This window comes from Bifidobacterium biavatii DSM 23969 (assembly GCF_000741165.1).
GTDB classification, from domain to species: domain Bacteria; phylum Actinomycetota; class Actinomycetes; order Actinomycetales; family Bifidobacteriaceae; genus Bifidobacterium; species Bifidobacterium biavatii.
Window position 1 is genome coordinate 1 of sequence record NZ_JGYN01000004.1, and the last position, 57,671, is coordinate 57,671.

Consider the following 57,671-nt stretch of genomic DNA (forward strand, 5'->3'; position numbering starts at 1 on the left):
GGCGACGGGGAGCGGGAGCGACGGGCTGGGACTGAGCGGGCTGGGCCGGCTGAGCGGCGGCGGAATCCGCCGAACGGGACGACGAATCGGGTACAACGTTATCTGCGGCTCCGGCGTCACCGAAGCCCTCATGGTTCACACTGGGCACAATGCTCCTAACGACGCGCTGCAATCACGTCGTCTATGTCAAAGCCCCATGCGGCTGTCACACCACGCTCTCACCGTGGCCGCGCATCGATTGCGCCCGCATAAAGCAACGGTCAAAAAGTCCTTGCTGCGACGGCGGACACCGGCCACGCGGAATTCACACGCGAGGGGATCGACGCCATCGGTTGCTGCGGCGGCTTGCAGCACCGCCACTCTCAAGTATGACACAAGAATTGACAATCGGTGAACAACGACGGAATCGCGACGTCTACCGAAGCCACGTCTCCAGAATGTCGGCAAGCAGGGCGAGTTCGGACTCGGGAAGCTGCTCGTCGTGCTTGTGGGCGAGCAACGGGCTGCCGGCGCCAAGGTTCACGGCCGGAATGCCGAGGATCGCGAACCGCGCCACGTCGGTCCATCCGAGCTTGGCGAGCGGGTCACGGCCCGTGCGCTCCTTGACGAGGCGGGACAGCGAGACGGCCAGCGGCGAATCCATGCCCGGGCGGGCGCTCGGCGATTCGTCCTTCATCTCGATGCCGAAACCCTCGAACATGCCGCCCGTGGCGACGTGCTCGCCGTTGCCGAGCTCCGCGCCGCAGTCCGCGCCCATCATGAGCGCCTTGGCCTCGGCGATCGTCTTGTCGGGCGCGAACCGGTAGTTGACGTGCACGCGGCATTCGTCGGGGATCACGTTCGTGCCCTTGCCGCCGGAAATCAGCGTCGCATTCACGCCCTCGCGGTAGACGAGGCCGTCCACCGACACGTCGGCAGGCTCGTACGCGGCCAGGCGGTTCAGGATCTCGGCGGCCTTGTGGATCGCGTTGTCGCCCATCCACGCGCGCGCCGAATGCGCGGCCACGCCGTGCGTGACCACGTCGAAGCGCATCGTGCCGTTGCACCCGCCCTCGATGCCGCAGTCGGTCGGCTCGCCGATGATCGCGAAGTCGCCGGTGATCCAGTCGGGATGGCTTTCGACCACCTTGCGCAGGCCGTTCTTCTCGGCGGCGACCTCCTCGTGGTCGTAGAACACGTAGGTCAGGTCGTACTTCGGATCGATGCCGCCGGTCGTACGGTCATCACCACCGCCGTTAAGCGCAGCGGCCAGGTATAGCATCACCGCGTCGGACGCCTTCATGTCGGTCGCGCCGCGGCCCCACAGCACGCGTTCGCCCGGGTGGGAGGCGGCCACGTCCTCGCGGATCAGCGGATCGCCGGGCTCGAGCCAGCGCGGAGGGAAGTTGTCAATCACCGGCACCGTGTCGATATGGCCGGCCAGGATCACGCGCTGTGGCTTGCCGAAATCCGTGCTCGCCACCACCGTGTCGCCGTGGCGGCGCACGGTCAGGTGCGATTGTCTGCGCAGAAACTTCTCCACCTCGTCCGCAAGCGGCGTTTCATCGTCGCTTACCGAATATGCTCCCATGATCTGTTCGAGCAGGGCCGCAAGCGCCTGTTCGCGCGTCGCTCCTGCGGGAAAACCAAGTTCGGTCGCCGTCTGCTGTGCCAGTTCGTTCGTCATGCGCCTCATCGTAGCGGGTTCCGCCCTTCCATTCCCCGCCCGTCCCAAGTTCCGGGTGCCGCGGCATGAAACAAGCGACACCGCTCCTGATCTTTCTCCTTTCTCAAAATCCAGCGGTGAATTGCGTTCCGTGACAAAGGCTTTTTGCAAACCGAGAGGTGTTCTCGTCCCGCAAGACCGTCAACCGGCACCGGATCCGTGAAACTCCCGGAGGAATTCAGGGGCATACCGCGCCCGGCCGCCGCTCAATTTTGAAGAAGGCCTCGGCGGATGCCAAAAATCACCGCTCAATGTGCAGAAAACCTCACCGAGCCGTCTCGGTCACCCGTAATGCGACCTGCGATAAGACCCCGCCACACAATTAGACGGCGTGTGGCAGTATGGGATAGGTTTCAGATTCGCGGGGCCCGCGCAAACGCAACGCCCGCGGAACATGCGGTGTTTTTCGGCCGAAGGCAGCGGAAAAGAGGGATTATGACGGGTTTGTTGAGTGCAATGGAAGGCTTCTGCGTCATCGGCATCGTAATTTTTGCGGGATACATAGCCGCGCGCATGCAGATCGGCGGCTCGAGCGCGCAGATGGTGCTCAACAGGTTCAGCTTCTTCGTGTCGAGTCCGTGCCTCATGTTCGCGATCATGGCGAAGGAGCCGATCTTCGATATCTTCCATTCGTCGATCGTCGTGGCGTTCTTCTCTGCGATGCTGGTGGGCGTGGTCTTCCTGATCCTCAACCGCATGTTCTTCCACATGAGCGCGCCGGACGCGATCATCGGCTCGCTCAACTCGCTGTATCTGAATTCGAACAACATCGGCCTGCCGATCGCCACGTACATTCTCGGCAACGGCGCGCTCGTCGCGCCGATTCTGGTCATGCAGCAGGCGCTGTTCACGCCGATCGGCCTGACCGCGCTCGACGTGACCACCAAGGGCAAGGTGTCGGCCAAGGCGATTCTCAAGCAACCCCTGCATCAGCCGCTGCTTATCGGCTCGCTGCTGGGCATTCTGCTGTCGGCCGTCAACGCGAAGACCGGCTGGTTCATTCCGAACTTCCTGTACGACCCGATCAACATGATCGGCGAGTCCGCGGTGCCGATGATCCTGATGGCGTTCGGCATGTCGTTGCACGGCACGAAGCCGCTGCAGCAGAAAGGCGACATTCCAGCGATCTTCACGGTGGCCGTGCTCAAGAACATTGTCATGCCGATCATCGCGTTCCTGCTCGCGTACTTTGTGATGGGCTTCCGCGGCAGCGTGCTGTACGCGTGCGTGGTGCTCGCCGCGCTGCCGACCGGCCAGAACGTGTACAACTATGCGGCGCGCTACAACGTGGGCCTCACGTTCGCGCGCGACGGCATTTTGATCTCGACGCTCACCAGCCCGGTGTTCATCGCGATCATCGCCGCATTGCTGAGCTAGCGAAATCGCGATGAACCGTCGCAGCACAGCCGCTCCCCTCGCCTACGGACAGTCTGGACTGTCCGCTTAACGGCTCGGCATCGCGATCATCGCGGCGTTGCTGAGCTGAGCGGGTCGAGCGCCCGCAGGTCGCTGACGACCGGGCATCCCACGGCCGTCGGATCCAGAGGGACCCGCGCGCAGGCGTTGACGCCGATGACGCGCACGCCTGCGGCCCGCGCGGAGGCGATGCCGGAGGCGGAGTCCTCGAAGGCGAGGCACTCCCCCGGCGATAGGGCGTCTGGTAGCCGGTAGCCCGACTGTATTTCGGCTGACGTACGCTGACGCTGACCGGCCTGCTGCTGATTGCCCGCCTGCCGGCCCAGCCATTCGCCGGCCACCCGCACGCCCGCCGCGTATGGCGCAGGATCCGGCTTGTGCGCAAGCGCGTCATCACCGCTCACTATGCCGACAAACGTCCCGACGGGCGCAGCCACCACTACCCGTTCGGCCAGCGAGCGCGGAGAACCGGTGACCAGTACCGAGGGAATCCCTTCACGAACCAAAGCCGTCATGAGATCCCACGCGCCCGGCGTCCACGGCACCGAATCCGGGAAAAGGTCGTACTGTCGAGTCACATCCGCGATCAGCGAGTCGATAATGCGATCGTCCGTCTCGTTCACCCCGGCCTCGCGCAGCACGCGCGCACATACGGGCAACGGGGCCGCGGTGAGACGACGTGACAATCCGTCGCTCCACGTGACCCCGTGCCGCTCGGCGCAGCGGCGTTCCGCGGCGACCCACATCGGATCGGAATCGACCAGCGTGCCGTCCAGATCCCACAGCACCGCCCGCATCGCCACGCTCACGCCTTGCGGAACGCCACTTCGTACACGGGCTTCACGGCCACGGACTCCAGCGAGGCGATCTGCTCGTCGGCGTGCTCCATGCGCGCGGCCATCGGCGAGTCGACGTTCACGTTCACGCCCTTCTTGAGCGGCGTGATCACAAACACGAGTCGGTTGCCGGCGGCGCGCACCCGGGCGGCGTTCTCCTTCATGCCGATGTCCCACACGTCGCCGTTGCAGAAGTTGTCGCTCAGAAGCTCCGCGTTCGCGAACATCCAGCCGATGTCGCCCATGTAGCGCACCTGCAGCAGCACGTCCTTGACGTGGTCGCCGTCCATGAAGTCGTCGGGCAGGGTGATGGCGTACCGCTTGTCGCTGAGCTGTTCGACCTTCGGTTCGACGTGCGTCGGCTGCAGCGAGACGGTGAGCGAGCCGAGCGGCGATTCCCCGTCCATGACGTCCGTTTCACCGTTGCCGGCGGCGAGATAGCCGGCCGGGTAAGTTTCGACGCGCACGTCGCCGTCGGTCGTTTCGACGCGGATTTCGTCGCCGTCGCGGTAGGCCGCGCCCGGCGCGAACACGAGCGCCTCGCCGTCGATCACGGTCAGCCTGTCGGCCTTGGCGCGGCTGAGCACGACCACGTCGACCGACGCGGCGCCCGCCGTATCGCCGCCGCGCACGGTGAACTTCTGGAAGTCGGCCTCGCCGTCCACGTCGATCACGGTGCCGTCGGCGAAACGCATCCACGCACGGCCCATGCCGTCGGGGCGCAGGAACACGAACGTGCGTCGTGCGGCGCCCGGCAGCGTGACCACGGTGACGGGCTGCACGGTCGCAGCAACGAGCGTCACGCCGTCGAGGTCCATGTTGAACGGCAGCACGCAGTTCTCCTCCGGCGCGAGTCCGATGCCGTCGAACGTCACGTGGCTGCCGTCGGCGAGCGCGATCTCGATCGTCTCTCCGTGCTTGGCGACCATCTCGTCGTGGTCCTGGAAGTTGTTGACGAACACGAATCCGGAGCGTCCGTCGGTGCGCACGCAGTAGCGCAGGCGCTCGCGGTTGGTCGGTTCGATGCCGGCCTGGTCGGCGGGTACGACGACGTCCATCGGCACGAAGCGTTCGGCGAACGTGGAGCCGAAGTAGTGCAGGGTCTTCATGCGGCCGTACGATTCGCGCACCTGCCCGTATTCGCCGAGTCCGGACTGGTAGTCGTAGGATTTCTTCGGCACCTGGCCTTCGTTGAGGTAGACGCCGTGGCCGGTCGGGTTGGTGCCGCCGTGGTACATGTAGTAGCCGAGGAAGTTGCAGCCGGATGCCATTTTGATGTTGGTCATCGCGTCGACGGATTTCATTGGCAGCACGAAGCGGTAGTTGTACGAGTTGGTCATGCCGCCGCCCATTTCGCAGCACGCGTACGGCTTGTCCTCGGGCTGGTAGCTCGGGTCGAATTCGTCGCCGCGCGGGCAGCTGTTGGAGTGGAAGTCGCGGTACAGGTACTCGTCGGTGACGGGATGGTCGCCGCCGTGCGCGTAGAACAGCCATGGACGGTACGCGTAGCCGCCCCACAGCGGCAGCACGTCGTCGGGCACGGGCGCGCCGCCCCAGCCGGTGGCCGTGTAGAACGGCACGTCGATGCCGACTTCGTGCGCGATGCCGCGCAGCGCCTCAAGATAGGCGATGCCGTCGGAGCCGCCGGGCACCCATTCGTCGGAGATGCCGGTGGTCATTTCCCACGGAGCGGACGAGTGCATGTACTCGTTGTCGAGCTGCGCGCCGATGATCGGGCCGCCCTGGTCGAACAGCAGGCCGTCGACCTGCTCGTGGATCTTCGTGTACAGTTCGCGCACTTCTGCGAGCCAGCCGGCGTCGAGCGAGCGGGCCTCGTAGTCCTTGCCGTACACCCAGTCGGGCACGCCGCCGTTGCGCACTTCGCCGTGGTCGAACGGGCCCATGCGCAGGATCATGTACATGCCGTGCTTGGCGCACAGTTCGGTGAACTTACGCAGGTTCTTCGAGCCGGTGAAGTCCCACTGGCCTTCGATTTCCTCGTGGTGGTTCCAGAACACGTAGTTGGCGATCACGTTGACGCCGCCGGCCGCGCATTTGGCGAGTTCGTCGTCCCAGCGGGACTCGTCCATGCGGGAGAAGTGGAATTCGCCGCTGACGCCGAAGAACGGCTTGCCGTCGAGCGTCATGTAGTAGTTGGTGAAGTCGATTTCGTGGCCGTCGGGGCTGGTGTTGCGCGTGCGGTCGACGATGTCGAATGGTCGGATCGGTCGCTTGACGAAGTTGGTCAGATCGACGACGTGGTTCATGATGTTGCCTCGCTTGGTTGCGTGTGTTGGTTGGTTGCGTGTGTTGGTTGACGATTGCTTGATGATCGGCCGCGTTGATGGCCGCCTTGATGGCCGCGGCAGTGTTCGGCCGCGCGACGCGTTGTGCGCGCACGCGCGGCCGGTTTGCGTATGACGCTGGAATGGCGGGAATGCCGCGGCTTACTTGGTGTACTTGTCGTACCACTTCTGCCACAGGGTGACGTTGTCGTCCATGCCGAGCTGCTTGAGCTTGGCGACAAAGTCGCTGAACTCGCCGTCCACACCGCCGGAGACGATCCAGCGGGAGATCACCGGCATCGCGTAGTCGAACATCTGCGTGTCGTTGTTGGAGATGGTCGTCGAGTCGGTTTCGTCGGGGCGCACGTAGTCGGGCAGCACGTCCTTGGTCAGGTCGAAGTGCTTGTACTGTTCGGCGTACACGTCGTCGGCCTTGCGGAACGATTCGAGGAAGTTCACGTTGTCGACGGTGATGCCGTCGGGCACCCAGCCGGCCGCGCTTTCGCCGCCGAGCGACGGGCTCTTGCCGTCATCGTTCCACGAGTCGTAGTAGGCGTCGGTGAGCTTGTACTTGGTGTCGGATTCCTTGGTCATGTATTCGGGCACCGCGCCGTAGATCTGCTCGAGCGTGGTTTCCGGGTCGTACAGCGCGTTGACGATCTTGAGGATCGCCTCCATGTTGGGCGCGTCCTTCTTCACGGCCACGCGGTTGTTGGCGAACATGGTGGTTTCCACCGAGCCGTCCCATGTCACCTCGTCGGCCGACATGCCGGGGCCTGCCGGGGCGGGCATGGCCACGTACTGGTCGCCCAGATCGCCGAAGTCGGTGGCCGCGTAGGCGAACGCGACGCCGACCTGCGCGGTTTTGCCGTCGGACTTGAGTTCGGCGGTGTACTTTTCGGATGCCTTGGTGATCGCGTCGGATGGGATGAGTCCCTTGCTCATGAGTTCGTGCAGGTACTTGACGACCTGCTTGAATTCGTCGATGGCCATGAAGTTGCCGACCTTACCGTCCTTGACGTAGATGCCCTGCTGCGAGGCGCCCGAGTTGAAGTGGGTGACGATGCCCAGCGAGTTGAGGAACAGGAACGGGTTGTACCAGCTCGGTCCGAAGCCGGACGCGTCGAATTTGACGATGTTCATCGGGATTTCGTCGGCTTTGCCGTTGCCGTTCGGATCCTGCGTCTTGAACGCCTCGAGCACCTTCTCGAGCTCGTCCCACGTCTTGGGGATTTGCAGGCCGAGCTTGTCGAGCCAGGTCTTGTTGATGAGCATGTGCTGGCCGGAACCGTAGTACTGTTCGCCGCGGTCGGAGGGCAGCACGTACACCTTGCCTTCGGGGTTGGCGACGAGCTTCTTGGCGTTCGGCTTGGTTTCGAGGAATTCCTTGACGTTGGGCATCTGGTCGAGATGCTGGGTCAGTTCCTCGAACTGGGGCATCTGGTCGGCGTCGGACGGGTCGAACGCGGCGATGGAGATGTCCGGCACGGAGCCGGAGGCGAGCATCGGGTTCTTCTGCTGCGTCCACGCGGTGCCGCCGACCTGCGACCATTTGATCGTGCAGTCGCATGCCGCGGTGAGCTTCTTGGTCCATGCCAGATCCTTGAGGGACCGGACTTCGGAGCGGGTGACGACCATGACCTCGACGAGCGGCTTGCCGTTCTTGTCGGTGGCGCCGGCCTGGGTCGTGCCGCCGCATCCGGCGAGCACGGTTGCCAACGCGGCGCTTGCGGCCATTCCCGTTATGATTTTCCTGCTGTTCATTCTTTTGCTCCTTCGCAAGGGGTCCGCACGTCTTCGATGCGGTTTGTGGTGTTCCTCTTGGTTTTTACTATACCGTCGAACCGCGTTGCCTTCGCTCGAGAAATTGCCAGTAGATATCAAAATGTTGCTTGCGTATGACCGTTGGCCTACCGGCGTTTGCCGCATGCACATCGCCACATACGCGTTGGCGCGCAGACGATCGTCCATCGTCTGCGCGCCAACGTCGACTACGCCTTATGCCTATGTCACCGGTCAGCCGTTGTACCGGTACGCGTCGAACGCCGGCAGCGCGCGTCCGTCGAAGTCGAACAGCGCGGTGTTGTCGACCACGTTGCCGCCGGGCATGTCGTCGCTTTCGCGGTACGACCAGTGCACGTTGCCGTTCGCGTAGATCATCACCGGATCCCAATACAGGTCGCCGATCGCCATGCCATCGGGCACGCCGCGCAGCTCGTTAAACAGGTCGATCAGGAAGTCGCGCTGCAGTTCGGGCGAGCTGGTTTCCGGCCCGCCGTACGGGCCGTTGTTGGTGAGCTGTCCGGGGTATCCGGCGCCGTTGTTGCCGGTCCAGTTGAAGCCGGTTTCCATGATCATGATCGGCTTGCCGAACTCATGCGTCACCTTGGTGGCGAACTGCGCGAACTGTTTGGCTGATTTTTGCGTCCAGAACGGGTAAAACGACGAGCCGATCACGTCGTAGTCGACGCCGTGGTCGCGGGCCGCGCCGAAGTATTCCATGTAGCGTCGCGTGTTGCCTCCGTCGTCGACGTGGATGATGATTTTCGCGTCCGGGCACAGTTCGCGCACGGCGCGCGCGCCGGCGTTGTAGAAGCGCGCGAGTGCGTCCCAATGGTCGAGCGAACCGTATGGCAGCAGCATGCCGGAACGCGTTTCGTTGCCGATCGACACGAATTCGGGCGTGGTGCCCTGCGCGTTGAGCCGGTCGAGCGTGTCGGCGGTGTATTCGTAGACGAGCCGTTCAAGCATGTCCACGGCCGCGTCGTCGCCGAGTCCTTCGATCTTGCGCTGCCAGGCGTGCGGCACCATTTGTATGCCGGGGTTGGTCCACGTGTCGCTGTAGTGGAACGACCATTGGATCGCCATGCCGGCGGCTTTGGTGCGCCGCGCGAGTTTGAGCCCGTCGGCGACTTCGTGGTAGCCGCCGGGAATGTACCAGCCGTCGCCGCCGTGGCCTTTGCCGGTTTCGTTGAAGACGCGGATGCGCACGATGTTCCAGCCGTTGGCGCCGGCGAACGCGATCGGGTCGACTGGCTCGCCGTGTTCGTCGCGGAATACGCCACCCTGGTCGATGACGTACGGCACTTCGGTGATGTCGCCGCCGATGTACAGCCGGTACGGCTCGCCGTCCTGCCGCACGTCGCGTTCCAGCCGCCAGTCGTCGAATTCGCAGACTACGTCGGAGCCGGTCCCGCCTTCCGCATGCACGCCGACGGTCAGACTGCCGCCGGAGACGACGATGCCGCGCACAGTGACGCGCTTCCATTTGTCCTTGTCCTGCGGCCGGAACGCGTTGCGCGGCACGGCGGCGCGGCGCACGTCGTCCCGAGCCAGACCGGTCGCATGCGAATCACCGGTCCCGTCCGGCTCGCCCGGTTCGGACCCGGCATACACGTAGCACTGCCGCCATCCGCCCGGATTGCGCGTCATCACGGTCAGCGTGTAATAGCCGTCTTCCAGCCCGTCGATACGAGCGCGCTGATCCTGCATGTCTCCCCCGCGTACCGTGACCGGCTGCCAGATCGGCATGCCGGACCTTCCGCTTGCACCGACCGAGCCGGAAGCGCCCGCTTCGCCGCCGTCTCCCGCCGCGTCGAGATCGCCGGTGCGTTCGATCGCGACGTCGTCGATGTAGCCGACGAAATCCGGCGACGCGATCGGTTCGACGTAGATGCGCACGTCGAGTTCGCCGTCCGCTTCGACGCGCACGCCTTCGAGCCTGATTTCGTCCCATGTCTTCTCGCCGTCGATCTGCACGGCTCCGGCGCTGGCGATCGGCACGGCGTCGCCGTTGGCTTCGAAGCGGCTGTCCTTGAGCGGGCCGTTGGCCCACACCATCAGGCTCAGGTCGTAGATGCCGGGTTTGGCGTGCACGTCCTGTGACAGCAGCGTGTCACTGTTCTCGCGGTTGATGAGCAGCGAACGTTTGCCGGAGTAGACGGTTCCCGGCTCGCTCGACGCGTGGATCGCGCGTGTCGTCGTCCATCCTTGGACCACGCCGTTCGAGTCTGCGGTTTCAAATCCTGCGTTGTCAATGGTAACGGTCATCGTTGCCTTCCGTTTCTGTTGGTTGTTCATCGTTGTCATCATTGATTGACTGTTCGCGCGCGGTCCGGGCTGGGTTTTGCAGTCGGCCGCGCAATCGCGCGTCCTGCAGTCAACAGTATAGTGATCTACCGGTGTATCACACAAGGGTTGAGTCGTCGCGGCAACGCTCCGCGGCATCGAACCGAGTACGTCCGCGCAACGCGACAAGGGCCGGCGACATCCGTCCACCGGACGGACATCACCGGCCCAGCCGCAACCCGGTCACATCATCGACCCGACCTTGTCGTCGCCGCACCGGCTATCGTCACAGCACGTGGCGGTTGGCCAGCTCGTCGGCGAACAGGTTCGCCTGAATGTGGCTCGGATCGAGCGCCAGCGCGTCGTTCAGGAACTTCGCCGCGGCGTCGTGCTCGCCCATGCCGATGTTGGCCAGGGCCATCAGGTAGAGGCAGTGGATGCGGTTCATCTTCGTGTAGTCGTTCTCGAAGATCAGGAAGTCGGGCAGCGAGACGGCGAAGTAGTCGATCTTGACCTGGTCGTCGAGGTGCTGCTCGCCGTAGTCGAGCAGGCGGTAGAAGCGCGCGTTGGCCTGTCCGGTTTCGCCGAGGGCCGCGTGGGCGAGTCCCTGGAAGAGGATCATTTCGGCGGGCTGGTCGTTGTAGTACATCGCGCCCTTCACCTCGTCGGGGCCGATGGTGGCCTTGCGGAATTCGGCCCGCGCCTCGTCCTCGTGGCCGAGCTCGCGCTCGACCAGGCCGAGGTAGCAGTGCAGGTCGTTGTCCTTCTGGCCTTCGAGCTTGCCTTCGCCAAGGTTCTCCGGATAGCGCAGCGCCTTGGTGAGCAGCTCCTTGGCGCGAGTCCAGTCGTCGGCCGCCATGGCGTCCTTGGCGAGCAGGGTGAGCGCGATGCGGTACTGAGCGGTGATCTTACCTTCGCCGCCCTCCCACGGGTGGAAGCGGCGCTGACCCATGAGCTCGTACGCCTTCGCATAGTTGCCGGTCAGGTTGAGCACAGTCAGGTACTCGATGTACAGGTCGTCGCGTTCGACCACCACGTCGAGGTGCTTCTCGAACTCGGCGAGACGCTGCTCGTACGTCCAGCCGATCTTGCGGTGCAGCTGGTCGGTTTCGAGGAACACGCGCGCGTCCGACTCGTCAAGACGGTATGCCTCTTCAATCTCGCGCTGGGCCGCAGCCGCGTCGCCGCGCTTGTTGTAGTAGGCAAGCGCGAGGTTGCGGTGCACGGTCGGGAAGCCCGGGTCAAGGTCGCGGCTGGACTCCCACAGTGCGATCGCACGGTCGGCGAGCGTCTTGTCGTAGAACAGGCAGCCGAGATAGTACGGGGCCTTCGCGCCGTTCACCGTCTTGATGGCGAGCTCCAGCGGCGCGATGTCCTCGAGCTTGTTCGGGAAGCAGTAGTCGCTCGGCGCGGCTTCGGCGGCCTCGAACGCGGCGCGAGACTCGGCGTCGCGGCCGAGCTGCGCGAGATAGTAGCCTTCGTAGTACTTGACCATCGGCTTCGTCTGGTCGGCTTCGGCGAGCAGCGCGAGCGCCTCGTCGTACGCGCCGAACAGCGCGTAATCGCGGGCAGCCTGCAGGTAGTTCTCGTGGAAGCCGCGCATGAGTCCAGCCAATTCGGACGGATCTGCGCCGGCGATCACACGCTCGTTGCCGGAGACGAAGTCGAATTCGTCGATCTTGAGGTTCTCGGCGAGCGCCGCGGCGGCATCGTCCGCGCGTCCCAGCTTGCGCAGCACGTAGGCGCGCAGTCCGCGGGCCTTGATGTTCATCGTGTTGCGGGTCAGCGCGTTGTCCACGTACTCGAGCGCGTCGGTCCAGTCGCCGCGGCGAGCGGCGATGGCGGCCATGTAGAAGAACGCGCGTTCCTTCTGCGCGTCGTCCCACGTGGCCTTGAAGAACGCGTCGAACGCCTTGTCGTATTCGCCCTGGTAGAACAGGTCGAGACCGAGGTTGTAGTGCGGCTCGGAATCGTACGGCTGCGTGTTGTGCTTGGTGAGGCGCTTGATCGCGTTGCGGAAGTACTGTTCGGCGTCCTTGAACGCGCCGCGGCGCAGCAGCAGTCGGCCGTACGCGTTGTTGATGCGCGCGTCGAGCGGGTCGCGCTTGAGGCCCTCAAGATAGTACGGGTCGGGCATGTAGGTGGCGTGACGGTACTGTTCGAGGTGCGTGCCAGCAAGGAACAGTTCCTCGTTGGTGGCGATCTTAGCCGGTTCGTCGGCGGCCTTGGCCGGCTCGGGCAGCTTGTCGATCTTCTTCGGCTGCGGCGTGTAGTCGATGAGGACCGTGCCGTCGGCGGAGGCGACGGTGGCGGTGATGTCGGTCGGCTTGGCGTCGCCGGTGTTGAATTCGGCGCGCACGATGTCGTTCGGGCTGATCGTGCCGGTGTACTGGTACAGCGTCGCACCGGTGCGGTTGTCGGTGACGGTGACGGTCGCCTGCTCGTACACGCTCGTCGCGTACACGGTGACGCGGCCCTGACCCGCGACGAGTCCCTGCGCCTCGATGCCTTCGGTTTCGCCGGCCGCGCCGAACGTGTCCTGCGGGCCGATTTCGAGGTTCACGGCCGCGTTGATGGACGCGTTCTTGACCTGGCCCACGCCCTTGTACGGCATGAAGTACTGGGTGAACGTCTTGCCCTCGTACGGCTTGAGCCACGTGAAGTCGGGCTGGTTGTCGGTGAACACGCCGGTCATGAGCTCAACGTACGGGCCGTTCGCGTCCGTCAGGTTGCGGTCCCACGCGCGGCCGAAGTCGCCGTTGCCCCACGTCCACTGCTTCTTGCCCGGGGAGACGTGGTGGTCGGCCACGTGCAGGATGCCCGCGCCGACGCCGAAGTCGTAGCCGCCGACGAAGTTGTAGTCGGAGTGCGCGGCCATGTAGCTGGTCGGGACCGGCACGTTCTTGTAGCGGCCGATGTCGACGCCCTCGGAGTAGTCGTGCTTGTAGTAGGTGCCGGTGGCGATCGGGTAGCGCGAAACGTCGCGCTTGCCGTGATCCATGACGGCGGTCACGTCCGGCGGCATCACGGTCTTGGTATGCTCGTTGACCGGCACGGCCGGGTTGGCCCACCACAGGAAGGTCTGCGGCAGCGCGGTGCCGTTGTACAGCTGCGCGGTGATCTCGATGTACGCCTTGCCCGGGTGCAGCGCGATCTTGGTGACGACCTGCGTGCCGTACATCTGGTCGGTGTCGTGGCACAGCACCGCCTTGCCGCCGTCGGGCAGGTCCTCGACCTTGTAGTCGACCGGCAGGTAGGTGGTCGGGCGATGGTGCTGCGGCCAGTTGAATTCGATGCCGCCGGAGATCCACGGGCCGGTGAGTCCCACGAGCGCCGGCTTGATGACGTCGTTGCGGTAGACGAAGTCGTAGTTGTTGGTCTTGTCCTTGGCGTACTGGATGCGGCCTCCGAGTTCGGGCAGGACGGTCACTTCGAGGTACTCGTTTTCGATGATGACGGCCTTGTAGGCCTTGTCGCGCTTCTCGTCGCTGATGGTCTCGATGACCGGGTACGGGTAGACGCGGCCCGAGCTGCCCTGATAGACGCGCTTTTCGATGAATTCGGGGTTCTTGTCCGCCGCGCCGATCTCGTAGGTGGGGATCGTGACGACGGTGTCCTTGATCGTGACGGCCATGATTGCTGCTCCTTCATTGGAAACCATGCGGCTTTTCAGTTCCGCATGATGCGTAATGTATTGATTACTTGCCTATAGTCTAAATCCGCGGTTTATGGCTTCTTTCGAGTTTTCCTGCCCTCAGATAGATAAAAATTGCTGTCAATAATGTTGGTCATGCGAGTGTCGAAACGTTGCCGAAGATGTAGAATTATTGCCATATCATGCACCGTTGCATGGAATACTTGGAACGGAACGGCGCCGCGTACGTCCAGCGTCCAACGGGAAGGAATCAAGCAATGAAGCCGGCAGAGCACAGCATTCTCAACGAAGGTTCGGATTTCTACATCTACACGCCGAGCAAAACCGCATTGCGCACGTTCTTCTATCCGCTGCGCGTCGGATCGTTCCGCTACGAACGCGGCTACCGTCAGGAGCGCAGCTCGTTCGACAGTTTCCTGCTCATGGCCATCCGCCGCGGCAGGTTCGCCGTCTCGACCGGACAGGGCGAGCAGATCGCCGGCGAAGGCAGCTTCGCGCTCATCGACTGCTACGACCACCACTCCTACGGCGCGCTCGAAGACAGCGACGTATTGTGGCTGCACTTCGACGGACCGCAGGCGCGCGCCTACTTCGAGCTCATCAACGGCAAGCTCGGCACCGTGTTCTCGCTGCGCGACCCGAGCTACGCGCTGACCCGCCTGTCAGGCATCTTCACCACGTTCCACACGCAGCAGCGCGTGTCCGAGCCGAAAATGGCGAAGCACATCACCGACATCCTCACCGAATTCGCGGTGGCCGCCTCCGACAGCACGCCGTCGCCACAGCGTCAGCCGCACATCATCGAAAACGTGCTCTCGTACATCGCGAACCATCTGAACGAGCCGCTGCCGATCGACGAACTGGCATCGATCGCGTACATGAGCGAATATCATTTCATCCGCGTGTTCAAGAAGGAAACCGGTTACACGCCGCACGCGTACATCATCGACTCGCGCATGCACGCCGCCAAATACCTGCTACTCAACTCGGATGTCGCGCTCAAGCAGCTGTGCGACGAGTGCGGCTTCACTGATCCGAGCGCCTTCTGCGCCGCCTTCAAACGAAAAACCGGCATGTCCCCCATGGAATTCCGCCAGCACGGCGCTCCCTCTCCAGACCCCGCCGACGCCCGCCCCTAGCCGGCTATACGGGCTCTTCGCATTTTGGTGTGTATGAGTTGCACAGTCCGAGGTATCGGAATCGCGCTGTCGCGCGATACTGTGCTGCTGGCTCGCTGCCGCTCGCCCCCATGCTTAGAAACGCCTCTGATGCTGGCGGTAGCCTCGGCCCCCTCGGCTGAGGGGGCTGTCGACCGAAGGTCGACTGGGGGAGCGTCGCGGCGCTGTGCGCCGCCAACCGGCACGGCATCGCGCGTACCACGATTCCAATACCAGAGCCGCAACACCCTCTTATCGCATTACAATCCTTGCTGCCACCACCCGGTCGATCTTCACGCACACCTCATTGAACATGCGATCCACTTGATTGTTCGCGAATCTCAGCACCAATAGGCCTTCAGCCTCCAGATCCTTGGTGCGTTTGGCATCTTTCGCTTGCTGTTCCACCGTGTAGTGACCGCCACCGTCGAGTTCGACCACAAGCCTGGCCTTCGCACAATAGAAGTCGACGATATACCGGCCGATTGGGGTCTGCCGCTGCCAACGCAACATATGAGTGTTTAAGAATCGGTACCAGAGTTTTCTCTCCCATGGGGTCATGTTCCTGCGCAGTTGCTTGGCTATGGGCGTGTTGGTTTTGTCGTATTCCCTCATGGGTTGAGTGTAGTGGATGCGCGGGTGATATCGGAATCGCGCTGCGCGCGATGCCGTGCCGGTTGGCGGCGCATAGCGCCGCGACGCTCCCCCAGTCAGCCTGCGGCTGACAGCGACCTGCAATTGCGGACAGCCTTACGGCTGGCTGTTTACTGGCTCGCTATCGCTCGCTCCTCGCCTAAAAACAGTCCACTGGACTGTTTTCTTAACGGCTCGGCCTATCCGAGGGGGCCGAGGCTACCGCCAGCATCAGAGGCGTTGCCGGGCATGGGGGCGAGCGACGGCGAGCCGACAATACAGTCAGCCGAAGGCTGTCCATGATTGCAGGACGCCGAGCTACCGCCAACACCGCAGTGTGTTGAAAAAACCAAACGCGACGGCCGGGCCGCCGCCGGGAACATGGCATTGCGCATGAGCACAATACCGATTCCATCGCGCGATCGCGCGATACTGAGATTGCGCTGCCGCGCAATCTCACGACAACGCTGCATCACGCGTAGCGTGATTCCGATACCACCGGACAGCCAACCATACACAACACAATACGAAGAGCCGTTATGCACGACCACCAACGGTCGCAGTCGGGTGTCGACGCTGCATCGCGCAGTTTTCCGGCACTGGGCGGCAACTTGACGATATGGCTGCCGCGTTTGGCGGTTCTATGGTCGAAGCATGTCTTCTTCGACGCATCATGCGCATTCCGCGGCCGCCAGCACGGTCGTTCCCGCAGTCAATTCCACGGTCTCCCCCGCCATCGTTCCGACGGTCGCCCCGGCCGCATCCGCAGCAACCGACGCGCCCTCGGCCGCGCCGGCGCTGCCGCAATCGTTCACCATCGGCGACGCAGCCGGTCTCGCCGTCACCGTCACCGACTACGGCGCCCGTCTCATGGCCGTGACCGTGCCGGGTCGCGGCGGCCGCGCAACAAACGTGCTGCTCGGCCGTCCGACCGCCGCGGACTATCTCACCGACGACTGCTATCTCGGCGCGATCATCGGACGCAACGCGAACCGCATCGCCGACGCGACGTGCGTCATCGACGGCGCCGTCTGCCATCCGGTCGCCAACGAGGGCACGAACAACGTGCACAGCGGACCGAACGGCTACGATCGGCGGCTATGGGCCGTCGCGGATCGCAGCGAACGCTCGCTCACGCTGGTGCTGCATTCGCCGGACGGCGATCAGGGCTTCCCCGGCGCCATGGACGTGCGCGTGCGCTACGAAGTCGACAACATGACGCTCCGCTGCGACATCGACGCCGAATGCACGCGCAGCACTATCGCCAACATGACCAGCCACGCCTACTGGAATCTCGCCGGCGAGTCAAGCGGCGACATACTCGACCAAATATTGACCATCCCGACCGACCGCTACTGTCCCACGGACGAACGGTTCATTCCGCTTGCCTGCGAGCCGGTCGACGGCACGCCCATGGACTTCCGCGCGCCAAAACGCATCGGCGACGCCATGCGGGCCGGATTCGAGGCCGGCGACGCGCAGCTCGCCGCCGCGCGCGGCTACAATCACGCGTTCGTGTTCGAGGACGCGCACGGGCAATTGCCGCACGCAACCTCCCTCAACCCCCGCACCGGGCTGCGCACGGTCGCGGTCGCGGCAAGCGAACGCACCGGCATTCGCATGACCGTGCTGTCGAACGCGCCGAGCGTGCTGCTGTACAGCGCCGGGTTCCTGGACGGCGTGCCCGGCACCGGCGGCCGAACGTATTGCCCGGCGGCCGGGTACGCGCTGGAACCCGGATTCGTGCCGAACGCCGTCAACAACGCTTCCGAACGCTCGCCGCTGCTGCCGGCCGGCAGCCACTATCATCTGGCGATCCGTTGGCGGTTTGACGCGGTCGGCTGAAATCGCGCCGAGCCATATCGCATCGGACCATATCGCGCCGGGCCATGGCGGAACCGTCGTGCCGGGCCATATCACGGTTTCATCACCCTCATCTCGCAGTTGTAGGTCCCCGACAGACGAATACGCCCTGGATCGGCGCGGAATGATCTGCCCCTGCCATTGGAAAATCAAGGGTTTTCAATCTCCGGTGGGCAGGCGACGTCCGTTCGCCGCCGATCAGGGACCTACAACTGCGAAATGCCCTGTGTAGGCGGGACAACCTTGCGGCCATCCCGCCCTCACAGGGCCGATTCCCGACGATCGGCGATCACACGCGGTCGACGAGGTAGACGCGCGAGGCGAAATCCGGGCCGAGATCGGTGTCGTCGATGCCGATGTGCATGAGTTCGCCGCCGGTGCGCGTCGCGTCGAACTTGCCGTCGGAGGAGACGATGTGGTACGAGGCGGTTTCGTCGAGGCCGCGCATCAGCAGGCGCGACTTGGGCCGGTTTGGCACGCCGAGGATCACGTAGTCGCCGACGATCGCGTGCGCACGATCGGCCGACACGCTCATCCACGCGGCCTGACGGTGGTCGTACGGCGCGCGCAGACGGTACAGGTCGCCGTTGTGCAGCAGCGACGCGTGCTCTTTGAAGAACGCGACCTGCTTGGCGATCTCGTCAAGATCGGACTCGGGTACGCTGGTCAGGTCCATTTCGTAGCCGAACGTGCCGAACATGGCCACGTTGGCGCGCGTGGCGAGGGACTCAGAACGGCCGGTCTGGTGGTTCGGCGTGATGGACACGTGCGCGCCCATCGTGGCGACCGGGAAGAAGTAGCTGGTGCCATACTGGATCGACAGGCGTTCGATCGCGTCGGTGTCGTCGCTGGTCCACGCCTGCGGCGAATACGCGAGGATGCCGTAGTCGAAGCGGGATCCGCCGGACGCGCAGCCTTCGATGATGAGGTCGGGGAACGCGGCGAACAGGCGCTCGTACAGCGCGTACACGCCGAGGATGTAGCGGTGCATGATCTCGCCCTGGTGCTCGGCGCCGCGCGTCGCGTCGAACGCTTCGGAGATGAAGCGGTTCATGTCCCACTTGATGTAGGCCACGTTCGCGGTCGAGAGGATCGCGTGCATCTGGCCGTAGATGTTGTCGACGACGGCCGGGTTGGCGAAGTTGAGCACGTACTGGTTGCGGTAGACGGACTGGCCGCGGCCGGGCGTGGCGATGATCCAGTCGGGGTGGGCGCGGTACAGGCCGGAGTCCTTGTTGGTCATTTCCGGCTCGAACCACAGGCCGAAGTCCATGCCGAGCGCGTTGATTTTGCGCGCGATGCCGGCGATGCCCTCGGGCAGGCGGTCCGGATTGGCCACCCAGTCGCCGAGGCCTGCCCGGTCGGACGTGCGCGCGCCGAACCAGCCGTCGTCGAGCACGAACAGTTCGATGCCGGCCTTCTTGGCGAGGCCCGCGAGTTCGAGCAGTTTGTCTTCGGTGAAGTCGAAGTACGTGGCCTCCCAGTTGTTGATGAGCACCGGGCGTTCGCGGCGCGCCCACTGCGGGCGCTGCAGGTGGTCGAGCACGATGCGATGGAAGCTTTGGCTCAGCGCGTTGAGGCCGTTGCCCGTGTAGTCGAGCAGCGCTTCGGGCGTGGCGAATTCGTCGCCGGGGCCGAGCGCCCACTGGAATCCGAGCGGGTTGATGCCGAGCTGGAGTCTGGTCGCGCCGTACGTGTCGACTTCGGCGTGCAGGTCGAAGTTGCCGGAGTAGACGAACGCGAGGCCGAACGCTTCGCCCGCGTCCTCGGTGGTGGCGGGCCGCGCGAAGATCGCGTTGGGGCTGAAGTACGGGCCGCTTGCGCCGCGCAGCGATTCGATCTGCTGGATGCCGGGGTGCAGCGGCTGCGTGTGCGGCTCGCGTTCGCGCGCCCACGCGCCGGTGAATTCGGTCATCGTGTAGTCGCTGTCGGGCAGGTCGAGGCTGAGGCTGGCGGCGCGTTCCAGCGTGAGCTGCTGGTCGCCGTCGTTGCGGATGACGGCGCTGCGCGCGATGACCGGTTCGTCGCGGAAGATCGTGTACCGCAGCGTGACGGCGAGACCGATGAGCTCGTCCCTGAGTTCGATGGACAGCGTCGCGGCCTCGTCCGCGGCCGCGTGCGTGGACGGCATGCCAGCCAGTGCGGGCTTGCCGCCGGCGATCGTGTGGCCGACGTAGCGCAGGTCGGTGACGTGCGATCCGTTCGGCTGGCCGACTTCGATGGCCGGGTGGCGGTAGTCGCCGCGGCCGAATTCGGGGTAGGCGAAGCGCTCGTGTTCGGCGTAGCGCGACGCGCCCTCCTCCACGGTGGACGACTGGACGCGGAAGCGATCGTCGACGAGGTAGCCGAAGTCGCCTGCCGCGGGCACGGCCGCGCCGGTGTACAGGTTGACGAGCTTGCCTTCGAGCACGCCGAGGATGACGCTGACCTGCCCGTTGTGCAGGTGGAACTGGACGGGCGCCTGGCTTGCGGGGTCGGCGTTGACGGTGATGAGGTTGGGGAACGACTGCGGTTCAGCCATGGCTTCGATGCTCCTGAGATGATGTCGCTGAGTGTCTCTGGTTACGCGCGCCGCCACCGCCGTTCGGCACCGGCACGCCATTCGCACCCCAGTCTAGGACCACCCCAAGAGTTAACGATAACTCTGCGCGAATCACTCGCCGCGATGGTCGACCGCGATCGCGTCGAGGCGGGCGCGGAAGCGCGGCCAGTCGGTCTTCATCGCGGTCAGGAGCTTGCGGTTCGGGACCTCGTCGATCGGAATCCACTCGATCTTCATGCTCTCGTCGTCGTTCGCGCGAGGAGTCACCGTGTGCCCCGGCTTCTCGAACGCGAACACCGTGGTGTACGCCCACGTGCCGTGGTCCTCGCGGTAGGAGCCGACCACCTCGATATCCTCCGGCGTAATGTTCGCCTCCTCGTAGCTTTCGCGCAGCGCGCCCTCGATCGGCGACTCGCCGTCCGCGGTGGCGCCGCCCGGAATGCCCCACGTGCCGCCCTCGGCGCTCCACGCGGCGCGGTGCTGCATCACCACGTCGGTCACGTTGCCGGCCGCGTCGCGCCGGGCCAGCAGCACGCCGGACGCACCGTTCGTGCCCCAGTGCCGGCGCCCGCACGCGCAGTCGATCCATCCGTCGCCCGGCTGGTGCACGTTCTCCTTGGGCGGGGTCAGCCCGCGCGGATCGGCCTTGTCCGACGGGAACAATTCGCCGCGATCCACGTTCCACAGATCGGTCCATTCCACGCCGAGCTCGCCGGTCAGACGGCGCAGCAGCGGCAGGCTGATGCCGATAATGCCGTGCGGATCGCCCTCGATCGAGTCGATGAACGCGCCACCGAAGCCCTCCAGCGTGAACGATCCCGCCACCTCGAGCGGCTCGCCGGTCGCCAGATAGCGTTCGATGTCCAGGTCGGAATAATCGCAGAAGTGGATCTTCGCATAGCTCGTGCCGCGCACCGCACGACCGGACGCGAAGTCGATCAGGCAGTGGCCGGTCCACAGTTCGCCGGTGCGCCCACGCATCGCCTTGAGCCGTTCGCGCGCCACGTCGACGCTGTGCGGCTTGCCATAGCATTCGCCGTCGAACAGGAACATCGAATCGCAGCCGACGATCAGCGGGCCGACTTCGGCGCGTGTGAGTCCCGGCTGCATGGCGACGACGTTCGAGATCGGCTCGGCGACCGTCGGCACGTCCACGCCGGAGAAGTCGCGCGTCGTCGCGTTCGCGTCGTCGCCGGCCGCCGACTTGCCCATGTCGGGAGTGCCGGCCGCAGCCACGGCCCCCGGCACGTCGTCGACGGACACGGTTCCGTCGGCCGAATCGTCGCGTTCCGTTTCCCGCGCGAGCTGCGCGGACTGCAACGGGTAGGCGATCACGCGCTCGCCGGTCGCCGCGGCGGCCGCGTCGGCCACGTGGCGATACGCCTGATACACGGCGTGCGCTTTGGCCGAGGCGAGGATGAGCACGCGCTTGTCGACGGTAAGCGTCTCCACGTCGACGCCCTCCTCGCGCGCGGCGGCGGCCAGTGCGGCCGGCTCGTCGACGTGCGAGACGCGGATGGTCGGACAGATGCCGGCCGAGTACAGCACGTCGCGGCGCGGCTTCGACTTGGATGCGAGAATCAGCGGAATGGACATGACTGGCCTCACTTTTCGCTTGGAAAACGCTCGGAATAATCAGACCGGGGCGCGACCCGCACCAACGGACCGCGCCCCGGGTTCTCCAGCCATGCTACCGCACGCGATTACTTGCGCTCGATTTCCACGCCCTTGGCGTTGACGGTCGGGTGCAGCACGCGCCAGTGGCCGTCGGACAGGCGGTCGCCGGCCACATGCTCAATGGCTTCGGCCTCGTCGCCGTAGTGCAGCACGAGCACGCACGGGCCGGCACCGGACACCATGGCCGCGTAGCCGCGGGAGCGCAGGGCTTTGATGAGCTCCCACGAGGGGGCCATGAGGTCCTTGCGGTACGGCTGGTGCAGCCGGTCCTGCGTGGCGGCGAACAGCAGCGCGTTCGGGTCGGAGGACGCGGCAAGCGCGCCCGGGTTCATCGCGGCGGCCATGAGCGCCACGCGCGACACGTTGAACACGGCGTCCTTGTACGGCACCGCGGCGGGCAGCGCCTCGCGCGCCTTTTCGGTGCTCAGCTCGTAGTCGGGCACGAACACGGCGGTGCGGATCTTCGGGTCGACGCGGTACTTGACGGTGTGGAAGCCGCCGTGCAGCGGCTCTCCGCCCGGGATTGGCACGGAGCCGACGCCTTCGGCCGTGTCGAAGTTCCACGAGACGGTCATGCCGCCGTAGACGGCCGGCGCGACGTTGTCCGGGTGTCCTTCGATCGCGGCGGCCAGTTCAAACACGGCGTCGCGGTTGAGGTCGTCGTCGTGCGCGAACGCGGCCGCGGCGGCGATGCCGGCGACGATCGCCTCGGCGGACGATCCCATGCCGCGCGCCTGCGGGATGTTGTTGTGTGCTTCGAGGATGAAGCCCACACGGCCCAGGCCGAAGGTTTGGCAGGCGCGGCGGAAGGTGGAGACCACCAGATGCGTTTCGTCGCGCGGCAGCGTGTCCTCGCCCTCGCCGTAGATGAGCACCTGCGCGGCGCGGTTCGACGGGTCGGCGCTCAACGTGAACGTGAGCTCGTCGTGATAGTCGAGCGCGAGGCCGACGGTGTCGAAGCCGGAGCCCAGATTGGCGCTCGTGGCCGGCACGCTGACCTTGACCTGTCTGCAGATCGGTTCCATGTGTCCCCCTATGAAAAACTGAATCGAGCGCCGCGCGATGACGTGCTATCGGCCTCGCGCGGCGCTCCCGATGCTGTGGGCGCCCGTCAGTCCAGCACGCGCAGGATCGACGGCTCGCCGGTCACGAAGTCGAGCTTGCGCACGGCTTCAACGGTCTTGCGCAGCGTGACCTCGTCGGTCTGGTGCGTGACGATGCGCAGCTGCTGGATTTCGCCGTCGTAGCCCGGGTCGTTGAGCGTGGGCTTCAAGTCCTGGTTGACGCCGTTGATGGACACGCCGTTGTCGGCGAATTCCTTGGCGATGGCGGCCAGCACGCCCGGCTTGTCGTGGATGAGGAAGCGCACAGCGAACGCGGCGCGGCTCGCCTCGATCGGAGCCTTGGGCAGGTTGTTGTACATCGGGATGGTCGGGCCAGTGCAGCCCTGCGCGATGTGGCGCGCCTCGGCGACCACGTCGCCGACGACGGCGGAGGCGGTCGGCGCGCCGCCCGCGCCGCGGCCGTAGAACATGAGGTCGTCGGCCGCCTCGGCCTTGACGAAGATCGCGTTGAACGAGCCGTGCACGGAGGCCAGCGGGTGCGTTTCGGGGATGAGCGCCGGGTAGACGCGCGCAGAGACGCCCGCCTCGCCGTTCTCGACGACGGCGAGCAGCTTGATGACCTTGTGTTCGGCGGTCGCGGCGGCGATGTCGTCGGCGGTGATCTTGGTAATGCCTTCGACCGACACGTCGTCGATCGTCACGTTGGTGTGGAAGCCGAGCGTGGCCATGATGGCGGCCTTGTTCGCCGCGTCGTGGCCCTCGATGTCGCCGGTCGGGTCGGCTTCGGCGTAGCCCCTGGCCTGTGCGTCCTTGAGCACGTCGTCGAACTGGAGACCCTTGGTGGTCATCTCGTCGAGGATGTAGTTGGTGGTGCCGTTGACGATGCCGAGCATGCTCGTCACCTTGTCGCCGGCCAGCGATTCGCGCAGCGGCAGTAGGAACGGGATCGCGCCGCCCACGGCCGCCTCGAAGTAGATGTCGACGCCCTTGGCGGCGGCCGCGTTGTAGATTTCGGGGCCGTACTTGGCCAGCAGCGCCTTGTTGGCGGTCACGACGGACGCACCGGATTCGATCGCGGCCATGACGAACGTGCGGGCCGCGCCGGTGCCGCCGATGAGCTCGATGACGATGTCGGCGTTCGTGGCGACCTTCATCGTGTCGGTGGTCAGCAGCGACTTGTCGATCCACGGATAGTTCACTTCGTCCGGGTCGAGGCAGGCGACGCCGACCAGTTCGATCGGACGACCGATGCGCGCGGCAAGCTCGTCCTTCTGCTCGACGAGCAGGCGCGCGGTCTGCGATCCTACGGTTCCCGCGCCCAGAAGTCCCACGCGGATGGGGGTTTCGTTCAGCTGTGCCACAAGCATCCTTTCGGCCAAGTCCGCCGGTCGGCGGCCATCACAATTCCTCCACCATCCTACGAACCGAATTCGACACGCCGCAGCGCAACGTTCCTAACTAAAAACATCAGACGTCTGTCCGTCCCCGCTTCCAAGCGCGAGTAGCCCTCACGGACGTTTAGTTTTCGCGGACGCAATGAGACCGTAAAGAAACTTAACAAAATGTCCCTAAAGTGCGTTCCCAGTGCCGTACCATGGTTGCTTAGCGATGAAAACCGCTGCGACAAGGTCCGGTACCAACGATGGCGCCAGGCTGTTTGACGACGAACTTCAGCGGCGAACAAAGAAGAAAGACGTCATCGCCAAAACCCTCAGAGGGAGGTTGGAATGAAAGAGTACATCCAGCGCATGGGCCGTTCGCTCATGCTGCCCGTCGCCTGCCTGCCGGCGGCGGCGCTGTTCGTAGGCATCGGCAACTGGATCGCAAGCTTCACCGGCGGCGACGTGGTCTCCACGTTCCTGACCACGGCCGGCGGCGCGGTCCTGAACAATCTGGGCATCCTGTTCGCTGTCGGTCTGGCGTTCGGCATGTCCCGCGACCAGCACGGCGCGGCGGCGCTCGCCGGCCTCGTCGGCTTCCTGACGCCGATGACGCTGCTGGTTCCGGACGCGGCGTCGAAGTTCCTCGGCTACGCGGACGCGGCCAAGATGCAGGAGACGGCGCTCAACACCTACAACGCGTTCTCCAAGATGAACAACGGCAACGTGTTCATCGGCATCCTCGCCGGCCTGATCGCCGCCGCCATGTACAACAAGTTCCACGAGGTCAAGCTGCCCGCCGCATTGAGCTTCTTCAGCGGCAAGCGCCTCGTGCCGATCGTCACGGTCGCGCTCATGTCGGTTGTCTCGCTCATCCTGCTGTTCATCTGGCCGCTCGTGTTCGGCTGGCTGACCGCCTTCGGCGAGGCCATCATGTCGCTCGGCGCGGTCGGCGCCGGCATCTACGGCTTCGCGAACCGTCTGCTCATCCCGACCGGCCTGCACCACGCGCTCAACAACGTGTTCTGGTTCAACATCGCCGGCATCGACGACATCGCCCGCTTCTGGCAGGGCGCCGCCTACCAGGGCGACCCGGTCACCATCGCCGGCTACCATCCGGGCATGTACCAGGCCGGCTTCTTCCCGATCATGATGTTCGGCCTGCCGGCCGGCGCTTTCGCCATCTACAAGAACGCCCGCCCGGAGCGCAAGAAGGCCATCGGCTCGCTCATGCTGGCCGCCGGCGTCGCCGCGTTCTTCACCGGCGTGACCGAACCGCTCGAGTTCTCCTTCATGTTCGTCGCCTTCCCGCTGTACGTGGTGCACGCGGTGCTCACCGGCATCTCCGTGGCCGTTGCCGCCGCAATGAACTGGACGTCCGGCTTCAACTTCTCCGCCGGCTTCGTCGACTTCATCCTCAGCTGGCCGCTCGCGCACAAGCCGTACATGCTGATCGTGCAGGGCCTCGTGTTCGCCGTCATCTACTACTTCGTGTTCGACTTCGCGATCAAGAAGTTCAACCTGATGACCCCGGGCCGCGAGCCTGAGGAGGCCGTCGCCGACACCGCCATCACCGAAGCCAAGGGCGACGACAAGTACACGCTGCTCGCCTCCCGCCTGTACGAGGCGCTCGGCGGCAAGTCCAACGTCGTCTCCGTCGACAGCTGCACCACGCGCCTGCGCCTCATCCTGCGCGACGCCACCGCGGTCGACACGGAAGCCATCAAGAAGACCGGCGTGCCGGCCATCAAGCCGATCGACAAGACCAACCTGCAGATCATCGTGGGCACGGACGTGCAGTTCGTGGCCGACGAGATGAACCGCATCGTGGCGCGCGAGGGCATCGCCCCAAAAGCGTAAAGGCGGTTCCCGCAGCCGCCGCGCAACCCGCTAAGCCGGCCCCGAAGCCGGTTTCAGCCCCAGCCGCGACTGCAGGTTCCGCCAGCAGCATCCTGGCCCCTGTCGACGGTTCGATCAAGCCGATCGAGGACGTTCCCGACGACACGTTCGCCGCGAAGATTCTCGGCGACGGATTCGCCGTGGTCCCCGCCTCGGCCACGATCGTAGCCCCAGTTTCCGGCAAGGTGACCACCGTGGCCAATGCGCGCCACGCCGTGGGCATCACCACCGATTCCGGCGTGGAGGTGCTCGTGCACGTGGGCGTCGACACCGTCCAGCTGGGCGGCGAGCCGTTCACCGTGCATGTCGAAACCGGTCAGGACGTCAAGGCCGGTGCCCCGATCATCGACGTGGACTGGGCCGCCATCAAGGCAGCCGGCAAGCCTACCGACGTGATCGTGGTGTTCACCAACCCGTCGCTCATCAACGACCTGTCAATCACCGCTCACGGTGCAGTCGCCGCCGGCACCCCGGTCGGCACCCTCGCCTGATCCGCTCCGCGATCCATAACCGAAGAACCATAACCGAATATGAGAAGGGGCCTTCCGGTTCATCCGGAAGGCCCCTTCTCGCGTTCAGCATCGCCCGGAATCACGCGCAAACGCGATTCGCATCAGCGATTCGCTTCGTATCAGCCGAGATCCCAGCTCAGCAGGTCGTCGATCGTCTGACGGCGGATCATCACGTGCGCACCCTCCTCAGACACGCCCACAACCGCCGGAATCAGCGCCTGATTGTAGTTGCTCGCCATCGTGCGGCCGTACGCGCCGGTCACCGGCACGGCGAGCACGTCGCCGCGCTTCAGGTCGGCCGGCAGATGGTCCTCGTGCACGATGATATCGCCCGACTCGCAGTGCATGCCGACCACGCGCACGAGCATCGACTCGTCCGAACCGCGGCGGTTCGCGAGCTTCACCGTGTAGTCCGCGCCGTACAGCGCCGGACGGATGTTGTCGCTCATGCCGCCGTCCACGGACACGTACACGCGCTCGCTGATCGGCTCGCCGGCCTTGTCGGTCGGCTGGTGGCCTTCTGCGTCCGCACTGAGCAGCACGTGCTTGATCGTGCCGACGCGGTACAGCGTGACGCCGGCGGGCGCGACGATCCAGCGTCCCGGCTCGAACGAGATCGCGGGCGCGGGCATGCCGAGCGCACGGTTGATCGACGCGACCGCATCGGCCAGACGGCCGAGCTCCGCGTCGATGTCCATCGAATCCTCGCCGTCCGTGTACGCGACGGAATAGCCACCGCCAAGGTCGACTTCGGGCAGCGTGAACGCGTCGGTCGCGTAGAACGTCTTGCGCAGGAGCATCATGCGCTTGGCGGCCTGGATGAACGCGTCCGCGTCGTGGATGTTCGAGCCGATGTGCGAGTGCACGCCGACCAGCTCGAGCACGTCCTGATGACGCTGGATCTCCTTGAGTACGGCGAGCGCCGGGCCGTCCGCCACGGCGGTCATCGCGGCGGCGAGCGCACGGTCATCGGCCGAGACCTCTTCGCCGTGCAGGTCGTACGGATACTTGATGTCGTAGCGCAGCTGGCGTTCCGGCTTGGCCGCGTTCGTCTCGTCGGACGCGTCGGCCGCGGTGTCGGCCGAGTCATGCCGCTCCCCCACGCGCGCGTTCGTCACGGCCGGGGTCACGCCGGTCAGGTCGTCGAGGATCGACAGCACGGACGCGTCCGCGCCGGCCGGCAGCAGCGGCACGCCGAACTTCTGGTCCTCGTGCGCGGTGGAGATGTACTCGTGGCCGCCGGCGTGGATGCCGGACGTGACGCGCAGCATGACGCGGGCGCGCTTGCCGAGGCGCTTGGCGATCGCGGCGATGCGGGCCGGCTCGTTCGGCTCGTCGACGACGATTTTCGCGAAGCCCTGTTCGATCGCGAGTTCGATTTCCGCGTCGGACTTGTTGTTGCCGTGCAGCACGAGGCGGCGGCCGGGGGCTCCGGCGGCGAGCGCGATGCGCATTTCGCCCATCGTGCACGTGTCGACGTACATGCCGGCGGCGAGCACGAGGCGCACGATTTCCTTGGACAGGAACGCCTTGCCGGCGAAGCTGACGTGCGTGGTGGAGTTGTTGAACGCGCGCGCCGCGGCGGTGACGAAATGCTTGGCGCGGTTGGCGACCTCGTCGGTGTCGATGAGATACAGCGGCGAACCGAATTCGTCAAGCAGTGATTCGGCGGTGCGCCCGTGGAACGTGATCGCGCCGGTCGCGGGATCCACGGCCGTGGCGGCCGGCCAAATGGGACTGATTGCCATAGGTGGTTCCTCATTCTCTATGATTTTGGCTCCCCTAAGGAGGAGCCAAGGAAGATCACATCTTCTCGGGACGCACAGTCCAGTGGACTGTGCGTAGCAGCGAACAGCGAAGCGTCGTGAGCGTCGCAAAACACAGCAACGGCCGAAGGCCGTTACATCTTGTCCGGGGCAGTGACGCCGAGCAGGTCGAGGCCTTCGGCGATCACGGTGCGCACGGCGTCGTTGAGCTTGAGTCGCGCGGCGGCGCGGGCCGGTTCCGGAGCCTTGGCGATGCGCACGGCTTCGCGCTCGGCCTCGTCTCCGCGGGTTTCCGGATCGGTGAGTTCCATCGGCACGACGCGCTCCACGTTGTACCACTTGTGGTACGCGGCGGCCAGATCCTCAAGATAGTGCGCCACGCGGTGCGGTGCGCGCGCGTCGCCGGCGAGCGTGAGCAGCGCCGGCCACTGGGCGAGCGCGGCGAGCACTTCGCCGTCCGCCTCGGTGTCGAGCAGCGCGAGATCTGCGCCCTCATACGTGATGCCGGCTGCTTCCGCGTTGCGGTCCACATTGCAGGAGCGTGCGTGCGCGTACTGCACGTAGTACACCGGGTTGTCGTTGGAGTGCGACGCGAGCAGGTTCAGGTCGATGTCGACCGGCGAGTTGTAGTCGGTGCGCGCGAGCGAGTAGCGGGACGCGTCCACGCCGATCGCCTCGACGAGATCGTCGATCGTGACGACGTTGCCGGCGCGCTTGGACATGCGCACGGCCTTGCCGTCCTTGAGCACGTTGACGAGCTGGCCGATGAGGATCTGCATGTTTTCGCCCGGCTTGTCGCCGAAGGCGGCGCACATGGCCATCATGCGGCCGATGTAGCCGTGGTGGTCGGCGCCGAGCATGTAGATCGCCACGTCGGCCGGGTCGGTCGCGCGGTGGCGCTTGTTCCAGTAGTAGGCGATGTCGGCCGCGAAGTACGCGTATTCGCCGTTGGACTTGAGGATCACGCGGTCCTTGTCGTCGCCGTGCTTGGTCGACTCGAACCAGGTCGCGCCGTCCTTCTCGTAGATGTCGCCGCGCTCACGCAGCACGCTGATCGCGCGTTCGACCTCGCCATCGGTGTACAGGCTGTTCTCGTGGAACCACACGTCGAAGTGGACACGGAATTCCTTCATGGACTTGCGAATCTCGTCGAACATCATCGGCACGGCGCGCTTGCGGAACTCTTCGCGCTGTTCGGAGTCGCCTTCGCCGAGCGGGTTGCCGTCCTTGTCGAGGCCGCCGTCGACGCGCGGCAGGGCGAGCACGTCCACGCCGTCGGCTTCGGCCTCGGCGATCACGCGGTCGGCGATTTCGTTGATGTACGCGCCCTTGTAGCCGTCGATCGGCGTTTCCTCGCCGTGTGCGGCGGCGACGAGCGACTTGGCGAAACGGTTGATCTGCTCGCCGTGGTCGTTGAAGTAGTATTCGCGCACGACCTTCGCGCCGTTCGCCTCGAGCACGCGGGCCATGGAGTCGCCGGTGGCGGCCCAGCGGGTGCCGCCGATGTGGATCGGTCCGGTCGGGTTGGCAGAGACGAATTCGAGGTTGAGCGTCTTGCCAGCGAGATGCGTGTTCTTGCCGAACGTGGAGAAGCCGCGCTCGTCGGAGGGCGCGTCGAGCACCTGGTCGACGACGGCCGCGGCGGACGCGGAGTCGAGCGTGATGTTGATGAAGCCAGGGCCGGCCACTTCGACGGACTTGACACCTTCGGCGGCGGTGAGTCCGGCCGCGAAGAGTTCGGCCAGATCGTGGGGCTTCATGCCGGCCTTCTTAGCCAGCTGCATGGCCGCGTTCGAGGCCCAGTCGCCGTGCGCGCGATCCTTCGGACGCATGACGGCGAGCTTCTCGACAGGCGGGATCAGGTCATCGGTGAGGTTGCCGGCCTTGCCGGACGCAACCAGTTCATGGGCAATATGCGAAATCAGTTCGCTCAGGGCTTCAGGACTCATTCTCCCCAGTCTACCGGCCCGTCTGACAGCCGACGACGGCTTCTTGATCTTGTCGTCGAGCATCGCGTAGACGGCCCGTCCGGACAGTCTGATGATCGTCGAAGAGCAATGAGCATCATCCGAGAACACTGCCGAGCATATCGTTGGCCGACCATACGGTGAGGTTCGGCTCGTTGCGCGAGCGGGCGGTTTGGGCGAGTCCGTCGGTTTTGACGAACAGCGCATAATGCCGAGTGCCGTATCCGGGGATGAGGTCGGCTCGTGAACGGAGCGTCGCCGTGGTTTCGGCGATATTGAGCGTGTTTTTCCATTTGCATTCGCCGAGCAGGATTGTCTTGTCGCGAGGACTGGCAGCGATCACGTCGATGTCGGTTTCCTGGCGCAGACGCGGATCAGTGCCCCACCATTTGCCGAACGTCGTGGCCCGAAACGGCAGCAGACTCTGCCGGTTGGCGCGTACGAGCCATTGCTCGCACACGGTTTCGTACTGTTGGCCGACGTAAGTGTCCAAAGCCGGACCGGCGATATCCGTCAGGGCGAGATCGCCGTCTCCGCGTTCGATCAGATCCGTGTTCGGGGCGACGAACCGATACCAGAACGCGAAGAACGGGTCGGCGAACGACCACAGCCCCTTACGAGTACGGGTCGGGTCTTCTCCAAAAGGCACCTTGCGTTCGATCAGGTTCAAGTCCGATAAAACGCTCAGATACTTGCTGACCGATGAAGACGAGGCCAGTCCCGCCTTGCCGGCGATGTCATTCTGCCGGGTGGCGCCCGAGCCGACGGCATTCAGCACCGAGTTGTACACGGCGATGTCGCGCAGCTCCTGCCTGAGCAGCATCAGCGGTTCTTCGTACAGCAGACCGCTGGTATCGAACATGAGGCGCGAAACGTTATCCTCGTAGGAGCGGTCCGATCTCAGCTGCTTGAGATAGTACGGCGTGCCGCCGAACGTGGCATAGTATCGAACGACGTCCTCGGTCGACGCGAACGGGATCATGCGCGCCGCGTCGAATACGTCGAACGGCTTGACGTGCATTTGCGCGGTTCGCCGGCCGTACAGCGGGCTCTTGTAGCCGAGGACCTCGCTTTCCATGAATCCTTCGTTGCTACCGCACAGCACCATCATCATGTTCGTGTCCTGGAAACCGTGATCGATGGTCACCTGCAGGATCGACGGCAACGATTTCTCATTCATCGCCGCGTACGGAAACTCGTCGAACACGAACAAGATGCGTCGCGAACCGTTTTGTCGTGTCTTGTCCACGATGAAATCAAACGCATCCTGCCACAGGCCGAACGCCGGCCGTGACGCCGTTTCCCCGAAGAAACGGTAAATCTCACGGGAGAAATCCCGCAGATTCGCCGCGGAAGTCTGCTGGCGCGCGGTGAACATCAGCGTATCCCGGCTTCGTGCGAACTCGTCCAGCAGCGCCGTTTTGCCCACGCGTCGACGCCCGTACATCACCAGCATCTGGAAATCGTCTCGATCCCACAAATCCTGCATCACCGACAGTTCATGCTCACGCCCGACAAACACAACATGCTCCTTCAGTATGATACTTACGAGTATCATACCAATATATGCGTTTTATGCGCGCCTTATGCGCGACGTGTTGCAATACCGTTGGAATTTGGTCAACCGTCAAGCCAGCGCGTATTCGCCGGCGGCCCGGCGCAACTGTTCGACGTCCTCGCCGAGGAATCCGGCCGCACCTTGTTTGATAAACGATCGTGCAGTGCGCGCGTCGTTGACCGCGCCCACGTACACGGGCACGTCGTGCCGTCGCGCCTCGCGCAGGAACGTGCGCGTCGCCTCGCGTGCGCGCACAACGACGAAGTCCATCGGCAGTTCGTGCCCGTTCCAATCGCCGCCGCGCGCTACGTCGCCGTGCGTTCCGCCGCCATCCGCACCGTCGCCGCCGTGCTTGCCGCCGGATCGTCCGCCGCGGCCGGTACGACCGCCGCGTGCGAGCCGGTCGAGCAGCCGCGTGCGCAGGTCGCGGATGTCCCAGCCGGTGAGCTGGGGTTCACCGCTCGCGCACAGGCCGATGCGCCAGTTCGGTTCGCGCTGCTTGAAGACGACGAGCGCTTCCCGACTGGTGGACATGATCATGAGATTGTTGGTGAACCGCGCCGCTTCGACCGAACGGATGACCGTGTCGGCAACGGTCCGAGCGTGACGGTCGTCGGTTTTGACGTGCAGCAGCAGACCGAGATGGCCGCGCGTGCCTTGCGCCGCGCGTAATGCCTGATACAGCGTGGGGATGCGATAGTTCTGCCCGTTCTGCCGCATGGTCATGCGCTGCAGTTGACGCAGTCGCGTGCGCGAGACGATCACGTTGCGCCCGGCAGCGCTCAGACGTCCGGTCGCGCGGTCGTGGAAGACGACGGGTTCACCGTCGGCGGTAAGCCGTATGTCGATTTCCGCATAGTCCGCACCGATCGCGTCGGCGCCACGGATGGCGGCGAGCGAGTTTTCGGGAGCGCGCGCGTCGCCGCGATGCGCGATGACGGCCGGCGCCGTGCCATTCGCACCGGAATGCGCGACGTCGATCAGCCTGCCGAGGCCGACGGCCACGTCGCACACCAGCATCGCCGCGACGAGCACGACGGCGACGATCGCAAACACGCCGCGTCGTCCGCTCGCGTTCAACCTGCGCATCACTCTCCGCCTTTCCATCCGTCCGTCGTTCCGACGACTGTCATTCCGTCAATCGTCACGCACACGTACGGACCGTTATATATCGCGCGCATCGTGCACACAACGCAGCCGAAACGCATATGACAAAGCCGCCGCCGATCCTTCCCCCGGCGCAAACCGGCAGGGATCGGCGACGGCTTTCAGCCTACGCAGCGACTCGCGTGCCAACCATCAGTCCCAAGAATGATGACTGCTGTGCCTCAAAGCGAACCCGTTAGGGGTGCAACGTCACAGCACGGCGATGGCGTCGATTTCGACGAGCGCACCCTTCGGGATGTCGTTACCGCCGAACGCGCAGCGGGCCGGCTTGACGGAGCCGATGAACACTTCGGCGTAGCGGGCGTCGACCTCCTTGAAGTCCTCGACGTTCTTGAGATAAATGGTGGCGCGGCACACGTGCTCAATGCCGGTGCCGGCCGCGTCGAGGATGCACTTGATGTTCTTGAGCGCCTGCGCGGCCTGCTCGCCCGCGGTCGGGCCGGCCAGTTCGCCGGTAGCCGGGTCGATGCCCAACTGGCCGGAGACGAACACGAATCCGTTGGCCTTGACCGCCTGGCTGTACGCGCCCAGCGCCGCCGGCGCCTCGGAGGTGGCCACCGCTTCCATCTTCTCGCTCATGATATTGCTCCTTTGACACATCACCGGCCGGTCTTGCCGACCGTCCGTATCATCCGTCGCGCCCATCGTTTGCCGATCGCCGCTTACACCCGCGCGGAACCCCGCACTTGGCTTCAATATAGCCCTCCCGCACCGGTTCCCGGCGGCTGGTGTCCGCATGAGGGAACAGGCACGATGGTCACTCATTGGAAGAATGAGACATTCTTGGCAAAGCGTGACAGCCGAGCTGTCACACACCGTGAGGAACACCGTGCAAAAGCAAGATATGACAACCCCAATGATCCTTGAAACCTTGGAATTCCAAACAAAACGGTTCATCGGCCGGGATCATCCGGCACGGCGCCTTGTCACGCCCGGAAAGAATCTCGGAAAACCTGCCGGGTCTGACATTGCGCCATGTCATACTCCGGTCGTCTCCACGCTATCTCGGCAAAGCATGACATGTCATAAACACAGACTCTGCACACTGTGCTGGCATTGCCGCATCCCGCACTTTTCTGCATCATCGTCGTTTTTTCTGCATCATTGAAGGATAAAATGATGCAGAAAAACAAGCAGAACGATCGATAACTGGATCGAACAGCAGACCGTCGATCCTGAGCGAAGAACGGGGCACCGTGCGCCAGCAATGTACCCGATATGTACCCGATATGTACCCGATATGACAAAACGGCGTAACTCCAAGAACCTTAAATCCTTGGAATTACGCCATTCTTGTGGGCCCAAAGGGGATCGAACCCTCGACCTTCTGTTCCGGAGACAGACGCTCTATCCACTGAGCTACGGACCCAAGCACGCCACTACTTTACACGCCGCCCTGACCGAATGCACGCGCACCACGCCGAAACATGCCTACACTGGTTTCATGGACGAGAATATGAACGATTTCGAGTACGAACGGCGGTTCTTCTGCCGTTCGCTGCCGCCGGAGGCCGACGATGGGGACGCTCCGGCATTGATCGTGCAAAGCTACTACGTTCATGACGACAACTACGCGCTACGCGTGCGCCTGTCGACCCGTGCGGTGCGCGTGACGATGACGCCCGATCTCGATCCGCTCGCCGTACTCGACGAATACCGCGACGATTTCCGCGAAGCGTACGTGACGGTCAAAGGCCCGTCCGTGGGCGGCACGCGCTACGAGGCCGAGCGCGAGATCGACTCGCGCATCGCGGCCGAGCTGATCATGCGCGGCGGCGCGCCGATCATCAAGAACCGGTATTCCGTGTGGCTCAACGAGGACGGCTGGAGCATCGACGTGTTCGGCGGACCGAACGCGCCGCTCGTGGTCGCTTCGGCGCAACGGTCCACGCCGGTCACGAACCTTGTTATTCCGAAATTCTGTGTGACCGAGATCACCGATCAGCCGCGCTTCAGTAACGACGGTCTCGCCGCGCGCCCGTTCGATAGCTGGCGGGCCGACTTCGAGCGTGAACTCGCCGAAGACGGCCCGCAGTTCCAGCAGCTGTTCGGCCGCAACCGCATGGCGTGACGCGCGTGACGCTCGCGTCGCAACCGCACAAACGCAGCCACGACGCGAGCAGCACAATGCCGACCGCCCGGCACCCCGCTCAGTACATGAGCGTGGCGAGGCGGCGGCGAGCGCGCTTGAGCCGCTCGTCTGCCGGGTCGGGGATCAGGAAGTATTCGAGCAGACGCTTGCGCACCGGCTCAAGCTCGTCCGTATGGCCGGCCGCAAGATAGTCGAGCAGACGATCGAACGCGTCGGCGATCTGCCCGCCGATCATGTCCACGTCGGCCACGGCCAGCTGCGCGTCGACGTCGTCGGGATGCGCGGCCGCGGCAGCCCGCACTTCGCGCACATCCGCATTGGCCGAACGGGCGAGCAGCAGCGCCTTGGCACGTTCGCGCGCGGCGACCTTGTCGTTCGGATCGGATTCAAGCACCTTCTCATAGGCAACGGCCGCGCCGGCATAGTCGCCGGCCTGCGCAAGCTGGTGCGCCTCCGCATGCTCCGGCGGAATCTGCTCGGCGGGAGCGGCACCCGAGCCAGCGCCCGCAGCACCGTCGGCGGACGGATCGCCCGAATACGGCGCGGTGCCGGTCACGCCGGCCTGTTGCGCGGCCTGAATGAGCTTGGGCAGCACCTGATCGGTGATCTGCTTCAGTTCTTCGTCGGACGGCAGTCCTTCGAGAATCGGCATCGGACGGCCGCCGATCAGCGCGAACAGCGCGGGCGCGCCCTGCACCTGGAACGCCTGCGCGATGGACGGGCTGGAGGCGATGTCGATGCGGCTGAGCTGGATCTGGCCGTTGAGCTTGTTGACCGCGTCGCCGAGTGCGCGGGCCATGGGGAACAGGCGGTCGTCGGTGGGCACCCACAGCAGCAGCAGGATCGGGAACGTGGCGGACGTCTGCACCATCGCCTGGAACGTGTTTTCGGTGGTGTCGATCACGTATCCGCCGGCCGCGGGCGCGCCGCCCGCCTGTCCGGGTTCGGCCTTCACCTGATGCTTCAGCGCCTCCAGGTCCACGGCTCCCGCGAGGGACACGCCGGGATGGAACTCCTGCTGATCCGCCATATTGCCTCCCATGTTGTTGCGTGTCACGCGTTGTCACGCCTTGCCACGCATCGCCGCACGCACACACGTTGCACGCGCGCCTTTCCGATCATCCGTCCAACTGCACCACACGATGATGCAACCGAACGGTCTTTCCGATTATCGCCAGATACGAAAAACCGGCGTTGGAACACACTATAGTTCCAGCGCCGGCTCATTCCCCGTGCAAACGCGCGTTTGCACTCTCAGCGTGAGACGCTCACTTCGCCTCGACCTTGACGACCTCGCGGTCCGCGCCCACCGCGGTGACCTGCTTGCCGGAGTTCGCCTCGGGCACGTACATGGCCACCACGAACACGTAGGTCGCCTTGAGCGTGCTGGTGGCCTTGGAGTTGCCGAACAGCGCGTTTTCCTGATCGTTCGCGGGCAGCGATTCGCGCCCCTCGCCCGCCTGGCGGGTCCATTCGAGGTTGATCTGCGCAACCACCAAGTCGCCGCCGTCGGACGAGCGCATGACTTGGATCGCGCCGGGCGCGGGCGTAAACACCTGCTGCTGCGTGCCCTTGTTGCTGGCAATGCCCTGCTGCACCTGTTCGGTGGTACTAGCGAGCGTCTGACGCAGTTCGTCGTCGGCGAAGCTGGCCGCGAACTGGCTGGAGCTGCCGTTGGTGAGCACGTCGGCGTAGCGTTCAACGGCCTGTTCGGGCGTCATGACGAGTCCGGCGTCCTTCGCGGTGCCCATTTTCGCGCCGATGTCCGGCACGGCGAAGCTTGGCAGTTTGGTGCCTTGGAACAGTCGCGCCACGCCCCACAGCTTGTAGTTCTGGCGGGCCGAGTCCTGCGTGAGCACGAGCAGTCGCTTGGACTGCTGGTCGTCGGTGGTGGTGGTGATGCTGTACACGCTGCGCGGCCAGCCCGAATCGGTGGGGATGACGGTCTGCACGATGTCGTTCGGGATCGTCGCGTAGCGCGAGATGGACCCGGTTTTCTGCGCGATGGCGATGCGCGCGCTGTGGATGGCCAGCTGCGGGCCGGTCATGCGCGCGGATAGTCCGCTCGCGTCCTTCGCGTCGTTGGCGGCGCCGAGTGTGATGAGGATCTGCTTGCGGATGGCTTTTTCCTGCGCTTCGCTCAGGTCTGGCGTGGCCTTGGCGCTGGTTTTGGACGACGCATCGCCCGCCGCGACCGGCTGCGGAACCTGTCCTTCGCACGCACCGAGGGAGACGGCAAGTACGAGGGAGAGCACGGCCGCCGCCGCGTTTCTGATTCGCTTCGTCACTGCCGTTCCTCCTTCTTGCCGTCATTGTTCGCTCTGTCGTCATCCGCCGCTCCCGCGGTTTCCTGCGCGAGTCTGGCGAAGTACGCCTGCAGTTCCTCGTTGCTGATGACGGATGTCACGTCGTTGTTGGCCGTGTCTTCCGCATGGTTGGATTCGGCCGAATGGCGGCGTCTTCTGCGCGGCAGCGACGGCTGCACGGCGGCGGGCTCGTCGGGCGTCGACTGTGCGACGCGGCCGATGTGCTCATCCCCATGATGCGACTCGTCGTGCGTTTCGTCGGCGGCATCCGTCGCGCCGGACATCGCTTCGGGCACCACATCGGACACTGCGGATTGGTCGTCAGCCTGGTCAGAGGACCGCTCAGCCGACTGTTCGACCGTCTGCTCGCCGATCGTGGCGGCCGCCGCGTCATCTACTGTATCGTCGTTCGGCCGGCGATCGTCGGCTGCGGCCGGAACCACCGGCTCGTCCTGATCCACCGCGTCGAATCGCAGCGCCGACTCCGGCTGTTCGACCGGCGCGAACCGGTCGTCCGTCGCCGCGCCGTCCGGCAGCACCAGATCGGGCTGAGCCAGTTGCGCGTCGCGATCGCGATCCGCGCCGTAATCGTCCTGTCCGGCCGGTTCACGTTCGGCCTGTGCGTTGCGCGCGGCCTGATCGGCGACCAGGTTGCGCGATGACGGGTCGATAATCGTCGGCTGCGCCGGCTGCGCGTCGTAGTGCGATTCGGCCGAGCCGATCGTCGTGCCGGTCTCCGCACGCTCTCCGCGCACGCCGGTTCCCGCGTGGCGCCGACGTTCGCCGCGCGGCCGCCTTGACGGCATGATCCGTGCGAGACTGCCGGAAATCGCCTGTGCGACGGTCACTTCCTCCTGCACGAGCTTGCTTTCGATCACGCGCTTGCGGCGCTTGTGCGGCGGCATCGCGAACAGCGACGCGGTCAGCACGGCCATCAGCGCGAGCAGACCTCCAGCAAAATAGAACGGCATGGCGAAATCAGGCAGCGTTTCGCGCACCCAGTGTACCGACACGGTGGCCTGGTCGGCGTCGCCCAAATCGATCAGCGCGATCTCGGACTTATCCTTGGCGGTCGTCTTGAGCGTAGCCTTGCCGCTGCCGCACACGACGCGCGTCCACATGTCGGAGTCCTTGAACGCCACGTCCTGCGAATCGTCGCCGGACGAAGCGCCCTGCGTCGCGTCGGAAACCTCCGTGGACAGTGTGGTCCAATCGGACAGCCCGGTCACGCGCGCATACGATTCGCCGTTGATCCAGCCGTTCACGTCCTTGCTGGAACCAAGCGCGACGCACACGTCGCTGCCGGACGCGGTAACGGTCAGCGTCGCATCGTCGTCGACCAGCGGCAGCACGCCGGGATCGGTGGCGGCGTAATGCACGCCGCTGACCGTGCCCTTGGCGGTGATCTCGCTGCTGGGCTTCCAAATCGTCGCGTTGAACAGTCCCAACACGATGCAGGTCACTGCCAACAAACCGAAAATCGGGGTTATGAGGCCGCGCATGATCCACGCGCGGCGGGAGGGGGACATCCCCTCATCGTCGTTCGCATGTTCTTGTCGAGATTCTTGTTCGTTCCCAGTCATATCCACACCATTCTACAATCCCGCCCGTGAAGAGTGTGGGGATGCGGCTGAACGCGCGGCAAATCAAGGTTTGGCGCTAGGGTGGTGACTATGCGCAATTCGACAACATCCAAGCATTTCCGCAACGTTCTGGCCGGCGTGTGCGCGCTGGGCCTGTGCCTGGCGTTCGGAGCGTGCGGCTCGTCCGATTCGGCGTCCAAGGGCTCCTCGTCCTCCTCGTCTTCTTCGTCCTCCTCATCCTCCGACTCTTCGTCCAAGGATTCGTCGTCGTCATCGTCGTCCGGCGACACGTCCTCACTCAAGGACCTCGACCAGATCTCCGGCGTCACAGCCACCGGCGAGCTCGGCAAGAAGCCGACGATCAAGCTCGCCAGCACGCCGATGACCGTCGCTAACAACACGTACGCGGTGCTGCAGGAGGGCAACGGCAAGACCATCGAAGCCGACGACCGCGTGTGCGTGCAGGGCATCGCAATCAACGTCAAGGACGGCTCCCAGCTCATGAGCACATGGGAGAAGAACACGCCCGACTGCTCGTGGGACATGACCAGCTCGAGCCTCGCCGCGGCGTACAAGGAACTGTTTCTCAAACAGAAGGTCAACGCGACTGTCGCGTTCGGTGTGAACGATTCCAACTCGTCCGGCACGTCGTACATCATGGCGCTTACGATCGTCTCCACGTCCAAGGACTACACGAAGGCCACCGGCGACGAGGTTAAGGACGTGCCGTCGAACCTGCCAAAGGTGACGCGTGCCAAGGACGGCAAGCCGTCGATCACGATGAACGGTTACAAGGGCAACGGCAAGAAGCTGCTCGCGCAGACGCTCATCAAGGGTTCCGGCAAGAAGCTCACCAACAGCATGACCGCGAAGGTTAAGTACACGGGCTGGCTGCTCAACGGCACCCAGTTCGACTCCTCGTGGGACAAGGACACGACGTTCGACGCGGATCTGTCGGACAGTGGCCAGATCATCCAGGGCTGGAAGGACGGCCTGATCGGCCAGACGGTCGGTTCGCAGGTGCTGATCGTGATTCCGCCGGACCTCGGCTACGGCTCCACCGCCACCGGTTCGATTCCAGCGAATTCCACGCTCGTGTTCGTGGTCGACATTCTCGCCGCGTACTGATCCTCGGCGGTCGGCAGCGATCCTCGGTGATCGGCGAACGACGCTGAAGCGGCATAGCAGAAAGGGAATCGGTTTCGGCCGATTCCCTTTTTTGATGAAGTCGATGCGACTGCCCGCACGGTCGGAGCGTGCGGTCGGAGCGTGCGGACTCAGAACAGGCGCAGCGAGTCGTCCTCGACGCCGCGCATGTCGTCGTAGTCGAGGATCAGGCATTCGAAACCGCGGTCCTCGGCCAGCACGCGCGCCTGCGGGGTGATCGTCTGCGCAGCGAAGATGCCGCGCACCGGGGCGAGCAGCGGGTCGCGGTTGAGCAGTTCGCAGTAGCGCGTCAGCTGTTCGACGCCGTCGATGCCACCGTGCCGCTTGATCTCGATCGCCACGTGCATGCCGCTCGCGTCGGTGGCCATGATGTCGACCGGGCCGATCGCGGTCGGATATTCGCGGCGCACGAGCTTGGCGCCTTCGCCGATGCGCGTGATCTGCTGCGCGAGACAGCGCTGCAGATGATCCTCGACGCCGTCCTTGACGAGACCCGGGTCCTCGCCCAGATCGTACGTTTCGTCCGAATAGACGCGGTACAGCGAGACTTCGAGAATGTCGCTCGACTTGTCCGCGGACACGCGCAGCAGCTTGATCGGCGTGAGTTCGGTCGCGTCCTTGCCGGCGATCGGTTCGGCATCATCCGCGGCGTTCTCGTCATCGGCGACGTTCACCGCATCCGCGTCATGCGCGGCGGCATCCGGCACGATCTCGCGAATCGTGCACGGCGCGGCCATCCAGTTGAGCGGCTTGTACGAACCGAGTTCGGAGAAAATCAGCAGGCTGTTGTCGGCTTTGATCAGCAGCACACGCTTGGCCGGCGGCAATGAGGCGGTCAGTCGGCCGGAGTATTCGGCGGAGCAGTCAGCAACAATAATTCGCACGTCGCAACACTGTAGCATGACGCACGGGATGGCAGAATCGCACGTTTTTCCATCCCGTGACTACACACCCGGTCACGGGATGGAAAATCACACATTACATTCCATCCCATGACCGCCAATCACCCCCTTTTCTCGGGCACGGGATGGAATATCGGCATTGCATTCCATCCCGTGGCTTCAGGCCCGGTCATGCGACGGAAAAACAGCGCGATATTCCATCCCGTGCCCGCGAAAGTCGGCGGCAGACCGCAGAACAGTCACAGAAAGACACCAAAGCAATACACGCGATGGATGTCATCGTTCAGATTCCATCCCGTGAGCCACGACCGCACAAATAAGGCCACACACGCGGCCCCGCAACACGCAAAAGGGGTCTTCCGCACAGCGCAGTGTGCGGGAGACCCCTGAAATACGCGAACCGAGCGAGAAAACTACTCGGCGGCGGCGTCCGCGCCGGAGGTGCGGACCACGTCGCGACCGCGTTCGACCGCAACGGTGAGCTTGTTCGAGTCGAAGGAGATGAATCCGTCAGTGACCTCGAACACGTGGCGTTCGCCGGCAGGGTCGACCACAGTGAGCGAACCGCCCTTGATGACGGTCAGCACCGGCTCGTGGTCGGCCAGAATGCCCATCTCGCCTTCGGAGGCGGGGATGGTCACCGACTTCGCCTCACCGTGCCACACCGGGTGGTCAGCGGCGACGATATTCACCTGCATCAAGGTCTTTGAGGATCCAGCCATCACTCACCAAGCTCCTTCTGCATGTCGTGCCACTTCTTCTCGAGGTCGTCGATGCCGCCGATGCCGGAGAACGCCTGCTCCGGAACGTCGTCGTACACGCCATCGCAGATGCGCGTGAAGGCTTCGATGGTCTCGTCGGCCGGCACGTACGAGCCCGGGCGACCGGTGAACTTCTCGGCCACGTAGAAGTTCTGGCCGAGGAACTGCTCGATGCGACGGGCGCGGTTGACGGTGGTCTTGTCCTCTTCCGAGAGCTCGTCGATACCGATCAGGGCGATGATGTCCTGCAGCTCCTTGTTACGCTGCAGAATCGCCTTGACGCGGTTGGCGCACTCGTAATGAGCCTGGCCGACGTAGCGCGGATCAAGGATTCGCGAGGTCGACGACAGCGGGTCCACGGCCGGGTAGATGCCCTTCGAAGCGATGTCACGAGACAGCTCGGTGGTCGCGTCGAGGTGGGCGAAGGTCGTGGCCGGGGCCGGGTCGGTGTAATCATCGGCCGGCACGTAGATGGCCTGCAGCGAGGTGATCGAGTGACCGCGCGTCGAGGTGATGCGCTCCTGCAGAGCACCCATCTCGTCGGCCAGGTTCGGCTGGTAGCCCACGGCGGAAGGCATACGGCCCAGCAGCGTGGACACCTCGGAACCGGCCTGCGTGAAGCGGAAGATGTTGTCGATGAACAGCAGCACGTCCTGGTTCTGCACGTCGCGGAAGTACTCGGCCATCGTCAGTGCGGTCAGCGGGACGCGCAGACGGGTGCCCGGCTGCTCATCCATCTGGCCGAAGACCAGAGCGGTCTTCTCAAGCACGCCGGCCTCGCCCATCTCGCCGATCAGATCGTTGCCCTCACGGGTACGCTCGCCGACGCCGGCGAACACGGACACACCGCCATGGTTCTGCGCGACTCGCTGGATCATTTCCTGGATCAGCACGGTCTTGCCGACGCCTGCACCGCCGAACAGACCGATCTTGCCGCCCTGCACGTACGGGGTGAGCAGATCGATGACCTTGATGCCGGTCTCGAACATCTGGGTCTTGGACTCCAGCTGGTCAAATGCCGGCGGCTTGCGGTGGATGGGCCAACGCTCGGTGACCTTGATGGTCTCGTCGGCCTTCTTGTTGAGCACGTGGCCGGTCACGTCGAACACGTGGCCGAGGGTCACGTCACCGACCGGCACGGAGATCGGGCCGCCCGTGTCGACGACGGTCGCGCCGCGGACCAGGCCGTCGGTCGGCTTGAGCGCGACGCAACGCACGGTCGAGTCGCCGAGGTGCTGTTCGACTTCCAGCGTGATCGAATGGGAAGTTTCGCCTTCCTCATGCGCGCCGGTGTTGGTCAGCTGCACGGTCAGTGCATTGTAGATGTCAGGCAGGTGGCCCACCGGGAATTCGACGTCGATAACCGAACCCTGGATACGCGTGACGCGACCATTGATCGGCTCTGCGGCCGTCTCGGCAGGTGCTGTGGTCTGAAGATTCTCAGCCATGTTCCTACTCTTCCTTGTTGTTCAGCGCGTCGGCGCTGCCGATGATTTCGGTAAGTTCCTGGGTGATCGATGCCTGACGCGAAGCGTTGAGCTTGCGGGTCAGATCGTCGATCAGGTTGCGGGCGTTCTCCGTGGCCGTGTGCATGGCGTTCTGACGGCTTGCGGTCTCGGACGCGGCAGCCTCCAGCAGGCACTCGTGGATGCGCGACTGGATGTACTTCGGCAGCACAGCGTCCAGCACTTCCTCAAGGCTCGGCTCGAACGAATACAGCGGCGTGGCCTTGCCGGCATCGCTCGGGGCGTCGAATCCGGGCTGCGCGGCCTCATGCTCGGCCTCGATGACCTCGACCGGCAGCATGCGCAGCACGCGCACCTTCTGAACCACCATGTTGATGAACTCGGTGTAGACGATGTAGAGTTCAGAGACTCCACCCTCGGCGGCCGGCTTCATGTAGGCGTTCATCAGTGCCGTGGAGATCGCCTCGGCGACTTCGACGCCAGGCTTGTCGGTATCGCCCTCCCACGTATCGGCGATGTCGCGGTTGCGGTACTTGTAGTACGTGACACCACGGCGGCCGTATACGTACAGCTCCGGCTGCTTGCCGTCCGCTTCGAGACGGTTGAGCAGATCCTCCGTCTCGCGGATGATCGACGACGTGTACGCGCCGGCCATACCACGATCCGACGTGAGAGCAAGCACGGCAACCTTCGGGTTGTCCTCTTCCTTCTTCACGATCGGATGCGTGATATGCGAATGGGCTACCACAGCCTGCACGGCATCGAAAATCGCATCGGCATAGGGCTTCGCGTTCAGGGCAACGTCACGTGCTTGGCAATGTGCGAAGACGCGATCATCTCCTGGGCGTTGAAGATCTTCTCCAACGAACCCGTGGAGGCGATCCTGCTCTTCAATGCGAGTTGCGATCCCATGGGCTACTTCTTTTCTCCGGCCATCGGGTGCTTGTTCGGATCGTGCTCCGGCTTCTCGGCCTTGGCCACGATCTTCTCCTGCTCAACCGGCGTCGGGTTCTTCGAGACCTTCTTCTTCTCGACCAGCGGCTTGCCAGCCTTGGTCACGTAGGTCGCGCGGAACTCGTCCACGGCCTTGTCGAGGGCCGCTTCAGTGTCGGGCGTGAAGTTCTCGGTGTCGCGGATGGTGGTGAGGATGTCGGTGTTGTGGTCGAGCCAGTCAAGCAGCGCATGCTCGAACGGCAGCACGTCGCCCAGCGGCAGATCGTCCATCTTGCCATGGGTGCCGGCCCACACGGACACGACTTCCTGCTCCATCGAATACGGCGAGAACTGCGGCTGCTTCAGGAGCTCGGTCAGGTGCGCACCACGGTTCAGCTGGGCCTTGGATGCGGCGTCCAGATCGGACGCGAACATCGCGAAGGATTCCAGCGAACGGTACTGCGCCAGCGAGATCTTCAGCGTGCCGGAGACCTTCTTCAGGGCCTTGGTCTGCGCCGCGCCGCCGACTCGGGACACGGAGATGCCGACGTCCACGGCCGGACGCTGGTTCGCGTTAAACAGGTCGGACTGCAGGAAGATCTGACCGTCGGTGATGGAGATCACGTTGGTCGGAATGTAGGCGGACACGTCGTTCGCCTTGGTCTCGACGATCGGCAGGCCGGTCATCGAGCCGCCGCCGAGGTCATCGGAAACCTTCGCGCAGCGTTCGAGCAGACGGGAGTGCAGGTAGAACACATCGCCCGGGTAAGCCTCACGCCCCGGCGGACGACGCAGCAGCAGCGAGATCGAGCGGTAGGCTTCGGCCTGCTTCGACAGATCGTCGAAGACGATGAGGACGTGCTTGCCGTGGTACATCCAGTGCTGTCCGATGGCGGAACCGGTGTAGGGGGCAATGTACTTGAAACCAGCGGAATCGGAAGCCGGGGAGGCGACGATGGTGGTGTACTCCATCGCGCCGGCCTCTTCGAGGCTCTGACGTACCGAGGCGATGGTCGAGCCCTTCTGACCGATGGCGACGTAGATGCAGCGGACCTGCTTCTTCGGATCGCCGGATTCCCAGTTCTTCTTCTGGTTGATGATGGTGTCGATCGCGATGGCCGTCTTGCCGGTCTGACGATCGCCGATGATGAGCTGGCGCTGGCCGCGGCCGATCGGCGTCATCGCGTCGATGGCCTTCAGACCGGTGGACATAGGCTCGTCGACCGGGTGGCGGTGCATCACGTCGGGGGCCTGGGCCTCGAGGATACGACGACCCTCGATGTCCGTGATCTCGCCCAGACCGTCGATCGGGTTGCCCAGCGGGTCGACGGTGCGGCCGAGATAGCCGTCACCAACAGGCACGGAGAGCACTTCGCCGGTGCGACGGACCTCCTGGCCTTCCTCGATGCCTGCGAAGTCGCCGAGGATAACCACGCCGATCTCGCGGGCGTCAAGGTTGAACGCCAGGCCGAGCGTGCCATCCTCGAAGGTCAGCAGCTCATTGGCCATGCAACCAGGCAGTCCCGTCACGTGCGCAATGCCGTCGCCGGCCGTGGCCACGTAGCCCACTTCCTGGGTGGGCGTGTCCGACGGCTTGTACGACTCGACGAACTCATCGAGCGCCTTGCGTATCGTGGTGGGATCAATGGTAAGTTCTGCCATGATCACTCCTTGTTGTTATTGGTAAATCTGTGGGATCCCTGCCGGCCGTCCGTGGTGTTCGGGCACGTACGGATTCGGAGGGATATTCGTCGTCAGGCGCTGGCCTGAACGGTGCGGTTCAAATGCTGGAGCTGCGCGACCACCGTGTTGTCGGTGACCTCGTCGCCCACCTGGACGCGCATGCCGCCGATCACGGACGGATCGACGACCGAGTTGATGTGCACCGGGCGGCCGACCTTCTTCGTGTAGATCGCCGTGAGCTTCTTGATCTGCTCGCTCTTGAGCGGCGTGGCGGTGGTCACGGTGACCATCGATTCGCCCATGTGGCGCGAGAACTTGTTGATCAGCCACTGCACGGTCTGCAGGTAGCGGCGGTTGCGCAGGTTGCAGGTCGCGTGTTCGGCGAGGCGCTTGGTGACCTTGTTGAGGTCGCTGGAGCCGATCAGGCTGTTGAGCAGCTTGGTGCGGGCTTCGGCGGGCGCGCTGTCGTCGGACAGCTCGGAGCGCAGGACCGGCATGCCGATAAGCGCCGAATGGAGTTCGGCCAGTTCGATCGACACCTGCAAGGTGGTGCCGGTGGCGTCCGCGTAGTACATCATGCCATCCACGCCGAAATCTTCCACGGCGTTGGCGATGTCGGACACGCGGCTCCAACGGCGACCGACCAGATCGGTCATGATCTCCATCGTCATCGGATGCGCCTGACCACCGATCAGGGTGTTCAGTACGGCGACCTTGTCCGCCACCGGACGCGACGGGTCGGTGAGCGCGCGTTCAAGCTGGACGTTGTGGTCGAGCACGTTGGTGATCGAAAACAGTTCGTTTCCGATGCGCCATGCGTCCAGACCGGTTTCGCGCAGCTTGGGTGCCAGCGAGTCACGAGAGACGCGATCGGCGATGCGCGATGCTTCTCCTCGCATTGGTCACCTCCCTTTCCTTGACGTTTGCGTTGTTGTGTTCCGAGAAGTCACAGCTCGGCGGTCACTTCTTGTCGGAGTCCATCTCGTCGAGCAGGTTGTCGATCATGCTCGACTGCACGTCCGAGTCCTCGAGCTTGGAGCCGAGGATCTTGCCCGCGAGGGCAGCGGCGAGCGTGCCGACTTCGCCCTTGAGACTGACCATAGCCTGACGGTGCTGCGATTCGATGGAGCGCTGCGCGTTGGCGGTGATCTGCGCCGCGTCGGATTCGGCGCGGGAGCGGGCGTCGGCGATGATGTGCGAGGCCTCGGCGCGGGCGTCGTCGCGGATCTTGGAGGCTTCCACGCGGGCGTTGCTCAGCTGGGCCTCGTACTTGGCCTTCGCCGCGTCAGCGTCCTTCTTGGCCTGTTCGGCCTTGGCGATGTTGCCTTCGATCTTTGCCGCACGCTCGTCGAAGATCGCATTGAACTTCGGCAGGAAGAACTTGTAGAAGAACAGCGCAACGATGACAAGGATGATCAGGGACCACACAATGTCATAGGTTTCGGGGATGAACAGATCGATTCCGCCTTCTGCCAGTGTCATTATGAAGCCCTCCTTTCATTGTTGGACATGGATCGTTGTTTCGTGCGTTCGCCTGGGTCTTACTTGATGATCAGGGCGGCGACGAAGCCGATCAGGGCCAGCACCTCGACCAGAGCCAGGCCGATGAACATGATGGTCTGGATCTTGCCGGACATCTCAGGCTGGCGGGCGGTGGATTCCATGGCCTTACCGAAGAGGATGCCCAGACCGATGCCAGGGCCCAGAGTGCCGATGCCGTAGCCGATGACGGACAGGTTGCCGGCGACCTCAGCGAGGGTGATGATATCCATTTCTGTTTCCTTTCTAACGTACGAGGTGACGTTATAAATCTTGGGTTTCCGCCTGTGTCCCGTTGTGCCGGGAACGTGCGGATTGCCCGGAAGGACCGCTGGGGTCACTCCTCCGGGAAGCTCAGGTTGATGTACACGGTCGACAGGATCGCGAACACGTACGCCTGGAGGAACGCGACGAACGCCTCGAAGCAGGTCATCGCGAAGCCGCCGGCGAACCACAGCGCGCCGACCGGGACGCCCTGCAGCTTGTTGGCCGCGTCGACCATCCAGTACTGCGCGAACGCGAGGCAGGTGGCGACCATGAGGTGGCCGGAGACCATGTTCGCGAAGAGTCGGATCGTCAGCGAGGCCGGACGGATGACGAGCAGCTCGAGGATGTTGATCGGCGCGAGCAGGATGTAGACCGGCCACGGCACGCCCGGCGTGAACAGCTCGTGGCGCAGATAGTGGCCGAGGCCCTGCGAGCGGGCGGCGGCAATCCAGTACTGGGCCATCGTCCACAGCGCGAAGACGAGCGGCATGACGACGGTCGCCGTGGCGGCCATGTTCATGCCCGGCACGATGCCGCACAGGTTGAACACGAAGATCGTGAAGAACAGCGTGGTGATCATCGGCACGTAGCGCTTGCCGCGCGTCTCGCCCATGATGTCGTAGACGATCTTGTCGCGCACGAAGTCGAGACCCATCTCGACGACGCCCTGCCAGCGACCGGGGATCAGCTTGGCACGGCTGGCGGTCACGCCGAGCACGGCCAGCAACACGATCGTGGCGACGATGCGGATGAGGATGATGCGATTGATCGCGAACGGAGTGCCCTGGAACAGGATCTCCGGGGGAAGAAAATCATTGACCGACGGAAGATGCGCGCCCGTCTCGGCCGCCAACAGCAAACCGGTGCCGAATGAACCGACCATATCACGCCTCCTGCTTCTTGATTCCGGTGTCAGTTTAGCCCAACGGGTAGGGCGAATGTGACGCTCCGGTTACCTCCGTCTCCCCGATTTCAGGGTCTGCGCAGCGCGGCTTTGGAGTCGACGTTGTGCATTCGACTCCGAATGGCTGAAGTGATTATTAGCCCGCGTTCGGACAAATCTGCGAACTGTTGCAAAACCGCCACTTCCTCGGCGTTTCGTATGATCGAGGTTACTAGACGCCCGCTTACCATATGTCTTGTTAGCGTTCACAAGAACATCCGCATCGTGACCTTTTATGCGTTCATTCCTTGACCATCAACCCGTCCACGTTGTGGACTCCTCCGCCTCACGGTCCGGCCGTCAGCCGACGATCACCCCGTAGCTGTCATGTGCGAACGGTGCGAAGTCGTCCTTGCGCGGAGAGCCCGGCTCATGGCGGATCGAACGGTCCGTGCCAAGCCGCTTCTCGCGGCGCAGCTGCGGCACTTCGGTCAGATCGTACGGCGTGGTCTGATACACCCAGTTCAGCCAGTTGCGCCACAGCAGGTTGCCGTGCGCACGCCAGCTGAACAGCGGCTCGAGCGACGGATCGTCGTGCGGGAAGTAGTTGATCGGGAACGGCACGTTCGTCATGCCCTTCTTCATGTCGCGCTCATATTCTTCGGCGAGCGTGTACTTGCCGTACTCCCAGTGACCGAGTGCGAACACTTCGGAGAAGTCGCGCGCGGCGATCAGGCCGGGGCCGGACTGCGGTCCCCACGTGAGGATCTGCAGATCGCGGTTCGCCCGCACGTCGTCCTCGTTCACGCCGGCGAGACGGGAGTGCGGCTGCAGCGCGATCTCGTCGAAACCGTTCGTCAGGAAGCAGTATTCGTCCTGCAGGTACTGCGGGAACACGCCGAAGACCTTCTGCGGGTAGTCGATCTTGCGCACGCCGTAACGGTAGTTGAGCGCACCCATAGCGCCCCAGCACAAGTACATGGTCGAGAACACGTGCGTGGACGCCCAGTCGAGGATGCGCTTGAACTCGTCCCAATAGTCGACGTCCTCGAACGGCATGTGCTCGACCGGCGCTCCGGTGACGACGAAACCGTCGTAGTAGTTGTCCTCGAACGCGTCGAGCGTTTCGTAGAACTTGAGCAAATGATCGGCGGAGACATGCGTGGCCTCGTGCGTGGAGGTCTTCATGAAGTCGATCTCGACCTGCAGCGGGCTCTTCGAGATGAGGCGCAGCAGCTGGGTCTCGGTTTCGATCTTCTTGGGCATGAGGTTCAGGATCACCAGTTTGAGCGGGCGCACGCGCTGGCGCTCCGCTTCGGGCTTCTCGAGCGCGAAGATTCGTTCCGAATCGAGGATGGCACGGGCCGGCAGGCCGCTGGGGATCTTGATAGGCATACCCATTATTATGGCAACATCCCGCCGACGGGATGCCGGAAACGTTATTCCTCCGCGTTATGACGGGCTATCAGTCCATGTTCTCTCCTCACTCTTTTGCCGCGACACGCCGATTTGACATATACTCATTCGCCGGTAAATTAGATTGAGCTGTCTGAATGACAAGCCGTCGCGGGGTGGAGCAGCTCGGTAGCTCGCTGGGCTCATAACCCAGAGGTCCATGGTTCAAATCCATGCCCCGCTACCAATTGGCCGCCGTTCCCGGAATCATCCGGGGCGGCGGTATTTTCATATCCAAGAATCTCAGCCGCTGTCAAGTCGGAACGCATTAGAACAGACAAGGGTGTATGTAGAAAATCAGCAGCGGCGCACGCTTCATCAAGAGTCCAATTTGCTTTACTTTGGAGCCTAGACGCCATGGCCTGCGGCGAGATGCCCATTGCTTTAGCAAGATCACGTTTCAGCAATCCGCGAGCAGTAAGCATTAGTTTTACATTATTAGCTACGATATCTTGCCTACGCTTAGTCGCGTTCGGCATGGGCATTGTTGCAGTCATGCCATAAAGCATACTACGAAAAAACCGTATTCCACGGCGTGTCGCTGAAGTCACCGTGTATATTCATACGTACTGATTACGGAAAATCTGTAGCGTAATGGAAGGTCGATAGTGATTCAGAATCTGCGAAAGCTCATGCGACTCAATCACGTCAAGCAACGAGAGTTAGCCGGCGTGATGGGAGTAAGTGAGCAAGCCGTTAGTGACAAGTTCCACGGACGAAGCAATTTCACGCTTCGTGATCTGTCTCGGCTTGCTGACTACTTCGACGTGAGTCTTGACTATCTGACCGGTCGCACGGACACCAAGCAACCGATGGAGGTAACGAAATGATCGTCGTTGATCGTACCGGCGACGTTGCCGTGGCTTGCGCCGCATCGGTGGGCCACGAGTCGGACGACGTGATTGTGCTTAACGCGCGTGCCGTGTATGTGTCTTCGCGTTTTCTGTCCGAGGAACAGGCCGATATCGTCAAGCGCGGCGTTGCCGCCATGCTTGACGACGGCTCATTGGAGGAATTTTCAAGCAATTCAACGGAGGTAACGAAATGAGCGCGCAAATCAGCATCGCCATGCATGACCAGCATAAGGAAGAAGTCGTGGTGTGCGTCATCGGCGACGAAGGAAGTTGCTATTCGCATCTGGTCAATTCCGAGGACTTGCAGCAGTGGATTGACGAACTTCGGCTTGCTCAGCGCCGGCTTGGGTTCAGCGCGCCGGATTCAAGCAAACGGGGGGCGTAATCGTGCGGTTTGAGATTACGACGGAGCCGGGCGAGGTTCAGCCGGGCGACATTGTGGTGTTTCGTTTGGAGACGAAGCGCAGCGTGAAGTGGACGTGTGGCAAGGTGCGGTGTTTTACCGATGATACGGACGCGCCGGCGATTGTGCTGGCGACGGGCAGTATCCCGGAATACGACGGGTACGAGCTGATTTGCTGTATCAAGTCGATTCCGGACGTGCTGCAAATGACCATCGATGGAGACGGCGAGGTGGTGGAGTGATTCGCGTGTTTCGGCGTGGGTTGTCTCACGTGTTGTTGGGTTTGGGTTTGTTTTTGGCGTGGCTGGGGTTTTTGGTCGCGCCGGGAGGTGACCGGTGATGGGTACGCACGCGCAGGTGTTGAATACGCCGTCGTGTCCGGGCGTGTACACGCTTGTGGCCGATAGCGGCGATATCGCGGTGAAGGTGTTGCTCACGGGCGCTCAGCTCGACATGTTGGCCGCGTCGATTCGTGATTCGGTCGCCAGTGACGCGATGGAGCGGCGGCGAAGACGGTAGCCGTTCGGCTTGTTGATAATTTCATGCGTTGTGATGGGGTGCGACTCTCGGTGACCCCTAGCGCGGTTAAAGTACCCGGGCGCGCCTTGCTCAGCGCGTTACAAACACACGTCTTGCGGGGGCGTGGTTACAACGGCGGCGGGGGCCGTCATGCGGGTTTACTGATCGACATGGGGCGCATTGTCAGGGCGCAACAGGGTGCATCACCGGTTTTCCGGGCCTTGTGTCGAGACCTTGCGCGCGGCCTTCGGGCCGCTTCCTTCAAGCGATATACGTGGCTCCGTTACGAAGCATCGCGGGGAACCTTGCGGAAAGCACAGCCGGCCGATTGTGGCCGGCTTTTTGCTTTCACGCGCTTAGGTTCCCCCGCTCAACCGTTCACCACCCGAAGGTCACAGGGAAATGAAAACCAAGGCAATCACGACGGACCGAGTCAAGTTCGAGTCCTTTACAGCGAAACGAGGTAACACGATGGGTTATGCAGTCTCTTACAAACCGTCCCGTACTCGGGCCAAGCGCCAGACGCCCGCGACGAAGGCGCAGCGCACGAAGGACATCAAGAACGCGGTTCGGTGGAATATCGCCGTTTTGGAGCGTGACACGACGTCGTTGGACACCGTGAGCCGGCAGACCGTGATTCTGTTGCTGAGGCTGAACAAGATCGCGCCGGCCGCCGACCCGACTGGCGACCATGTGGTGCAGCAGCTGATTAGCTTGGGCGTGCTGAATCGTCCCGAACGGCGTGCGGGCGTGCAGGTGTTCGGCCGTGACGATCTGCTGAGGTCGCTCAAGGCGTGGGCGGGGGTTGCCAAGTGACGCAGCGCGAACGGCTTACGACGGCGCAGGCGGCGCAGTACTTGGGTCTGTCGCAGCGGCAGATGGAGCGCATGAGGGCGGACGGCGTCGGGCCGATATGGTTCAAGGCCGGCGACGCGATCAACAGCCCGTGCATGTACGAGGTCACGGACTTGGACGTGTGGGCGAGGCAACGGAAGGGCAAGTGATGGCGAGACGGCAGACCATCGACCCGCTGGTGCGCGCGAAGGTCATGGAGACGTGGGGCAACGATTGTTGGCTGGGGTTGCCGGGGTGCACGCGCGTGGGCACCGAGGACGACCATATCGTGCCGTACTCGCATGGCGGCGGGGACACGGTGGCGAACATCCGCCGCGCGTGCAAGCACTGCAACGCATCCCGGCAGGACCGCGTGTTGTACGGGTACGGCGCGCGACTGCACATGATCGTCGTGCCGCCCGGTTCCTGCGACCGTGAGGCCGTGGACTACATCGACGCGCATAAGAGCGCGGGCGACCCCGTGGTTAGCTTCAGCGCCCTGGCCGCCGCGATGGGCCTCACGTCGCCTAGTCTTGCCGAACGGCGTGCGGTGGCTATGGCGTGGAGCGGTGCATATCGGCAGTTCGCTATCAGTGCCGAGCCTATCGACGTGTGGTGCACGCGCACGACGCCGAGCAGTCACCGGCATCCGCGCATGTTGGACGAATGGGTGGCGCTCGACTATGACGTGCAGGTGATCGACCCCGGGTTCGCGGTCGAGTGGGAGCGGGCCACGGACGACGCCGGCCGCAAGCGCGTGCGCCAGTGGTACGCGCTGCATCTGTCGCAAGAGCTGGTGGACGCGAGGAAGCGCGAGCGGCGCGCGAAGCTCGTTGCTCTTGGCCTTCGCACGGACGGTACGCGCGCGTCGTCGCGGCCGGAATGGTGACGCGTTTTTTAAACGATCGCACCGCGAAAAGACCCCGCGCCCAGTTTTTTACTCTCTCGACTTTGGAAAAAAAAATTTGGAAAAACCAAAAAATAAGGCGGTGAAGAAACAGAAATGAGCAGACAAATCACATTGCCCGGTTTTGATGATTATTACATGCCTAACGAGGGGTTGCAGGAGAAGGCGACCAAGGAATTGATTGACAGTTTCGTTGACGGCCGTTCGTTGAATCCGAGTGCTATTTACATTTGCAAGACGATGATTAACATTGCGCGTAATTTCGACGCGTTGAACGCGAAGGGCCGTGATACGTCGCGCGTCATGGCGCAGCTGTTGTCGTGGTATCAGGAGCTGGAAGCGAAGTTCCCGGCCGCGCCCGAGATCGACCCGACGCTTGCCGGCCTGCTGAACGAGGCGAAGGCATGACGCCGGTACGTGGCGGCACGCCGCGCAATCCCGAGCGGAGGACGGACGGGCCGATTGTCGCGCGCTTCGCGGAATTGCTCGGCACTCCCCTGTTGCCGTGGCAGAGAATGGTCGCGGATATCGCAGGGGAAATAGACCCGGATACGGGAACGTATTTTTACGATACGGTGATTCTGTCCACGCCGCGCCAGTGCGGTAAAAGCACGCTGGTGGACGCGGTGGACACGCGTAATTCGCAGTGGGGACCGAACAGGTTTATTTACTATCTCGCGCAGACCGGCAAGGACGCGGGCGACCATTTCAAAAAGTATTTGAAAGCGATACAGGCGTCCCCGCTTTCGGTGATTACCACGCGCCCGTATTTGGGTGCGGGAGACCTTCGACAGCCGTTCGTCAATGGTTCGGTGATTATGCCAAAAAGCGTGACGAAGGTCGCGGGCCACGGCGTGCAGGGCGACAAGATCACGCTGGACGAAGCTTTCTCGCTGTCCGAGGAGACCGGGAACACGATATTGGACGGCTTCATGCCGACGATGGCGACCCGTCTGAAGGCCACGGGCGTGCAACCGCAGCTGTGGATTACCTCGACCGAGGGCACGGCCGAATCGACGTTTTTCAACAGGAAACTCGACGAATGCCGAGCGGGCGAACAGTCACGCCGAACGTGTTGGTTCGACTTCGGCATACCCGAGGACGCCGACCCAGAGGACCTCGACGCCATCATGCGCCATCATCCGGCGGCGGGCCTCTTGTGGGACAAGTCGCAGCTGGCGGACTTCAGGGAGCAATTCAAGGGAAACCCGGCCGGTTGGGCGCGCGCGTTCGGCAACCGGCGCGACGCGGGCCTGTCCGACCGCGTGATTGACGAAGCGACGTGGGCCGTGTCGGCGGTGGCGCCGGTCAGTCCGACCGACTTGGACGGCCGTCCGGTGGTGTTCGGCGTGGCCGTGGACGTGGACGGCACCCACACCAGTATCAGCGCGGGCATCTGCAATCCGGACGACACGGTAACGACCCAGTTGCTGAAGATTCTGGACGGCACCGGATACGCGCCGACCGAACTCGCCCGTTTGTGCGCGAAGTATCACGCGCCTGCGGTGATCGACTCGCGCGGCACGGCCGCCGACCTGTCTGACCGGTTGCATCATATGACCGACCGGAACGGCGACCCGCTTATCGAGTTCGTGGACATGGATGCCGCCGACTATCTGACCATCGGGCAAAGCTACGTGAGCGGACTCGTGAACAAGGCCGTCTATCACGCGACCGACCCCGAGCTTGACGCCAGTGCGGCCAATTCGGCGCGCAAGTGGGCCGGTGACGCGTGGCGCGTATCCCGTCGCGGTTCGACCGGACTCACCAGCCCGTTGGAATCGTGCATGTTGGCCGCGTGGGGGGCCGCGCACCGTCCGGAAGAGGCCGGACCGTTGCAGATTTTCTAGCCGCGACACGCCGGCGCATGTCGGCGATTGGCGGCACTTGGCGGTGATTGGCGGCACGCTCGTAGACGATTTTCCGGTTTCGGCTCATTATTCGTGGCATGAAATTCTTCGATCGCATCCCGGCCGCGTGGCGCGCGTTGACGCGCAGCGACGACACCGTGCCGGACGGCGTGAAACCGCCGGCGCGCGCGAGCGTGTACGACCCGCTGGCGTTGTCCACGGTGTTTCGCGGCGTGCAGGTGCTGCAAACCGCGATAACCGGGTTGCCCATCCACGAAATGCGCGGCGGGTTGAAGCTCGACACCGTGTCCGCGCTCGTGGCGCAGCCGGACGTGAACCGTTCCCGCCGTGACTTCCTCGCGGACATGGTCGCGTCCATGGTGTTGGACGGCAACGCGTTCGTGCGTCTGTTGCGCTATGGCGGTGAAGTGGTGTCGTGCGAGGTGCTGCCGCCCGCGCTCGTTGTCGTGTCGGATGACGGCAACGACCCGGCCGCGCCAAGATTGCGCTACAGCTATTTGGGACGCGACTACACGGCCGACGACATCGTGCATTGCAAGTTCCTGAACGTGCCCGGCCGCCTGCGGGGCCTTGGCCCCATCTCGGCGGCGCGCGAGGAAGTCGAGGGCGCGAGAATGGCCCGCGACTACAAGGCCAAGTTCTACACCGACAGCAGCAATATCAAGGGCTATTTGCAGACCGACGACAAGGTAACTCCCGAGATCGCGCAGAACGCGAAGGAAGCGTGGAGGGCGAGCGGCACGGCCGGCGACATCAAGGTGTTGGGCAGCAAATTGAAGTACGTGCCGTTGGACATGAAGCCGGCCGACTTGCAGTTCTTGGAGACGCAGAAGTTCGATACGACGCAGATCGCCCGACTGTTGGGCATTCCCGCGTCGATCATGCTGGCCGCCGTTGACGGCTCGAATCTGACCTATTCGAATATCGAACAGTCGTGGATTGAGTTCGCCGACTACACGCTGGCGGCCTACGCGGGCGAGATTGAAGAACTGTTCAATCGTCTGCTGCCGCGTGGCCGTACGGCTGAGTTCGATTGGGACAGTTCGCGGCGCGCGGACATGGCCGACCGGTTCAACGCGTACCAGACCGCTATCGCGTCCGGTTGGATGACCGTCAATGAAGTGCGCGCCCGCGAGGCATTGCCGCCGTTGGACGCGCTTATTGCTCAGGAGGTGGAGACGAATGCAGGTGCATGAGATCGGTTTAAGGGGCGTGTGTCTCAGATCGGTCGAGGACGGCGACGGGCGAACCGTGGAGGGTGTGGCCGTCCCGTTCGGTCAGATTATCGACACGTGGACCGGTGCGGAAACGTTCGACGCGGATTGTCGGTTTGACGACATCGAGTCGGCGAAGCTGTGCTATCAGCACGGCGAACTGATCGGCCGTATCACGGCTGCTGAGACCCGAGAGGATGGCTTGCACATCACCGCCCGTATTTCGGACACGCAGCGCGGCCGGGACGTGGTGGCCCTGTTGCGCGACGGCGCGCTGGACAGTCTCAGCATCGGGTTCATCCCCATGGAAGACGAAGTGGACAAGGCCGGTATCACGCACCGCAAGCGCGTGCGCCTGCTGGAAACGTCGGTGGTGTCGTGGCCCGCGTACGAGGCCGCGAAGATCACCGGACAGCGCAACATGCAAGTCCAGTCCGAACCGGACACGAAACCGTTGGAAAACCAAGAAAACCACAATCAGGAAAGCGAGGAATCCCGCATGGACAAGGAACTGGAAGACATGCTTGCCGGCATCAAGGACGAACAGCGTGCACTTAAGGCAGCACTGGCGGCCGGCGGCTCGAACGCGCCCGCGAAGAAGATTGGCGGCGAGTACCGTTCGGCCGGCGAGTATCTACAGGCGCTCTACAAGGGCGACGACACGGCCGCGCAGCTCATGGCTGACTGCCGTGATCTGATCGCGACCGGCGACACGGGCAACACCGTCGCGTGGATCGCGGACGATTTGCGCCTTATCGAAATGCGACGCAAGGTCACGAACATTCTGACCCACGACACGCTGCCGGCCACGGGCATGAGCATGGAATACAACGTGGTCGCCACCGACACCACGGCGGTGAACACGCAGGCCAAGGAAGGCGAC

General features: G+C 63.8%; 47 protein-coding genes, 2 tRNA genes and 1 pseudogene (1 of these 50 running past the window's edge). 20 read left to right on the forward strand and 30 right to left on the reverse strand.

Annotated elements, in window-relative coordinates; translation table 11 throughout:
* Positions 1–415 precede the first annotated feature (415 nt).
* Entirely contained in the window at positions 416–1,666 is a 1,251-nt protein-coding gene (dapE, locus tag BBIA_RS01305) for a succinyl-diaminopimelate desuccinylase (protein ID WP_033493453.1), read from the reverse strand.
* A 474-nt stretch (positions 1,667–2,140) separates the two neighbouring features.
* Between dapE and BBIA_RS01310 the strand changes: the two genes are divergently transcribed.
* Positions 2,141–3,082: an AEC family transporter gene (locus tag BBIA_RS01310; RefSeq protein WP_033493451.1), complete on the forward strand. Its 942-nt coding sequence runs from the start codon at positions 2,141–2,143 to the stop codon at positions 3,080–3,082.
* A gap of 86 nt (positions 3,083–3,168) precedes the next feature.
* On the opposite strand, the gene BBIA_RS01315 is transcribed toward BBIA_RS01310, so the two are convergent.
* From BBIA_RS01315 to BBIA_RS01335, 5 genes are all read right to left on the reverse strand, one after another.
* On the reverse strand, positions 3,169–3,918 hold the full coding sequence (locus BBIA_RS01315; protein ID WP_238548406.1) for an HAD family hydrolase: 750 nt from the start codon (positions 3,916–3,918) through the stop codon (positions 3,169–3,171).
* An 8-nt stretch (positions 3,919–3,926) separates the two neighbouring features.
* On the reverse strand, positions 3,927–6,224 hold the full coding sequence (locus BBIA_RS01320) for a beta-galactosidase (RefSeq protein ID WP_033493449.1): 2,298 nt from the start codon (positions 6,222–6,224) through the stop codon (positions 3,927–3,929).
* A gap of 180 nt (positions 6,225–6,404) precedes the next feature.
* A complete protein-coding gene (locus BBIA_RS01325; protein ID WP_033493448.1) occupies positions 6,405–8,006 on the reverse strand; it encodes an extracellular solute-binding protein in 1,602 nt (533 codons plus the stop codon).
* A gap of 252 nt (positions 8,007–8,258) precedes the next feature.
* On the reverse strand, positions 8,259–10,292 hold the full coding sequence (locus BBIA_RS01330; protein ID WP_160268224.1) for a glycoside hydrolase family 53 protein: 2,034 nt from the start codon (positions 10,290–10,292) through the stop codon (positions 8,259–8,261).
* Between the two features lie 304 nt (positions 10,293–10,596).
* Positions 10,597–13,944, reverse strand: a complete 3,348-nt coding sequence (locus tag BBIA_RS01335; protein ID WP_033493443.1) for a DUF5107 domain-containing protein — start codon at positions 13,942–13,944, stop codon at positions 10,597–10,599.
* A 278-nt stretch (positions 13,945–14,222) separates the two neighbouring features.
* Here BBIA_RS01335 and BBIA_RS01340 point away from each other — a divergent pair, with 278 nt between their 5' ends.
* A complete protein-coding gene (locus tag BBIA_RS01340) occupies positions 14,223–15,104 on the forward strand; it encodes an AraC family transcriptional regulator (RefSeq protein ID WP_051923630.1) in 882 nt (293 codons plus the stop codon).
* A 270-nt stretch (positions 15,105–15,374) separates the two neighbouring features.
* Here the strand turns inward: BBIA_RS01340 and BBIA_RS01345 are convergent, their stop codons facing one another.
* A complete protein-coding gene (locus tag BBIA_RS01345) occupies positions 15,375–15,737 on the reverse strand; it encodes an endonuclease domain-containing protein (RefSeq protein ID WP_033493539.1) in 363 nt (120 codons plus the stop codon).
* 672 nt (positions 15,738–16,409) lie between these two features.
* Here BBIA_RS01345 and BBIA_RS01350 point away from each other — a divergent pair.
* Positions 16,410–17,600, forward strand: coding sequence for an aldose epimerase family protein (locus tag BBIA_RS01350; RefSeq protein ID WP_051923631.1), 1,191 nt, complete (start codon positions 16,410–16,412; stop codon positions 17,598–17,600).
* Between the two features lie 307 nt (positions 17,601–17,907).
* On the opposite strand, the gene BBIA_RS01355 is transcribed toward BBIA_RS01350, so the two are convergent.
* From BBIA_RS01355 to BBIA_RS01370, 4 genes are all read right to left on the reverse strand, one after another.
* On the reverse strand, positions 17,908–20,139 hold the full coding sequence (locus BBIA_RS01355) for an alpha-galactosidase (RefSeq protein WP_081891821.1): 2,232 nt from the start codon (positions 20,137–20,139) through the stop codon (positions 17,908–17,910).
* 132 nt (positions 20,140–20,271) lie between these two features.
* Positions 20,272–21,756 (reverse strand): Maf family protein, encoded by a 1,485-nt coding sequence (locus tag BBIA_RS01360; protein ID WP_033493441.1) that lies wholly within the window; start codon positions 21,754–21,756, stop codon positions 20,272–20,274.
* A gap of 107 nt (positions 21,757–21,863) precedes the next feature.
* Entirely contained in the window at positions 21,864–22,862 is a 999-nt protein-coding gene (gene thrB / locus BBIA_RS01365) for a homoserine kinase (protein WP_033493439.1), read from the reverse strand.
* A gap of 86 nt (positions 22,863–22,948) precedes the next feature.
* A complete protein-coding gene (locus tag BBIA_RS01370; RefSeq protein ID WP_033493438.1) occupies positions 22,949–24,262 on the reverse strand; it encodes a homoserine dehydrogenase in 1,314 nt (437 codons plus the stop codon).
* Positions 24,263–24,628: 366 nt separating this feature from the next.
* Here BBIA_RS01370 and nagE point away from each other — a divergent pair, with 366 nt between their 5' ends.
* Entirely contained in the window at positions 24,629–26,140 is a 1,512-nt protein-coding gene (gene nagE, locus BBIA_RS01375) for an N-acetylglucosamine-specific PTS transporter subunit IIBC (protein ID WP_033493436.1), read from the forward strand.
* A gap of 92 nt (positions 26,141–26,232) precedes the next feature.
* Complete coding sequence (locus BBIA_RS14380) at positions 26,233–26,670, forward strand: PTS sugar transporter subunit IIA (protein WP_274518572.1); 438 nt, start codon at positions 26,233–26,235, stop codon at positions 26,668–26,670.
* Positions 26,671–26,810: 140 nt separating this feature from the next.
* Here the strand turns inward: BBIA_RS14380 and BBIA_RS01385 are convergent, their stop codons facing one another.
* From BBIA_RS01385 to BBIA_RS01410, 6 genes are all read right to left on the reverse strand, one after another.
* Positions 26,811–28,439 (reverse strand): diaminopimelate decarboxylase family protein, encoded by a 1,629-nt coding sequence (locus tag BBIA_RS01385; RefSeq protein WP_033493433.1) that lies wholly within the window; start codon positions 28,437–28,439, stop codon positions 26,811–26,813.
* A 152-nt stretch (positions 28,440–28,591) separates the two neighbouring features.
* Complete coding sequence (gene argS, locus BBIA_RS01390) at positions 28,592–30,406, reverse strand: arginine--tRNA ligase (RefSeq protein ID WP_033493533.1); 1,815 nt, start codon at positions 30,404–30,406, stop codon at positions 28,592–28,594.
* A gap of 115 nt (positions 30,407–30,521) precedes the next feature.
* The gene (locus BBIA_RS01395; RefSeq protein ID WP_051923632.1) at positions 30,522–31,946 is read right to left on the reverse strand and encodes an ATP-binding protein; all 1,425 of its coding nucleotides are present in this window, start codon (positions 31,944–31,946) and stop codon (positions 30,522–30,524) included.
* Positions 31,947–32,051: 105 nt separating this feature from the next.
* Positions 32,052–33,071, reverse strand: coding sequence for a glycerophosphodiester phosphodiesterase family protein (locus tag BBIA_RS01400; protein ID WP_051923633.1), 1,020 nt, complete (start codon positions 33,069–33,071; stop codon positions 32,052–32,054).
* Positions 33,072–33,338: 267 nt separating this feature from the next.
* On the reverse strand, positions 33,339–33,728 hold the full coding sequence (locus BBIA_RS01405; RefSeq protein ID WP_033493429.1) for a Rid family detoxifying hydrolase: 390 nt from the start codon (positions 33,726–33,728) through the stop codon (positions 33,339–33,341).
* A gap of 717 nt (positions 33,729–34,445) precedes the next feature.
* Positions 34,446–34,518: transfer RNA gene (locus tag BBIA_RS01410), tRNA-Arg, on the reverse strand.
* An 87-nt stretch (positions 34,519–34,605) separates the two neighbouring features.
* On the opposite strand from BBIA_RS01410, the gene BBIA_RS01415 reads away from it, so the two are divergent.
* On the forward strand, positions 34,606–35,220 hold the full coding sequence (locus BBIA_RS01415; protein ID WP_081891827.1) for a CYTH domain-containing protein: 615 nt from the start codon (positions 34,606–34,608) through the stop codon (positions 35,218–35,220).
* A 79-nt stretch (positions 35,221–35,299) separates the two neighbouring features.
* Here the strand turns inward: BBIA_RS01415 and BBIA_RS01420 are convergent, their stop codons facing one another.
* The 3 genes from BBIA_RS01420 to BBIA_RS01430 form a co-directional block, all read right to left on the reverse strand.
* Positions 35,300–36,271, reverse strand: a complete 972-nt coding sequence (locus BBIA_RS01420; protein WP_033493426.1) for a tetratricopeptide repeat protein — start codon at positions 36,269–36,271, stop codon at positions 35,300–35,302.
* Between the two features lie 238 nt (positions 36,272–36,509).
* A complete protein-coding gene (locus BBIA_RS01425; RefSeq protein WP_033493424.1) occupies positions 36,510–37,529 on the reverse strand; it encodes a DUF8094 domain-containing protein in 1,020 nt (339 codons plus the stop codon).
* Positions 37,526–39,130 carry a hypothetical protein gene (locus tag BBIA_RS01430; protein WP_152600522.1) on the reverse strand — a complete coding sequence of 535 codons (1,605 nt, stop codon included), beginning with the start codon at positions 39,128–39,130 and terminating at the stop codon, positions 37,526–37,528. The genes BBIA_RS01425 and BBIA_RS01430 overlap by 4 nt, the downstream gene beginning before the upstream one ends.
* A gap of 90 nt (positions 39,131–39,220) precedes the next feature.
* On the opposite strand from BBIA_RS01430, the gene BBIA_RS01435 reads away from it, so the two are divergent.
* Positions 39,221–40,258, forward strand: a complete 1,038-nt coding sequence (locus tag BBIA_RS01435) for an FKBP-type peptidyl-prolyl cis-trans isomerase (RefSeq protein ID WP_033493422.1) — start codon at positions 39,221–39,223, stop codon at positions 40,256–40,258.
* 149 nt (positions 40,259–40,407) lie between these two features.
* On the opposite strand, the gene nucS is transcribed toward BBIA_RS01435, so the two are convergent.
* The 10 genes and pseudogenes from nucS to BBIA_RS01485 all read right to left on the reverse strand — a co-directional run bounded on the left by nucS (position 40,408) and on the right by BBIA_RS01485 (position 50,126).
* Positions 40,408–41,181, reverse strand: coding sequence for an endonuclease NucS (nucS, locus tag BBIA_RS01440; RefSeq protein ID WP_033493525.1), 774 nt, complete (start codon positions 41,179–41,181; stop codon positions 40,408–40,410).
* 431 nt (positions 41,182–41,612) lie between these two features.
* Positions 41,613–41,921: a F0F1 ATP synthase subunit epsilon gene (locus BBIA_RS01445; RefSeq protein ID WP_033493420.1), complete on the reverse strand. Its 309-nt coding sequence runs from the start codon at positions 41,919–41,921 to the stop codon at positions 41,613–41,615.
* On the reverse strand, positions 41,921–43,408 hold the full coding sequence (atpD, locus tag BBIA_RS01450) for a F0F1 ATP synthase subunit beta (protein WP_033493418.1): 1,488 nt from the start codon (positions 43,406–43,408) through the stop codon (positions 41,921–41,923). The genes BBIA_RS01445 and atpD overlap by 1 nt, the downstream gene beginning before the upstream one ends.
* Before the next feature lie 4 nt (positions 43,409–43,412).
* A pseudogene (locus tag BBIA_RS01455) lies at positions 43,413–44,338 on the reverse strand (F0F1 ATP synthase subunit gamma).
* A gap of 3 nt (positions 44,339–44,341) precedes the next feature.
* On the reverse strand, positions 44,342–46,021 hold the full coding sequence (gene atpA / locus BBIA_RS01460; protein ID WP_033493414.1) for a F0F1 ATP synthase subunit alpha: 1,680 nt from the start codon (positions 46,019–46,021) through the stop codon (positions 44,342–44,344).
* Between the two features lie 92 nt (positions 46,022–46,113).
* Complete coding sequence (locus tag BBIA_RS01465) at positions 46,114–46,941, reverse strand: F0F1 ATP synthase subunit delta (RefSeq protein ID WP_033493413.1); 828 nt, start codon at positions 46,939–46,941, stop codon at positions 46,114–46,116.
* A 61-nt stretch (positions 46,942–47,002) separates the two neighbouring features.
* The gene (locus BBIA_RS01470) at positions 47,003–47,524 is read right to left on the reverse strand and encodes a F0F1 ATP synthase subunit B (protein WP_033493411.1); all 522 of its coding nucleotides are present in this window, start codon (positions 47,522–47,524) and stop codon (positions 47,003–47,005) included.
* Between the two features lie 59 nt (positions 47,525–47,583).
* The gene (atpE, locus tag BBIA_RS01475; protein ID WP_033493409.1) at positions 47,584–47,814 is read right to left on the reverse strand and encodes an ATP synthase F0 subunit C; all 231 of its coding nucleotides are present in this window, start codon (positions 47,812–47,814) and stop codon (positions 47,584–47,586) included.
* A gap of 104 nt (positions 47,815–47,918) precedes the next feature.
* Positions 47,919–48,731, reverse strand: a complete 813-nt coding sequence (atpB, locus tag BBIA_RS01480; protein WP_033493408.1) for a F0F1 ATP synthase subunit A — start codon at positions 48,729–48,731, stop codon at positions 47,919–47,921.
* Between the two features lie 360 nt (positions 48,732–49,091).
* Positions 49,092–50,126, reverse strand: coding sequence for a homoserine O-succinyltransferase (locus BBIA_RS01485; protein WP_033493406.1), 1,035 nt, complete (start codon positions 50,124–50,126; stop codon positions 49,092–49,094).
* A 170-nt stretch (positions 50,127–50,296) separates the two neighbouring features.
* Here BBIA_RS01485 and BBIA_RS01490 point away from each other — a divergent pair.
* The 13 genes from BBIA_RS01490 to BBIA_RS01550 form a co-directional block, all read left to right on the forward strand.
* Positions 50,297–50,373 (forward strand) — tRNA-Met (locus tag BBIA_RS01490).
* A 421-nt stretch (positions 50,374–50,794) separates the two neighbouring features.
* A complete protein-coding gene (locus BBIA_RS01495) occupies positions 50,795–51,016 on the forward strand; it encodes a helix-turn-helix domain-containing protein (RefSeq protein WP_238548398.1) in 222 nt (73 codons plus the stop codon).
* A complete protein-coding gene (locus BBIA_RS01500) occupies positions 51,013–51,234 on the forward strand; it encodes a hypothetical protein (protein WP_033493404.1) in 222 nt (73 codons plus the stop codon). The genes BBIA_RS01495 and BBIA_RS01500 overlap by 4 nt, the downstream gene beginning before the upstream one ends.
* A complete protein-coding gene (locus BBIA_RS01505; protein ID WP_033493402.1) occupies positions 51,231–51,425 on the forward strand; it encodes a hypothetical protein in 195 nt (64 codons plus the stop codon). Before BBIA_RS01500 ends, BBIA_RS01505 begins: the two co-directional genes overlap by 4 nt.
* A gap of 2 nt (positions 51,426–51,427) precedes the next feature.
* A complete protein-coding gene (locus tag BBIA_RS01510; RefSeq protein WP_033493399.1) occupies positions 51,428–51,685 on the forward strand; it encodes a hypothetical protein in 258 nt (85 codons plus the stop codon).
* 97 nt (positions 51,686–51,782) lie between these two features.
* Positions 51,783–51,962: a hypothetical protein gene (locus tag BBIA_RS01515; RefSeq protein WP_033493397.1), complete on the forward strand. Its 180-nt coding sequence runs from the start codon at positions 51,783–51,785 to the stop codon at positions 51,960–51,962.
* Between the two features lie 471 nt (positions 51,963–52,433).
* Complete coding sequence (locus BBIA_RS01520) at positions 52,434–52,778, forward strand: hypothetical protein (protein WP_033493522.1); 345 nt, start codon at positions 52,434–52,436, stop codon at positions 52,776–52,778.
* Complete coding sequence (locus tag BBIA_RS01525) at positions 52,775–52,966, forward strand: helix-turn-helix domain-containing protein (RefSeq protein ID WP_033493395.1); 192 nt, start codon at positions 52,775–52,777, stop codon at positions 52,964–52,966. The genes BBIA_RS01520 and BBIA_RS01525 overlap by 4 nt, the downstream gene beginning before the upstream one ends.
* Positions 52,966–53,685, forward strand: coding sequence for an HNH endonuclease (locus BBIA_RS01530; RefSeq protein WP_033493393.1), 720 nt, complete (start codon positions 52,966–52,968; stop codon positions 53,683–53,685). Before BBIA_RS01525 ends, BBIA_RS01530 begins: the two co-directional genes overlap by 1 nt.
* Before the next feature lie 132 nt (positions 53,686–53,817).
* Positions 53,818–54,111, forward strand: coding sequence for a hypothetical protein (locus BBIA_RS01535; RefSeq protein ID WP_238548399.1), 294 nt, complete (start codon positions 53,818–53,820; stop codon positions 54,109–54,111).
* The gene (locus BBIA_RS01540; RefSeq protein WP_033493391.1) at positions 54,108–55,553 is read left to right on the forward strand and encodes a hypothetical protein; all 1,446 of its coding nucleotides are present in this window, start codon (positions 54,108–54,110) and stop codon (positions 55,551–55,553) included. Before BBIA_RS01535 ends, BBIA_RS01540 begins: the two co-directional genes overlap by 4 nt.
* Before the next feature lie 98 nt (positions 55,554–55,651).
* The gene (locus tag BBIA_RS01545; protein WP_051923635.1) at positions 55,652–56,770 is read left to right on the forward strand and encodes a phage portal protein; all 1,119 of its coding nucleotides are present in this window, start codon (positions 55,652–55,654) and stop codon (positions 56,768–56,770) included.
* Positions 56,757–57,671, forward strand: partial view of a phage major capsid protein gene (locus tag BBIA_RS01550; protein WP_033493388.1) — the 5' portion only. The gene runs 684 nt beyond the window's last position; 915 of the gene's 1,599 nt are visible here — the first part of the coding sequence; the start codon lies at positions 56,757–56,759; the stop codon falls past the right edge of the window. Before BBIA_RS01545 ends, BBIA_RS01550 begins: the two co-directional genes overlap by 14 nt.

Coding starts and splice junctions, on each gene's coding strand:
- BBIA_RS01400 (WP_051923633.1), bottom strand. CDS start 33,071: ATGCGCAGGTTGAACGCGAGCGGACGACGCGGCGTGTTTGCGATCGTC.
- BBIA_RS01325 (WP_033493448.1), bottom strand. CDS start 8,006: ATGAACAGCAGGAAAATCATAACGGGAATGGCCGCAAGCGCCGCGTTG.
- argS (WP_033493533.1), bottom strand. CDS start 30,406: ATGAGTCCTGAAGCCCTGAGCGAACTGATTTCGCATATTGCCCATGAA.
- BBIA_RS01430 (WP_152600522.1), bottom strand. CDS start 39,130: ATGACTGGGAACGAACAAGAATCTCGACAAGAACATGCGAACGACGAT.
- nagE (WP_033493436.1), top strand. CDS start 24,629: ATGAAAGAGTACATCCAGCGCATGGGCCGTTCGCTCATGCTGCCCGTC.
- BBIA_RS01520 (WP_033493522.1), top strand. CDS start 52,434: ATGGGTTATGCAGTCTCTTACAAACCGTCCCGTACTCGGGCCAAGCGC.
- BBIA_RS01445 (WP_033493420.1), bottom strand. CDS start 41,921: ATGGCTGGATCCTCAAAGACCTTGATGCAGGTGAATATCGTCGCCGCT.
- BBIA_RS01350 (WP_051923631.1), top strand. CDS start 16,410: ATGTCTTCTTCGACGCATCATGCGCATTCCGCGGCCGCCAGCACGGTC.
- BBIA_RS01470 (WP_033493411.1), bottom strand. CDS start 47,524: ATGACACTGGCAGAAGGCGGAATCGATCTGTTCATCCCCGAAACCTAT.
- BBIA_RS01335 (WP_033493443.1), bottom strand. CDS start 13,944: ATGGCCGTCACGATCAAGGACACCGTCGTCACGATCCCCACCTACGAG.
- BBIA_RS01405 (WP_033493429.1), bottom strand. CDS start 33,728: ATGAGCGAGAAGATGGAAGCGGTGGCCACCTCCGAGGCGCCGGCGGCG.
- BBIA_RS01355 (WP_081891821.1), bottom strand. CDS start 20,139: ATGGCTGAACCGCAGTCGTTCCCCAACCTCATCACCGTCAACGCCGAC.
- BBIA_RS01330 (WP_160268224.1), bottom strand. CDS start 10,292: ATGACCGTTACCATTGACAACGCAGGATTTGAAACCGCAGACTCGAAC.
- BBIA_RS01385 (WP_033493433.1), bottom strand. CDS start 28,439: ATGGCAATCAGTCCCATTTGGCCGGCCGCCACGGCCGTGGATCCCGCG.
- dapE (WP_033493453.1), bottom strand. CDS start 1,666: ATGACGAACGAACTGGCACAGCAGACGGCGACCGAACTTGGTTTTCCC.
- atpA (WP_033493414.1), bottom strand. CDS start 46,021: ATGGCAGAACTTACCATTGATCCCACCACGATACGCAAGGCGCTCGAT.
- BBIA_RS01415 (WP_081891827.1), top strand. CDS start 34,606: ATGAACGATTTCGAGTACGAACGGCGGTTCTTCTGCCGTTCGCTGCCG.
- BBIA_RS01315 (WP_238548406.1), bottom strand. CDS start 3,918: ATGCGGGCGGTGCTGTGGGATCTGGACGGCACGCTGGTCGATTCCGAT.
- BBIA_RS01515 (WP_033493397.1), top strand. CDS start 51,783: ATGGGTACGCACGCGCAGGTGTTGAATACGCCGTCGTGTCCGGGCGTG.
- BBIA_RS01505 (WP_033493402.1), top strand. CDS start 51,231: ATGAGCGCGCAAATCAGCATCGCCATGCATGACCAGCATAAGGAAGAA.
- BBIA_RS01540 (WP_033493391.1), top strand. CDS start 54,108: ATGACGCCGGTACGTGGCGGCACGCCGCGCAATCCCGAGCGGAGGACG.
- atpD (WP_033493418.1), bottom strand. CDS start 43,408: ATGGCTGAGAATCTTCAGACCACAGCACCTGCCGAGACGGCCGCAGAG.
- BBIA_RS01320 (WP_033493449.1), bottom strand. CDS start 6,224: ATGAACCACGTCGTCGATCTGACCAACTTCGTCAAGCGACCGATCCGA.
- BBIA_RS01360 (WP_033493441.1), bottom strand. CDS start 21,756: ATGTCCATTCCGCTGATTCTCGCATCCAAGTCGAAGCCGCGCCGCGAC.
- thrB (WP_033493439.1), bottom strand. CDS start 22,862: ATGGAACCGATCTGCAGACAGGTCAAGGTCAGCGTGCCGGCCACGAGC.
- BBIA_RS01310 (WP_033493451.1), top strand. CDS start 2,141: ATGACGGGTTTGTTGAGTGCAATGGAAGGCTTCTGCGTCATCGGCATC.
- BBIA_RS01530 (WP_033493393.1), top strand. CDS start 52,966: ATGGCGAGACGGCAGACCATCGACCCGCTGGTGCGCGCGAAGGTCATG.
- BBIA_RS01545 (WP_051923635.1), top strand. CDS start 55,652: ATGAAATTCTTCGATCGCATCCCGGCCGCGTGGCGCGCGTTGACGCGC.
- BBIA_RS01435 (WP_033493422.1), top strand. CDS start 39,221: ATGCGCAATTCGACAACATCCAAGCATTTCCGCAACGTTCTGGCCGGC.
- BBIA_RS01500 (WP_033493404.1), top strand. CDS start 51,013: ATGATCGTCGTTGATCGTACCGGCGACGTTGCCGTGGCTTGCGCCGCA.
- atpB (WP_033493408.1), bottom strand. CDS start 48,731: ATGGTCGGTTCATTCGGCACCGGTTTGCTGTTGGCGGCCGAGACGGGC.
- BBIA_RS01485 (WP_033493406.1), bottom strand. CDS start 50,126: ATGCCTATCAAGATCCCCAGCGGCCTGCCGGCCCGTGCCATCCTCGAT.
- BBIA_RS01420 (WP_033493426.1), bottom strand. CDS start 36,271: ATGGCGGATCAGCAGGAGTTCCATCCCGGCGTGTCCCTCGCGGGAGCC.
- BBIA_RS01465 (WP_033493413.1), bottom strand. CDS start 46,941: ATGCGAGGAGAAGCATCGCGCATCGCCGATCGCGTCTCTCGTGACTCG.
- atpE (WP_033493409.1), bottom strand. CDS start 47,814: ATGGATATCATCACCCTCGCTGAGGTCGCCGGCAACCTGTCCGTCATC.
- BBIA_RS01340 (WP_051923630.1), top strand. CDS start 14,223: ATGAAGCCGGCAGAGCACAGCATTCTCAACGAAGGTTCGGATTTCTAC.
- BBIA_RS01345 (WP_033493539.1), bottom strand. CDS start 15,737: ATGAGGGAATACGACAAAACCAACACGCCCATAGCCAAGCAACTGCGC.